Origin of the sequence: Rothia nasimurium (assembly GCF_928392795.1) — a bacterium.
In the GTDB taxonomy this organism is placed as follows: Bacteria; Actinomycetota; Actinomycetes; order Actinomycetales; family Micrococcaceae; genus Rothia; species Rothia nasimurium_F.
In genome coordinates, this window is the sequence record NZ_CAKMTJ010000007.1 from 1 (window position 1) to 57,671 (window position 57,671).

At 58.5% G+C, this 57,671-nt stretch carries 53 protein-coding genes (1 of these 53 running past the window's edge); 48 read left to right on the forward strand and 5 right to left on the reverse strand.

Going from position 1 to position 57,671, the window contains the following annotated elements; genetic code table 11:
• Both L6963_RS11915 and L6963_RS08240 read left to right on the forward strand, forming a co-directional pair.
• Window positions 1–221 (forward strand): transposase family protein (locus L6963_RS11915; RefSeq protein WP_237191779.1); only part of this gene is annotated, 221 nt, incomplete at its 5' end.
• 35 nt (window positions 222–256) lie between these two features.
• Complete coding sequence (locus L6963_RS08240; RefSeq protein ID WP_237206574.1) at window positions 257–1,447, forward strand: hypothetical protein; 1,191 nt, start codon at window positions 257–259, stop codon at window positions 1,445–1,447.
• 795 nt (window positions 1,448–2,242) lie between these two features.
• Here L6963_RS08240 and L6963_RS08245 read toward each other — a convergent pair.
• Window positions 2,243–5,722 (reverse strand): AAA domain-containing protein, encoded by a 3,480-nt coding sequence (locus L6963_RS08245; protein WP_237206575.1) that lies wholly within the window; start codon window positions 5,720–5,722, stop codon window positions 2,243–2,245.
• Between the two features lie 387 nt (window positions 5,723–6,109).
• On the opposite strand from L6963_RS08245, the gene L6963_RS08250 reads away from it, so the two are divergent.
• The 6 genes from L6963_RS08250 (at window position 6,110) to L6963_RS08275 (ending at window position 9,576) form a co-directional block, all read left to right on the forward strand.
• Window positions 6,110–6,430, forward strand: coding sequence for a type II toxin-antitoxin system HicB family antitoxin (locus L6963_RS08250; protein ID WP_135012356.1), 321 nt, complete (start codon window positions 6,110–6,112; stop codon window positions 6,428–6,430).
• A gap of 218 nt (window positions 6,431–6,648) precedes the next feature.
• Entirely contained in the window at window positions 6,649–6,921 is a 273-nt protein-coding gene (locus tag L6963_RS08255; RefSeq protein ID WP_237185758.1) for a type II toxin-antitoxin system RelB/DinJ family antitoxin, read from the forward strand.
• On the forward strand, window positions 6,922–7,218 hold the full coding sequence (locus tag L6963_RS08260; protein ID WP_237188272.1) for a type II toxin-antitoxin system YafQ family toxin: 297 nt from the start codon (window positions 6,922–6,924) through the stop codon (window positions 7,216–7,218).
• A gap of 128 nt (window positions 7,219–7,346) precedes the next feature.
• Window positions 7,347–7,880: a hypothetical protein gene (locus L6963_RS08265; RefSeq protein WP_237209131.1), complete on the forward strand. Its 534-nt coding sequence runs from the start codon at window positions 7,347–7,349 to the stop codon at window positions 7,878–7,880.
• Between the two features lie 43 nt (window positions 7,881–7,923).
• Window positions 7,924–9,207: a carboxylesterase family protein gene (locus L6963_RS08270; RefSeq protein WP_237206578.1), complete on the forward strand. Its 1,284-nt coding sequence runs from the start codon at window positions 7,924–7,926 to the stop codon at window positions 9,205–9,207.
• Between the two features lie 99 nt (window positions 9,208–9,306).
• Entirely contained in the window at window positions 9,307–9,576 is a 270-nt protein-coding gene (locus L6963_RS08275) for a type II toxin-antitoxin system prevent-host-death family antitoxin (protein WP_237193887.1), read from the forward strand.
• Window positions 9,577–9,927: 351 nt separating this feature from the next.
• Here L6963_RS08275 and L6963_RS08280 read toward each other — a convergent pair whose 3' ends face one another.
• Entirely contained in the window at window positions 9,928–10,422 is a 495-nt protein-coding gene (locus L6963_RS08280; protein WP_237206579.1) for an FBP domain-containing protein, read from the reverse strand.
• Between the two features lie 90 nt (window positions 10,423–10,512).
• Between L6963_RS08280 and L6963_RS08285 the strand changes: the two genes are divergently transcribed.
• From L6963_RS08285 to L6963_RS08300, 4 genes are all read left to right on the forward strand, one after another.
• Window positions 10,513–11,598 (forward strand): NADH:flavin oxidoreductase/NADH oxidase, encoded by a 1,086-nt coding sequence (locus L6963_RS08285; protein ID WP_237206580.1) that lies wholly within the window; start codon window positions 10,513–10,515, stop codon window positions 11,596–11,598.
• Between the two features lie 76 nt (window positions 11,599–11,674).
• Entirely contained in the window at window positions 11,675–12,199 is a 525-nt protein-coding gene (locus tag L6963_RS08290; RefSeq protein ID WP_237206581.1) for an MbcA/ParS/Xre antitoxin family protein, read from the forward strand.
• The gene (locus tag L6963_RS08295) at window positions 12,196–12,825 is read left to right on the forward strand and encodes an RES family NAD+ phosphorylase (protein WP_237209130.1); all 630 of its coding nucleotides are present in this window, start codon (window positions 12,196–12,198) and stop codon (window positions 12,823–12,825) included. The genes L6963_RS08290 and L6963_RS08295 overlap by 4 nt, the downstream gene beginning before the upstream one ends.
• A 2-nt stretch (window positions 12,826–12,827) precedes the next feature.
• Complete coding sequence (locus L6963_RS08300; protein WP_237193879.1) at window positions 12,828–13,382, forward strand: HIT family protein; 555 nt, start codon at window positions 12,828–12,830, stop codon at window positions 13,380–13,382.
• 19 nt (window positions 13,383–13,401) lie between these two features.
• On the opposite strand, the gene L6963_RS08305 is transcribed toward L6963_RS08300, so the two are convergent.
• Complete coding sequence (locus L6963_RS08305; RefSeq protein ID WP_237206583.1) at window positions 13,402–14,379, reverse strand: hypothetical protein; 978 nt, start codon at window positions 14,377–14,379, stop codon at window positions 13,402–13,404.
• A gap of 44 nt (window positions 14,380–14,423) precedes the next feature.
• Between L6963_RS08305 and L6963_RS08310 the strand changes: the two genes are divergently transcribed.
• The 10 genes from L6963_RS08310 (at window position 14,424) to L6963_RS08355 (ending at window position 25,744) form a co-directional block, all read left to right on the forward strand.
• Entirely contained in the window at window positions 14,424–15,731 is a 1,308-nt protein-coding gene (locus L6963_RS08310) for a Mur ligase family protein (protein WP_237195148.1), read from the forward strand.
• Complete coding sequence (locus tag L6963_RS08315) at window positions 15,731–16,510, forward strand: type 1 glutamine amidotransferase (RefSeq protein WP_272878463.1); 780 nt, start codon at window positions 15,731–15,733, stop codon at window positions 16,508–16,510. The genes L6963_RS08310 and L6963_RS08315 overlap by 1 nt, the downstream gene beginning before the upstream one ends.
• A gap of 61 nt (window positions 16,511–16,571) precedes the next feature.
• A complete protein-coding gene (locus L6963_RS08320) occupies window positions 16,572–17,330 on the forward strand; it encodes a YebC/PmpR family DNA-binding transcriptional regulator (protein WP_237185748.1) in 759 nt (252 codons plus the stop codon).
• A gap of 91 nt (window positions 17,331–17,421) precedes the next feature.
• Window positions 17,422–18,024, forward strand: coding sequence for a crossover junction endodeoxyribonuclease RuvC (gene ruvC / locus L6963_RS08325; RefSeq protein WP_237195147.1), 603 nt, complete (start codon window positions 17,422–17,424; stop codon window positions 18,022–18,024).
• A 191-nt stretch (window positions 18,025–18,215) separates the two neighbouring features.
• On the forward strand, window positions 18,216–18,833 hold the full coding sequence (gene ruvA / locus L6963_RS08330) for a Holliday junction branch migration protein RuvA (RefSeq protein ID WP_237193875.1): 618 nt from the start codon (window positions 18,216–18,218) through the stop codon (window positions 18,831–18,833).
• Between the two features lie 7 nt (window positions 18,834–18,840).
• Window positions 18,841–19,878, forward strand: coding sequence for a Holliday junction branch migration DNA helicase RuvB (gene ruvB, locus L6963_RS08335; protein WP_185174666.1), 1,038 nt, complete (start codon window positions 18,841–18,843; stop codon window positions 19,876–19,878).
• A gap of 108 nt (window positions 19,879–19,986) precedes the next feature.
• Window positions 19,987–20,334, forward strand: coding sequence for a preprotein translocase subunit YajC (locus L6963_RS08340; protein ID WP_237206584.1), 348 nt, complete (start codon window positions 19,987–19,989; stop codon window positions 20,332–20,334).
• A gap of 86 nt (window positions 20,335–20,420) precedes the next feature.
• Entirely contained in the window at window positions 20,421–22,166 is a 1,746-nt protein-coding gene (gene secD / locus L6963_RS08345) for a protein translocase subunit SecD (RefSeq protein ID WP_237206585.1), read from the forward strand.
• The gene (secF, locus tag L6963_RS08350) at window positions 22,159–23,235 is read left to right on the forward strand and encodes a protein translocase subunit SecF (protein WP_237206586.1); all 1,077 of its coding nucleotides are present in this window, start codon (window positions 22,159–22,161) and stop codon (window positions 23,233–23,235) included. Before secD ends, secF begins: the two co-directional genes overlap by 8 nt.
• 130 nt (window positions 23,236–23,365) lie before the next feature.
• Complete coding sequence (locus L6963_RS08355) at window positions 23,366–25,744, forward strand: RelA/SpoT family protein (RefSeq protein ID WP_237206587.1); 2,379 nt, start codon at window positions 23,366–23,368, stop codon at window positions 25,742–25,744.
• Here the strand turns inward: L6963_RS08355 and L6963_RS08360 are convergent.
• Both L6963_RS08360 and L6963_RS08365 read right to left on the reverse strand, forming a co-directional pair.
• On the reverse strand, window positions 25,741–26,496 hold the full coding sequence (locus tag L6963_RS08360; protein ID WP_237206588.1) for a type IV toxin-antitoxin system AbiEi family antitoxin: 756 nt from the start codon (window positions 26,494–26,496) through the stop codon (window positions 25,741–25,743). The genes L6963_RS08355 and L6963_RS08360 overlap by 4 nt on opposite strands.
• Window positions 26,497–26,655: 159 nt before the next feature.
• The gene (locus L6963_RS08365; protein ID WP_237206589.1) at window positions 26,656–27,945 is read right to left on the reverse strand and encodes a DUF349 domain-containing protein; all 1,290 of its coding nucleotides are present in this window, start codon (window positions 27,943–27,945) and stop codon (window positions 26,656–26,658) included.
• 300 nt (window positions 27,946–28,245) lie between these two features.
• On the opposite strand from L6963_RS08365, the gene hisS reads away from it, so the two are divergent.
• The 26 genes from hisS to gmk all read left to right on the forward strand — a co-directional run.
• On the forward strand, window positions 28,246–29,598 hold the full coding sequence (gene hisS / locus L6963_RS08370; protein WP_237206590.1) for a histidine--tRNA ligase: 1,353 nt from the start codon (window positions 28,246–28,248) through the stop codon (window positions 29,596–29,598).
• A gap of 108 nt (window positions 29,599–29,706) precedes the next feature.
• Entirely contained in the window at window positions 29,707–31,479 is a 1,773-nt protein-coding gene (gene aspS / locus L6963_RS08375; RefSeq protein WP_237206591.1) for an aspartate--tRNA ligase, read from the forward strand.
• 979 nt (window positions 31,480–32,458) lie between these two features.
• Window positions 32,459–32,893 (forward strand): D-aminoacyl-tRNA deacylase, encoded by a 435-nt coding sequence (gene dtd, locus L6963_RS08380; RefSeq protein ID WP_237206593.1) that lies wholly within the window; start codon window positions 32,459–32,461, stop codon window positions 32,891–32,893.
• 69 nt (window positions 32,894–32,962) lie between these two features.
• Complete coding sequence (locus L6963_RS08385) at window positions 32,963–34,312, forward strand: replication-associated recombination protein A (protein ID WP_237206657.1); 1,350 nt, start codon at window positions 32,963–32,965, stop codon at window positions 34,310–34,312.
• 377 nt (window positions 34,313–34,689) lie between these two features.
• A complete protein-coding gene (locus tag L6963_RS08390; RefSeq protein WP_237193849.1) occupies window positions 34,690–35,799 on the forward strand; it encodes a hypothetical protein in 1,110 nt (369 codons plus the stop codon).
• Window positions 35,800–36,199: 400 nt separating this feature from the next.
• A complete protein-coding gene (gene rpsD / locus L6963_RS08395) occupies window positions 36,200–36,832 on the forward strand; it encodes a 30S ribosomal protein S4 (protein WP_237193847.1) in 633 nt (210 codons plus the stop codon).
• A 143-nt stretch (window positions 36,833–36,975) separates the two neighbouring features.
• Window positions 36,976–37,401 carry a DUF948 domain-containing protein gene (locus L6963_RS08400; protein ID WP_237193841.1) on the forward strand — a complete coding sequence of 142 codons (426 nt, stop codon included), beginning with the start codon at window positions 36,976–36,978 and terminating at the stop codon, window positions 37,399–37,401.
• Window positions 37,402–37,872, forward strand: a complete 471-nt coding sequence (locus L6963_RS08405; protein ID WP_237206594.1) for a peptide chain release factor 4 — start codon at window positions 37,402–37,404, stop codon at window positions 37,870–37,872. It begins immediately after the preceding gene.
• A 46-nt stretch (window positions 37,873–37,918) separates the two neighbouring features.
• Window positions 37,919–40,606, forward strand: a complete 2,688-nt coding sequence (alaS, locus tag L6963_RS08410) for an alanine--tRNA ligase (RefSeq protein WP_237206595.1) — start codon at window positions 37,919–37,921, stop codon at window positions 40,604–40,606.
• A gap of 28 nt (window positions 40,607–40,634) precedes the next feature.
• Window positions 40,635–41,153 (forward strand): Holliday junction resolvase RuvX, encoded by a 519-nt coding sequence (gene ruvX, locus L6963_RS08415; protein WP_237195143.1) that lies wholly within the window; start codon window positions 40,635–40,637, stop codon window positions 41,151–41,153.
• A complete protein-coding gene (gene mltG / locus L6963_RS08420) occupies window positions 41,146–42,363 on the forward strand; it encodes an endolytic transglycosylase MltG (protein ID WP_237193838.1) in 1,218 nt (405 codons plus the stop codon). Before ruvX ends, mltG begins: the two co-directional genes overlap by 8 nt.
• Window positions 42,363–43,292, forward strand: a complete 930-nt coding sequence (locus L6963_RS08425) for a shikimate dehydrogenase (RefSeq protein WP_237193837.1) — start codon at window positions 42,363–42,365, stop codon at window positions 43,290–43,292. Before mltG ends, L6963_RS08425 begins: the two co-directional genes overlap by 1 nt.
• Window positions 43,293–43,393: 101 nt before the next feature.
• Window positions 43,394–44,608, forward strand: a complete 1,215-nt coding sequence (gene aroC, locus L6963_RS08430) for a chorismate synthase (RefSeq protein ID WP_237193836.1) — start codon at window positions 43,394–43,396, stop codon at window positions 44,606–44,608.
• Between the two features lie 2 nt (window positions 44,609–44,610).
• Complete coding sequence (locus tag L6963_RS08435; protein WP_237185725.1) at window positions 44,611–45,231, forward strand: shikimate kinase; 621 nt, start codon at window positions 44,611–44,613, stop codon at window positions 45,229–45,231.
• A complete protein-coding gene (gene aroB, locus L6963_RS08440; protein WP_237193835.1) occupies window positions 45,228–46,322 on the forward strand; it encodes a 3-dehydroquinate synthase in 1,095 nt (364 codons plus the stop codon). Before L6963_RS08435 ends, aroB begins: the two co-directional genes overlap by 4 nt.
• 203 nt (window positions 46,323–46,525) lie before the next feature.
• Window positions 46,526–47,089, forward strand: a complete 564-nt coding sequence (gene efp, locus L6963_RS08445; protein WP_237193834.1) for an elongation factor P — start codon at window positions 46,526–46,528, stop codon at window positions 47,087–47,089.
• A gap of 5 nt (window positions 47,090–47,094) precedes the next feature.
• Complete coding sequence (gene nusB, locus L6963_RS08450) at window positions 47,095–47,505, forward strand: transcription antitermination factor NusB (protein WP_135012288.1); 411 nt, start codon at window positions 47,095–47,097, stop codon at window positions 47,503–47,505.
• A 176-nt stretch (window positions 47,506–47,681) separates the two neighbouring features.
• Window positions 47,682–48,302, forward strand: a complete 621-nt coding sequence (gene pyrR / locus L6963_RS08455) for a bifunctional pyr operon transcriptional regulator/uracil phosphoribosyltransferase PyrR (protein ID WP_237206596.1) — start codon at window positions 47,682–47,684, stop codon at window positions 48,300–48,302.
• A gap of 2 nt (window positions 48,303–48,304) precedes the next feature.
• The gene (locus L6963_RS08460; RefSeq protein ID WP_237185721.1) at window positions 48,305–49,288 is read left to right on the forward strand and encodes an aspartate carbamoyltransferase catalytic subunit; all 984 of its coding nucleotides are present in this window, start codon (window positions 48,305–48,307) and stop codon (window positions 49,286–49,288) included.
• A 21-nt stretch (window positions 49,289–49,309) separates the two neighbouring features.
• Window positions 49,310–50,617: a dihydroorotase gene (locus L6963_RS08465; RefSeq protein ID WP_237206597.1), complete on the forward strand. Its 1,308-nt coding sequence runs from the start codon at window positions 49,310–49,312 to the stop codon at window positions 50,615–50,617.
• A gap of 15 nt (window positions 50,618–50,632) precedes the next feature.
• Window positions 50,633–51,163: a hypothetical protein gene (locus tag L6963_RS08470; RefSeq protein WP_237206598.1), complete on the forward strand. Its 531-nt coding sequence runs from the start codon at window positions 50,633–50,635 to the stop codon at window positions 51,161–51,163.
• Between the two features lie 52 nt (window positions 51,164–51,215).
• On the forward strand, window positions 51,216–52,379 hold the full coding sequence (gene carA, locus L6963_RS08475) for a glutamine-hydrolyzing carbamoyl-phosphate synthase small subunit (RefSeq protein ID WP_237206599.1): 1,164 nt from the start codon (window positions 51,216–51,218) through the stop codon (window positions 52,377–52,379).
• Between the two features lie 12 nt (window positions 52,380–52,391).
• A complete protein-coding gene (gene carB, locus L6963_RS08480) occupies window positions 52,392–55,697 on the forward strand; it encodes a carbamoyl-phosphate synthase large subunit (RefSeq protein WP_237206600.1) in 3,306 nt (1,101 codons plus the stop codon).
• Window positions 55,697–56,539 carry an orotidine-5'-phosphate decarboxylase gene (pyrF, locus tag L6963_RS08485; protein WP_237205258.1) on the forward strand — a complete coding sequence of 281 codons (843 nt, stop codon included), beginning with the start codon at window positions 55,697–55,699 and terminating at the stop codon, window positions 56,537–56,539. The genes carB and pyrF overlap by 1 nt, the downstream gene beginning before the upstream one ends.
• Window positions 56,540–56,780: 241 nt before the next feature.
• Window positions 56,781–57,095, forward strand: a complete 315-nt coding sequence (mihF, locus tag L6963_RS08490; RefSeq protein WP_237205257.1) for an integration host factor, actinobacterial type — start codon at window positions 56,781–56,783, stop codon at window positions 57,093–57,095.
• An 8-nt stretch (window positions 57,096–57,103) separates the two neighbouring features.
• Window positions 57,104–57,671: the 5' portion of a guanylate kinase gene (gmk, locus tag L6963_RS08495; protein WP_237206601.1), read on the forward strand. Its footprint extends 8 nt past the window's final position; the window shows 568 of its 576 coding nt (coding positions 1–568); it begins with the start codon at window positions 57,104–57,106; its stop codon lies off the right edge, out of view.

A 57,671-nucleotide genomic window follows, 5' to 3' on the forward strand; every position in this document is an offset into this window, starting at 1 on the left:
CCCCGGCCAGGCGCAAGCCGGGTCAGCGGCTGAGTCGGGAGCAGAGGCGGAATAATCGGGTGCTGAATCGGCTGCGGTCGGTGGTGGAGCGGGTTATCGCTCATATCAAGACTTGGCGGATTCTTCACACGGGGTTTAGGCGGCCGTTGGGGTTGTATGGGCGGGTGTTTTCGGTGGTGCGGGGGTTGGTGTTTTTGGCTGCGGGTGGGACTTTTGAATAAGCCTCAAGGTTAAAATTTTTTTCTTGGAGCTTAAAATGAATGAAGAAATTCGTAATTATCACGATGAATATAGGGATTACTATAAACAAGATGAAGATTTGTTGAAGCGTAGGGATCTTCTGGAAAAATACTCATATCCAGTAATCGAGCTTGAAAAACATATTAGGTTCATGGTGGATAAAACTATGCAAAGGTATTGCAAAGAGCATGGTATGGATATGCCGTGGACTGTTGCAAACGATTTGCCTATAGCAAAAACGACAAGTGCAAAAATTGAATCTGCCAGAAAATCTTTAAGTTTTCCAGATAATAATAATCATCAAAAGATTTTGGATAATATTTCACTTGATACCTGGGCTTGCTTGGCTTCCAACTCAAATAAAGGTTCTCTGGATGGGGTTAGCAATGTAGAGAGGGAATTCTGGCGCGAATGGTTCTCTGGCAACGTGCGGGATGCAAAATATGATGGTGATCAAGATAAGGATCAGTTAAGAAAAAGACTTAATGATTGCTTAGAAGAATTTCGAAATTTTAGGAATGACTTATTCCATTTTGCTAGGTTTGAATCACCAGAACAATTATCTAACTATGAAAAAAGAGCGTTCCAGTTAGCTGAAATGCTCAAGCCAGGTTTGGGATATGACCTATTTAGAGGTAATGACAACCTTTCGGTTGAAGCTAGAGAAAATGACAGCAGAATTGGGCCAGGTATAAGTTTAGATATTCCAAAAGTTGGTGAATCAACTGTAATTGTTGCAGCTAACGTTGCCTACGAAATTTTTATGAAGTGTCAGCAAGAATTGAAAGGGGTAGGATTTTATGTCTGCCCTTCTGGACGGTCATTTAGGCGTGATACAAAATTTATGGCTTTTTATGCTGATAGATCTATCAAGCCTGAGATAGCAGAGATAATTTCTATCAGGGATTATCTTCCCTGGAATAAAGAAAATATTCGTTTTCTGAATGATTCTCAGGATCCAATAGATAAGCAATTCGGTAAATGTCTAGAGTGGGCCCTGAGTGATGAAGGTGAGCGTATTGCACAAGGTTGGGCATGGGATGAATATAAAGTCTTTCTGTTGAAAATTTATCCTGATAATTCGAATGTTCTAGAGAGCGAAATACCACATCTGAGACAGGGTGTGGGGTCTGCATTTACAATGAGCAAAAGGTACACAACGAAAGAGATCTTGGAGTCGGCCTCTACGACTGATGATTTACTCTAGATATTTCTGGAATAGATTATTTCGGGTATAGATTAAAGATTTTAAGTTGAATCTTATGTGAGGTGTTAAGTATATACTTAGCACCTCACTTAATATTAGATTTATACTAATAGTGGCAACTTGTTTACATCCGTTTTCTCTCAATTACATCTGTCGGTCCCGTTAATTTTTTGAGTCGAGTAGATTGTGTTACTGTGGCAAATTTCCCACTGAGGCCGCCTAATTCAATGTAAAATTTTCGGTGCCAGGTAAACCTGGGAACCAATCTCAAAAATCTGTTTTGATATCCACTGTATCAATAAAGGATGCTAATTGGGATAATGGCCTTGTGTTAGGGCGCACAAGAAAGGGTAAAAAATTAATCACATCTAGAAAAGATAGATAGAGGCTAATTTATATCTGAGAAAATTATAGGACCCCAATGCAATCATGTGCTGGGATGCATCTGGTTTTAGGGGCAAACAATTTTTCCATTAGTTGGCGGGGTCGGGAGATCGCATATATCTCCGGCAGCGGACTGTTCCCTCGCGTTATTAGCACCAGCATCAGCGCCGCCGGTAGGCGCAGTGTTCGTATCAATTGGAATATGCATAGCACCCCTGATGTGTAACTCGCCTCCACTGAGCTATTTAGTGGGGTGAGCTAATGGTCGTAGTTGTTAGGGTGCATAGAGCAGTTACTTTATGCCTCGCAATGCCATCGTAAGGCAATAATTTAGTCATCGGCTGCAATAAGAAGGGCAAAACTAAGCGGGGCTGCGAGACAACATCTCACAGCCCCTCGGTCTTGGACCTTTTAGAAATCTAACCTGCTCGATGCCACCATTTGCTCCAGTACCTCTTGGGCCTGCGGGGAGTAGATTGGGCTGACATATGTGCGGTCTCCTGAACCGCCCTGATATTGGGCAATACCGATGGAAATACCTTCAGCGGTTGGGCACCAGGTGCCATCAATCTTGGTGAGCAAACCAGCTGCATCCATAGCAGCATTGAACTGCTGGGCCTTTACTTTTGAGCCCTCCGGCAAAACACCGCTTTCCTTCCACCTGTCAATGAGCTCAGTAGCAATTAGATAACCAGGCTCACGTCGGCCAACCATTTTTGGCTCTGGTGCCGTAGGAGGAACAGGCGCTGGCTGCGGAACACTCATTGGGGGTTCATCCTGCCGGGCCCACGGTGCTTGCTGCACCGGCGTGGGCGCAGATGCTGGTGCAGGTGTAGGGGGAGCGGGCGCCGGCGTCCTCTCCTGCACAAAACCAACTGGAGCCGCCGATACCACCCCCTGCGAGCCACCGTCACCAAACCAGTGCGGGCCAATAACCGCACGCTGGCGTACTAGTCCAAAGACAGGGCCGGTGTCCTCCCAGCGCCGCTGGCCACCGAAGACAATAAACAAATCCTTGGCACGGGAAACAGCAACATTCATCAGCTCAAGAGTGCCGTCCACGAAAGAAGCCTTATCAGAATTATCACCGTAAACAGGCGAGAAGAGCACAACCTGACGCTCAGCGCCCTGCAAAGTGTGGGCGGTGCCGACGGTTACCTTGTTGGCTAGATCCTCACTCTTCATCCGTAGGGTCTTCCTGACTTCACGTGCTTGAGCCGCAAACGGGGTTACCACAGCAAACAGAGACTTATCTTTTGCAGCATCAGCATCGGGGTTGTAGATGGCACGGAAGTACTCAAAATTACCGATAATCCAGTCAGCAATAGCCTCAGCTTCCTGACTATTCACCCGGCTAGAACCGTTTCGGCGATCCTGGGAATTCTCAACTAACTGGAAAAGGAAAGCCCCCGGGGTTTTGCCCTCAAGCTTGTAGCCCTTGAGGGGGCGCGAAGGAACAAGCAAGCCGTCATAGAGCAAATCATTGCAGTACTCGATAATGTCTGTATGGCACCTAAAATGCTCAGACAAGAACAAGCCAGGATAGTTCTTGGCGCTATACACCCAATTTGAAGACTGGGCAGCTGCTAACATCAGGGACGATGAATGAGAGGAAGTCAGCCCGAATTCCTTCATGGAATCCCAGCGCCAACCCAGCTCATGCGCCTCGGCGATACCTTGATCGGTTTCTGGGTCAAGGCTCCACACCGGAGCTAGCTGCTGGACATCGCCAACGACGAGGGCACGCTTTGCAAGAGCAAAAGCGCCAGCACCCACAGAGGTATCGACCTGTCCAGCCTCATCAACAATCAACAGGTCAATACGCTCTATATCGAAGTTGTCGGGCTCACCCTGCGGGGCATAGAGCTTAAAGTATCTCGGTACCTGGTAGGCAGTCATCACAAAACATGGTGTCAAGGAGGCAACCTGCTCCCAGTACCTAACCATTAACTCGGGAGTGTTCTTGAATCGTTCCTTATCAGCAATGAGCTGCTCTTCATCAGTAGCAGCAAGTAGCCACTCAGCCTCGTAGTAGTGTACAGCTAGCCAAAACTCGACATAGCGTAGGGTGATATCAAGTGCCTGGTCAAGTTCTAGAAGGGACCTTGCATTCATCAGCCGAGCCACCTGAGTATCGTTAAGAAGGGCAAGGTGGCGAACCTGGCTGATAATCGGTTCAGCTTGCTGTCTGAACTGGTGAGAAGCAAGTTCTTCCTCAGTTACAGCCGCAGCGATTCGGTTGTCGATATTTGAAAGTACAAGACCGATTTCATCTAGACGAGCTCGGTAAAAATCAACAAAGGCTTCGACAGTAGAAAATTCATCCGCTGGCTCTTGAGGGTCATAGGTGGCGCTGATGATTACTTCAGCTGGCAGGGGAGAGGCTGACTGAGCGCTCCATGCGTCCAGTCTGCTCTGAACGATACTTTGCTCTTTCGAAAGTCTAGCCAGTTCTTCTGTGAGCTGGGCACTCGTTGAGTGGATACGTCGGTCTGCCTCTCGACGGGCATGCAGCAGGGCGCGTTTTTGCTCTTCACAGGATTTAAGGAAGGCTGCCAATCCTCGTTGTGCTTGCTCAAGACTGTTGACGGCTGGGAGCGAGAAGGCGGCGTAGTAATCGCTGATCTGCTCTAGGAAATATTGTGTACTTTCCTGTAGGTAAGCCTCTGAGGAATACTCGCTGTAGACACCTTTTTTGGCAGTGTCTTCCAATAGGTAACCCTTAGAACGTGCTTCCTTTGCTTTAGCCTGGGAGGGGCAGTAGGTTGCCAGGCCACCTAGGAAATCTGAAGACGCTGCCCCGTCCTCAGACTTCAGCAGCCAGCGATGTTCAAGCACACCCGGATCGTCCTTCGTGACTGACCCGAAGGAATCAATAATGTTGGTAACAGCCTGGTTATTAGTCGACATGCCCACAATCAGAGGTGCCGGCTTGGCCTCCAACGCATGAGAAACCAGCATGCTCGCAACTACAGATTGAAGCATTGTAGTTTTGCCGGTACCCGGAGGGCCGCTAACCGCCGTGATATCACCATAACCATCGTGCATAAAAGCGTGTACCGCTCGACGCTGGGACGCCGTCAGCGGGAACTGATCGCTCATACTTCCACAAGCACGCAGGGCAGATTCCAGAAGAGTATCAGCATTCGTGTCAATAGCATCGGACTGAAAATTTTGCGGTTTTCCGGTCGACAAGAGACCCTCGTACAGGGGAGTACTCTGATCCGTCGCGTGAAGGAACTGATAGAGACTCAGGACGTGGGCGTTAGCGTTAATTACCGTACCCGGGGTGACATAACAGTTGTCAACGTCAACGACCCACCGAGGGGCAACTCCTACCTGCAAAGCGGGTTCAAACACGCCCTCATACATGCTGGTACTGTAATCGACAACGTCCGCCCAGGTCTCAATCTTTGACGCTAGCTCGCTACCCTTGGTATTGCTCCATCGCCAATAGTTAGCGAGAGTTCCTACCATAAACTCGTGGTCGATGACGCTGGGGGACTGTAGGCGAGAACTCGGAATCCACGGAGCTGTCGAGGTGATATCAGCCTGGAGCTCACCCTTGTCGGTTAGCTTTGCGGCGATTAGAGCTAGGCCATTTTTAGTATCGCTTTCGGAATCAGTAAGGGTCACCACCGAGATAATGACGTCGATGGGTTTAGTCTTCTGCGAGCCAGACTGAGTGCGTGCTTTTCTGAAACGCCCCTGAGCTTCGGCATCCCAGTCAAAGAGTTCCTGGGTATCCTCTTCAGAAAGCTTGCCTAATCTGACATCGAGGAAAGGAATGACCTTGTACTTGTTTTGTTGGCCGAACGCCTGATCTACAAGGTTCGAACGCTTTTGAACGTCCCTAAAATACCCGGTTAGTTGCTGAGCTACCTTATTCATGGGAACTCCCTCTTAGCTGTGATGGTGATTACTGCTAAGTTTAGTTGAGAAGCATCCTTGATGAGGTGTGCCTGAAGAATTTTGTCTGAAGAGGGTTCTTGCCCCTTGAACGGTGGTATCAATAGCGATACCATAATTTTATGGGTAAGGAAGAAAAGGTACTAGCTCAAATGCAAAGTGCACCCCAAAACGTCCGCTATGCAGAGCTAGTCTCCATCTGCGAAAGATTCTTTGGCCCCGCACGGCAATCTGGCACTTCCCATGCTGTGTTCAAAACGCCATGGCAAGGCGACCCCCGCGTCAATATTCAAAACAAAAATGGTTACGCAAAGCCATACCAGGTCAAGCAAGCCCTCCAAGCTATCAACAAACTCAAAGGACAGACCAATGATTGAACACTACACCTACCGTGTTACCTGGTCGCCAGAAGACCAAGAATACATCGCAACCGTACTCGAAATGCCTTCCCTCTCCTGGCTGGAACCCGACGAGCTAGCCGCCCTGAGTGGAATCAAAAAACTCGTCGCTCAGGTAGCTCAAGATATGCATGCCAATGGTGAAGAAATTCCCCAGGCCTTTGCTGACAGGACTTATTCAGGTAATCTCAGCCTGCGCATTCCGCCTGAACTCCACCGACGCGTAGCCATGGAAGCCCAAGAACAAGGGATAAGCCTCAATCGTCTACTCAGTGCGAAAATCGCTGCTTAAACCCAGTTCGCCTCGATCGTAGAACAAGAAAGAACGCCCCACGTATATACAAGGGCACTCTTTTCTTTGTAATCAATTCATCTGGTGGCTACAGGTAAACAAGCATTAGCCGACAGTCGGGGGTAAAAAGGTGTTTCTAGATTGCCAGCAGGGGTGCCACTCCAGCACTCAAAATACTATGCTGTATATACAGTGTATTATTCTTCAGGAGGTTTGTGGTGGCTACTACCAGTATTAGCGTCCGCATGGATGCTCAAACGAAACAAGAAGGCGAAGCTCTCTTTAAGGAGCTTGGGCTCAACATGTCCACCGCGATCAACATGTTCGTCAAGCAGGCTATCCGCGAGAATCGAATCCCCTTTATGGTGGGCGACCCCAAACCCAATGCCGATTCGCTCGAAGCAATTCGGGAAGCAGAAGAATTCTTCGCCAGCGGCCGCAAGGGACGGTTTGCTAACGCAGAAGAGCTCTTCGATGACCTAGGGATTTAATTGAGTCTTGCCGCGGAGTATAGCTCCGCTTTCCAGCGTGATATTAAGCGTCTGAAAAAGAAGCACATGGATATGCGCGCGTTGCGCGAAGTCATCAGCCTAGTGTTGGAAAATACTACAGAAGCTCAACAGGTACTGCGTCAACGGCACCGTATGCATACTCTTAAAGGTGAGTGGCTGGGGAGCCAGGAATGCCATATAGCTAATGCTGGCGACTGGTTATTAATTTGGCGTGAAGATAAAGAAATTGCTTACTTCCAAAGAACCGGAACGCACGATCAGCTATTCAGAAAATAGAAGGGTATTCCGTATAGGCCACCAGGGCGCTCAGTCCTCCCGTAAACCTTGATTTATGCAAAATCTGAGTGAGCACTATGCCTGGCTTTCAGTACAATAGCACTGTGGACACCCCAGAAAACTCAACGATGAGAATCCCCAAGAAGCTCGGCATGAGCTTCCTGATTGGCGTGGGCTGGATAGCGGTGGGCGTGTGGTTCCTCCACAACCCGCCGGACTGGAGATACCACCGCACCCTGGCAACTGGAGTGGGGTGTGTAGCCGCTGGAATCTTCACCTTTATCTACTACTACCGCCGCAGGTACGCCCTGATTCTCACGCCCGAGGGTTTCTACAACCACTCAACGGTTCTTGACCACGGCAACCACCTGATTCTGTGGAGCGTCATCGGAGACATCACCGCCGATCAGCAGGGCAAGGAAATCAGGGCTGTCATCGCCGATACCCACGCTTATAACTGGACCTTAACCGGTATTCGCGCGTTAACCCGAGTGACCCACGAAGGCGCAGCAAATTCAACCATCACAATCTCAACGATGGCCATGAAGCTACCCGAGGGGATGAACATAGAAGACCTGGCAGCAGTCATGAGAGGCTACCGCGATAGAGCTTTGAACCAACCCACAGTAGAAGGGGCTGAAAACCAAGAGAGCAGTCCTTAGTGCTAGGTTGGGAATAACCATCTTCCTACAAGCAAGGACTCCCATGAACATCGCTAGTCTTGGAGAAAGAGTTGGTGCAGCCCACTACTACCGCGGTATTCCCTACGCGCGGGCGGCCAGGTTTGCCGCGCCGCGTCCGCTCAGCCTCGACGACTTGCCCGCCAGTTTCACCGCTACCGACCCCGCACCCGCTGCACCCCAGCACGTCCGCCCCGGCAAAAAAGGAATGCGGCAGGCCCCGCTCATGAGCGAAGACTGCCAAAACCTCACAATCGTCACCCCGGCGGACGTCCGTACTGGCGAGCGCCTGCCAGTCATGGTTTACTTCCACGGCGGCTCCTACGTCTACGGTTCCGGGGACGGGCAACGCTACGACCCTTACCTGCTGGTCACCGAGCACCGCCTTATCGTGGTCAAGGTGACGCATCGGCTGGGCTACCTGGGCTTTATGGGTGGGGCGTCCGGACGTCCTGCTAATCTCGGGCTGCTCGATGCCCGCCAGGCCCTGCGCTGGGTCCGCCGACATATCGCGAGCTTCGGGGGAGACCCCGACCGCGTCACCGCCTTTGGGCAGTCAGCGGGTGGCGATCTGGTTGCCCGCCTCATGATCGCAGACGGTGTGGCGGAGGAAAATCTCTTCCAGCAGGTCATCATTCAAAGCGCCCCCTTGCATCTGATTCACGGCAAGGACGCCATGACCCGCCACCTGCTGGCCGTCACCTCCCAGATACCCCTGGACGCACCTGTCGAAGTGTGGGCGCGGGCGTCCCACCGGCACGTGATGGCTAACCCTTTCCGGTTTGGGCTTGACCGCGCCATGATGCCCTTTGGCTGCCACTACGGGCACTACCCCCTGCCTGCCGAGGAGAACGAGGACGTCGCCTACCGGGCTGTTGCGCCCCATTTCAAGGTTCTCGTGGGGTCCCTGGAACGGGAGTCGGGCTACTTCACCCCGCCGCTGACAGGTAGAGCGGGGCGAGCGCAGCGGGCCCTACTGGAGAAGCAGATTCGTTCCTTCTCCCAGCGGCTGTACGCCAACCCGGCGCGGGTCTTTGCCCAGCGCCATCAGGACGCCGGTGGGCAGGCCCTTGCCTACCGGCTGGCAACGGGCATAGCGGGGGAACCTTTCGAGTCTGTCCACTGCACTGACCTTGCTCTGCTCTTTGATAACCCTATTTGGGAAGGTAGTTGGCTGTGGGCGGGGGCTAGTAGGCAGAATCAGGAGAAGCAGGGCGCGGCTCTTCGGTCTATCTGGGCTGGCTTCGCCCGCACGGGGGAGTATGCCCGGGAATGTTTTGAGGAAGCTAGGCTGCAAGAGGTGGTGTAAGAGAACTAAGGGGCAGAGGCTGCAGTAGAAAGAATCCCTTGACACGGCTCAGCTTCAAGTCATGATTGTTGTTAAGTACCTACATGAAAGGTGGATATTATGACTGGTATCAAACCCTCAACAATTCTTACCTCGAGGCAACTGAATCAAGATGTCAGCGCGGCAAAACGCGCAGCTTCAATAGGCCCTGTCATTATCACCGATAGGGGTACTCCCTCATTTGTGCTGATGACCTATGAGGACTACAGAAAGCTTGGAAAACAAGACCAACCAGATGGGGCTCAGTTTCTGCAAAAGATATCTATGCAAGAAGATATCGACTTCGGCTTCGAGCGTCTTAACTTCGAGCCTCGCCCTGCTGAGTTCTGATGTATGTACTAGACACCAACCTTGTCAGTGAGACTCGCAAGGCACCAGCCAAGAAAAACCCTGCAGTGCAGCGATGGCTTGAGCAGCAGTACTCCGACCAGCTTTTTATGAGGTCTTGCTAGCTGACCGTCCGAATAAAAACCTCCACCGTTGAAACCACATCACTCTGGGAAAAGTTCTTGACCTCGCCACTAGGGGTGTAGCCTATGACCCGCCAGAAAGGTTCGGCGACCTCGGCATTTGTTACCACAATTCCCAAACGTAAGGTGCTGATATTTGGGTGCTGCCGAACCGCACCCAAGTAGGCGTCGTGCAAGGCCCGACCGACCCCGCGTCCTTGAGCCTGCCCAATTATGCGGCCCCCTCCACCAGTCGCTCAATAAACCTGACCGCATTATCGCGGGTGCGAGCTATGCGATCTTCGAGGGACAGGGTCTCGTCCATCTGGCGAATACCCGCCGGCTTTTTCTTGCCCCGTACATAGTCGGTGCAGGCCAGGTTGGAGCATAGGTAGGTGCCGATGGTGTTGCCGCGTCGCCCCGACTCGCCCGGCCGGGCCGCCGTATACAGCGAGATCCCCGACCCAGGGTGCAGAGTTAGGCAGAACTGGCACATCTGAGCGGCCTTACTCTGGGCCTTAGACTTTTGCAGTAGCACGCCCTGCACCTGCCCCTCGTGTTCCACAACCAGGCAACCCTTGAACGGGCTTTTGGGGTCGAGCCAGGAGAGGAAAATCAGGTCGTCCCAATTCTGCTCCTTGAGGCTGGGCAGGTTGAGGCGTTTAGCCTCGCCCTTAGAACAGTTAATAAAAGACGAGCGGACGGCAGCTTCGGTCAGTTCTTGCATGCCTGCAAGTTTACCCTTTAATGCGGGAATATCTCGGCCCCGCACCCGGTTGAAACAGGTGCACAACACCACCTGAAAGGCCGAATGAACATGACTTCGCCCCTCTTTGAACCCTTCACTCTGCGCTCCATGACCACCCGTAACCGCCTCTGGGTTCCACCCATGTGCCAGTACTCGGTTGAAGAGAAGGACGGCAAACCTACCGCTTACCACGTTTCCCATTACGGGGCTCTAGCCCGGGGTGGAGCCGGTGCCGTCATCGTCGAAATGACCGGCGTTGAACCCGCCGCCCGCATTAGCCCCTACTGCCTGGGTCTGTGGAGTGACGACCACACCGAGGCTTTCAAGCCGGTCGTCGACGCCATTCATGCCGGGGGAGCTAAGGCAGGTATCCAGATTGCTCACGCCGGGCGGAAGGCATCGACGCCCGGTGAGCTCGTTCCGCACGATGGCAAATCCCTGGGGGAGGACGAGGGTGGCTGGGTCACTCTGGCCCCGTCCGCTCTTGCCTACCCCGGCTTGAAAGAACCGCAGGCCTTGACCGAAGAGAAAATTGACGACCTCGTGCAGGCTTTCGCCGCGGCTGCAGCCCGCGCGGTTGCTGCCGGCTTTGACTTCATTGAGATTCACGGTGCCCACGGCTACCTGATTACTCAGTTCCTTTCACCCCTTTCGAATCAGCGAGAAGATTCTTACGGCGGCTCCCTGGAAAACCGGGCCCGCTTTGCCCGCAGGGTTGCCCAGACCATGCGCGACGTCATGCCCGCCGAGATGCCGCTGATCGTCCGCCTGTCAGCCACAGAGTTCCTGGAGGGCGGCATCACCGTTGAGGAAACCTCGCAGGTGGTGCGCTGGCTGGCTGAGGACGGCGTAGACTTCGCCGATATTTCCACCAGCGGAAACTACCCGGCAAAAATTAACGTCTATGCGGGCTACCAGGTACCCATGGCTGCCCAGGTCAAGCACGAGAGCGGTCTTCCGGTAGGCGCTGTTGGCATGATCAACTCGCCGCGACTTGCCGAGTTCATTGTGGGGTCAGGCCAGGCTGATGTGGTGCTGGTTGGCCGGGAAGCCCTCCGCAACCCAGCCTTTGCCCTGCACTGGGCAGACCAGCTTAAGGCCGATATAGACTACGTGCCCGCCCAGTACCGCCGGGCCTGGGGCACCCGGCGCTAGATAGCCTCCATATGGTTGACGCGGTTGACGGTGGCTTTTAAGATTAAGAATCATAGAGCCAACCAGGGAGGTTCTCATGTCCTACACCATCGACCGCAAAGACGCTCATGCCCAAGCTGTTATCGACCAGCTCGTTGCTGAGTTCACTCGTGACCTAGAAAGTCTACCCGCTGATTTTTTGGCGTCTATTGACGATCTAGAAGATATTAAAAGCCGCATGAGGTCGCTAGTAGCCCGCGCCAGTGTCAAGGGCTACGGCGACCTCATCGGGCCAGTCTACGACCTCGATAGCACCATGAAACTGCTCAAAGTTACCAGCCGGGCAGCCATTAGCAAGCAGGTCAAACACCACAAGTTACTGAGGCTGACCATCGAAAATAGTGAGTCGATTTTCCCTGTATTTCAGTTCGAGGGCAGAACTGTACGGGCAGATATACAACAGGTGCTGCGAGCCTTTGGCGATGCAGACTCATTCGCTATTGCCCAGTGGTTCAACACGCCGCTCGACGGGGTAACTCCCTTAGATTTACTTGATCAAGGCCGACTCGATACAGTTTTGACCGAAGCCCATGCTCTTGTAGCAGGGTGGCAGGCAGCATGACCCGGCAAAAAATAGCTCAGCATGGTCCTATGCCTGGGTCCAATCTCTCACTGACTCCCTCTGTAGAGTACGAAAAAGGCAGCGAATTTTTTCGCGCTCACAGCCAGCAGCACGGACCCTGGTATTTCTCTTCATCGATGCAGGGCCGTTTCGACCTGCCTGAGCCCCAGGGAACCTGCTATCTCGCAACCAACCCGGGTGCTGCCGTCCGCGAGGTTCTAGGTGACAGACTCAGCCAATCCGGGCGCCTGCCCCAAAGCCTCGCCGAGGGAAAAGTGATTTCGCGGTTGCCCCTGCCATGTTCTGTTCGTTCTGCGCATATTTCCCATGATGATGCGTTCATCCTGGGCATTACCGCAGAACTCACGACGATGCCTAGCTATGACATTCCGCAGGCCTGGGCACAGGCCTTTAACAAGGCAGGGTTCGGTGCAATTACCTACCGGCCCCGATTTTCGCCGGGAGACTCTTTAGCTTTAGCTCTCTTTGGTGACGCCGGTGCGGCCCAATTCCCCAGTAGATTTGAGAGTACCCTGGCTGACGCCGCAACTAGTCTTGGCTTGGAGCTTTACGCGACACAGTCCCGAGACCTTTATACATTTGCTACTTTCACCGAGAGCGATTAGCGATGCAGATTCCCGACTACACCACCGACGATTTCGAGCTACCCGGTGTGCCCGATGCCTTTCAGCGGCTCTGGACGCCCCACCGCCGCGCCTATGTGAAAGGTGGGCAGAAAGACTACACCGAGAACACCTGTCCCTTCTGCGACGCCCCTGACCATGACGACACTGAATCGCTGATTGTGCACCGAGGTGAGCACGCCTACGTCATTCTCAACCTCTACCCCTATAACCCCGGGCACCTGCTGGTTTGCCCCTATCGGCACATTCCCAACTATGACGATGCAACACTGGAGGAAACTGCCGAAATTGCAGCTCTGACCCAGAAAGCTATGGGAATCCTGCGAGAGGTCAGCCGGGCAGCCGGTTTCAACATCGGCATGAACCAGGGCAAAGTCGGCGGGGCAGGGGTCGCCGCCCACCTGCATCAGCACATCGTGCCCCGCTGGAGCGGCGACACGAACTTCCTGCCCATCGTGGCAGGCACCAAGACGGTCACGCAGACCCTGGACGAGATCCGAGACCTACTCAGTACTGCCTGGGATAGTCGAGGGCAGTAGGTAAGCCAACCGCCCGCCCCTAGAACAGCGATTCCTGCACGGACGCCGGGGGAGTGAGTTCCCCGTGCTGGCGGCAGGCCCTGTTGGAGAGTTCTGCGGTGTTGATCAGGAAGGTCTGGTCGGGGTCGCCAAAATGGGCGGTGAGGAATTTGCCGGTTCCACCGGTGATGTAGAAGCCGTGGGTGCCTTCGGTGAGGGTGGGGTAGGCGGTGAGCGGCTCGGGGTTTTCTGCCCGTAAGGACGCGTAGGCTCGGCTCATCGCGACGGACGGCACCCAGCGGTCTGCGGTGATGTCGAAACCATCGATGGTGTCGTGGGCGTCTTCGAGCGCCCAGGTGGCGTTTTCTACGGCCATGTAGTGTTCAGATTTGAGGCGCTCGGTGCTGGCGGGGTCGACCCATGCCTTGTATTTGGTGGATGCCCGTTTGAACTGGGTGAGGTTGGCTTCTTGCGAGACCAGGTCTTCGAGCTGGCGCACGATGATGCCGGTGTCTGCCCGGGCAACGAAAGTAGCTGCTGCGACGGCCTGGTCGTCGAGACGGCGGGGGTTGGAGTGCAGGGAGGCGGTGCCGACCTTGGAAGTGCCGTCGGGGAAGGTTGCGATGTAGAGGTAGTGTTCGAGATTGACGTAGGCCAGGGCTGCCTCGTTCATTCGAGAACCCAGGTGTATGCGGTGGATGGGCGCGAATTCGTCGCGGGCGAAACAGGAATCACACTGCTTGCCCTTGGTGATGATGGTGTGGGTGGGGCAGGGCTCCAGATGAAAGCCAACGCTATCGACGTTGGCCCGTGAGTAACCACTGCAGTAGGTGCCGGCGCCGCGGACGTCCGCCGGGATGGCGCTAAGGCCGAGGAAGCTACCCGGGGTGATGGCAATAGTTTCAATCTCACCGCTAGGTTGACCGTCAAGAAGAGGCTCAACTTTAAGGTAGGGAGCCCTGTCGCGCCAGGTGATGTCACGCCAGATAAATTCGGGGAAGGGTACAAGCTGGTTCATGGAAGTAGTCATTACAGGTTCGAAGCATACACAAACCCGGTAAGATAGTCACCATGTCACGACCTGTTGTTCGCCTTGTTGGCCAAGGCATTCGTTATGCGACCAAGTTGCGCGGGGGCGGCTCTGCCTTCCCGGGCTTGGTCATGGAGAAGTTGCACCCTAATTTTGTGGCGGAGGAGCTGGCTAAGCTGCCGCGCGGTGTTGTCGTTGTTTCGGGTACGAACGGTAAGACGACCACCACCAAGATGGTGGTGCAGCTGCTAGAAGCCCAGGGCCTGAAGGTCTTTACCAACCGCACCGGGTCGAACTTCGTGCGGGGCGTAGCTGCTGCTCTGCTGGGTGAGATGAACCTGGTGGGTAAGCTGGACGCTGACATCGCGGTACTTGAGCTAGACGAGGCTCACGCTGTGCACTTTGTACGCAAGGTCAAGCCCAACTACGCGCTGCTGCTCAATGTTCTGCGTGATCAGCTAGATCGCTTCGGTGAGATTGATACGACCCGCCGTATGCTGGCTACGGTTGCCGGTGCCACGACGGGCACCGTGGTGCTCAACCGCGAGGACCCACGTATTCGTTCTCTGGCTGAGAATATTCAGCCCGGCACCCGGGTGAGCTATTTCGGCCTGTCTGAGAAGCTCCGTGCCCTGTTCCCGTCCGATGACGATCTGCGCACCAGCCCCGAGGGGGCCGAGCGCGCGGACGCCGGTCTTTTGGCACCCGAGCTGCCGGCGGCGTCCGTCCTGCTCAAGGACTTCAAGGGAACCGCCGCCACCTTCGATGTTGCCGGTAAGGAGCTGGCGGGCACCATTAACCTCTACGGGGTCTACAACATCTTCAATGCCGCTGCGGCAATGGCCCTGACGCGCGAAGTCATGGGGGATTCCCTCAACGAGACTAAACTTCTGGCTGAACTTGAGCATATTGCCCCGGCTTTTGGCCGCGGTGAAACCCTCAACGTTAACGGCCAGACCCTGCAGCTACTTCTGGTGAAGAACCCCAGCGGGTTCCGCCTGTCGCTGGCATCCGCCGATGCCAAGGACTACGCCACCATGATCACCATCAACGACGCCTACGCCGATGGCCGCGATGTTTCCTGGCTCTGGGACGTTGACTTCCACTCCCTGACCCAGGGTGGCGTCACCATGGTGTCGGGTGTGCGCGCCTACGACATGGCCCTGCGCCTGCAGCACGACGATGTTTATGTAGAAAACATCAACGAGGACCTCGAAGAAGCCCTCGCCACCTTTATTGCCAAGTCAGAGGGGCGCCCCATGCGCATCTTCTGCACCTACACCGCCATGCTGGCCATCCGTAAGGAACTGGCGAAAATCACCGATGTGGAGGAAATCTAATGAGCGATTTTGAAAACGCACCGGTCGAAGCGGGCGAGCAGATTATCACCCAGACCGGCAACAACAAGAGCCTCAAAATTGTGCAGCTCTACCCCAAAGACATGAATATCTACGGGGACTGGGGCAACACCCTGTCGCTCTCTCGCCGGGCCCAGGCCCACGGTTTCACCACCGAAATCGTTGACTACAACCCCGGTGATGAATTCCCGCTCGATGGCGATATCTTTGTGGGCGGCGGTGGCCAGGATTCAGGCCAGTCCGTGATTCAGGACGACCTGCTCGCCAACGCTGAAACCCTGCGCATGCTGGCAGAAGACGGCACCCCCATGCTGGTCATCTGCGGTCTGTACCAGCTCTTCGGTAGAGAGTTCAAAACCGTAGGCGGCGTCACCCTCAACGGTATTCGCGTCTTTGACGCTAAGACCGTAGGCGGCGAAGAGCGCCTGATCGGCAACATCGTTGAGGAATCTGAAGAGTTCGGCACCATCATCGGGTTCGAAAACCACTCGGGGCTCACCTATCTCTCCGGAGACACCAAGCCCCTGGCCACCGTCACCAAGGGCGAGGGCAACAACAAGGAAGATTCCGGCGAGGGCGCCCGCGTCCACAACGTCATCGGAACCTACCTGCACGGCTCCCTGCTGCCTAAGAACCCCGCCATCTCAGACTTCCTCATCAAGCAGGCAGCAATCAAGAAGTACGGTGAATTCACCCCCGTCGTTATTGACGACACCCTCGTGGAAAAGGCGCGCGCCTCAGCGTCCGCCCGTCCACGCTAGAATAGTACGAGGTATATCGCGCCCGCCCGCGTGCGGGCGCACCAGACGAACAAGGAGAATCATGTCAGGTCACTCCAAATGGGCCACTACCAAGCACAAGAAGGCTGCCATCGACGCCAAGCGCGCCAAGGCCTTCGCTAAGTACATCAAGGCAATTGAAGTTGCAGCTCGTATGGGTGGCCCCGACCCGGCAGGTAACCCCGCCCTCGACCTCGCAGTCTCAAAGGCCAAGAAGAACTCGGTTCCCAACGACAACGTTGAGCGCGCAATCAAGCGCGGCGCCGGCCTGACCGGTGAAGCCGTTGACTACACCGAAATCATGTACGAGGCCCGCGGTCCCCAGGGTACCGCCCTCTACATCGAGTGTCTGACCGACAACCGCAACCGCGCAGCTGCCGAGGTTCGCACCGCCGTCACCCGCAACGGCGGCACCATGGCAGACTCCGGCTCCGTAGCCTTCCTCTTCGAGCGCAAGGGCGTTGCCGAAGTTGCTAAGACCGAGGGCCTGACCGAGGACGACGTCCTCATGGCAGTGCTCGACGCCGGCGCTGAGGAAGTCATCGATGAAGGCGAGATCTTCACCGTTGTCTCCGAGGCAACCGACCTGCCCGCCATCCGCAAGGCTCTGGAAGAGGCCGAGCTCGAGTACAACAACGACGACCCGGTCTTCCGCCCCACCATGCAGGTAGACCTCGACGCCGAAGGTGCTAAGAAGTTCCTCAAGCTCGCTGACGCCATCGAAGAACTGGACGACGTACAGAACGTCTACTCCAACGCAGACATCAGCGAAGCCGTTATGGCCGAGCTCGAAGCTGAATAACCAGCAGGGAAAGGAGGAGCGCGTGGCCCCGGCTCACGGCACCTCACACCAGCGCCCGGAACCCGCCCCGCGAGTTCCGGGCGCTGCCCGCATTCTGGGGGTCGACCCGGGCCTCACCAGGTGCGGTTTCGGTTTGGTCGATATGACGGCCAACCGCAAGGCCCACTTCGTCAACGTGGGAGTAGCGGGTACCGCCGCTTCGGAGAGTCTGGACACCCGCATCCTCAAGATTCTGCGCGCGGCCGAGGCATGGCTCGACACCTACCAGCCCGATGCCCTGGCGATTGAGCGAGTTTTTGCCCAGGAGCAGGTCAATACTGTGATTGGTACTGCCCATGCCTCCGGCGTGGTGATTGCGGCTGCCGCTGCGCGCGGTGTGCCGGTACACTTCCACACGCCCTCAGAGGTGAAGGCAGCGGTGACAGGTTCAGGACGCGCCGACAAAGCATCGGTGGGGCGCATGGTCACCCGTATTTTGGGGCTTGATGCCATGCCCAAACCGGCGGACGCAGCGGACGCCCTCGCCCTAGCTATCTGCCACGGCTGGCGCGGCGGGGGCATTGGCTCCGGCATCAACATGGCAGCCACCACCCAGACCCACCAGGGCTCCAACCCGGCGGCAGCACGGCGAACATCCCAGCTTACCCCCGCCCAGCGGGCCTGGATGGAGGCGGAGGCAAGGGCAAGAAGGTAGATCGCGGTCTAATGATCAGCGGACTCACGCTCGCTGCCGACCCTCTCGCTGGTTCGCTGGCGCTCACAAGCGATTCACGCCAGCCCCGAGCCAGCAGCTTCGCTGTGAGTCCGCTTCTCATATGTGACAGGCAGAAGTAGCTCCCCACCCACCTCTTGTATTAGTACATATATTCGAATAGAATTGGTTTCATGATTAGCTCACTGACCGGTACCGTGACCCATCTGGGGTTGGAGACCGCTGTTATCGACGTTAACGGTTTTGGCATGCTGGTGCATCTCAATGCCCGTACAGCTTCGCAGCTGCGCCTGGGGGAGAAGGCTACGGTTCTGACCACCATGATTGTGCGTGAGGACTCCATGACCCTCTACGGCTTTGCTGAGCCTGCCGAGCGTGAGGTCTTTGACATGATGCTGTCGGTGTCGGGTATCGGCCCGCGCATTGCCCTGGCCGTGTTGGGTGTGCATACCCCGGCTGAGGTTGAGCGTGCTGTAGCAACCGGTGACGATAAGGCTTTCACCAAGGTTCCAGGCATTGGCCCCAAGGGGGCGCGCCGTATCGTCCTTGAGCTTGCTGGCAAGCTGATTTTGGCGGACGGCGCTACCGACCAGCTGCCTATCGACCAGGGCGTGAGCTGGAAGCCCCAGGTGCAGGACGCCCTGACCAGCCTAGGCTGGAACGAGCGGGACGCTGTGAGTGCTATTGAGTCCTTCATCGAGCACAACCCGAAGGCTGAAACCATGGGTGTTGCCGAAGCTCTGCGGGCCGTACTGGCTTCGCTGGGTAACCAGAATACGGTGGGGCGATAGGTAGAGTATGAGCCAGTTCCCTCACGCCGATGGCCAGATTCCCGGCCAGCGCCTGGTTTCGATGGATGAAGAGCCAGAAGAAAAAATGATTGAGGCGGCCCTGCGTCCCAAGTCTCTTGATGACTTTGTGGGGCAGCAGCGCGTGCGTCAGCAGCTGTCGCTGGTGCTTGAGGCATCGAAGATGCGCGGACGCTCGGCCGACCATGTGCTCCTATCCGGCCCTCCCGGCCTGGGTAAGACTACCCTGGCGATGATTATTGCTGCCGAAATGGACGCCCCCCTGCGTATTACCTCCGGGCCGGCTATTCAGCACTCGGGTGACCTGGCTGCGATTCTTTCGTCGCTCACCCCCGGCGAAGTGCTCTTTCTTGATGAAATTCACCGTATGAGCCGCCCGGCTGAAGAGATGCTCTATATGGCCATGGAAGACTTCCGTGTGGATATCGTGGTGGGCAAGGGTGCCGGGGCAACCTCTATTCCCCTGGAGCTGCCGCCCTTCACCCTGGTGGGGGCAACCACCCGCGCGGGTCTGCTGCCCGGGCCCCTGCGTGACCGCTTCGGCTTTACCGGCCACCTGGAGTTCTACTCGGTTACCGAGCTAGAGAGTGTAATCCGCCGGTCTGCTGGCCTGATGGAACTCAACATTAGCCCCGAGGGTTTTGCAGAGATTGCGGGTCGGTCTCGGGGCACGCCTCGTATCGCCAACCGCCTGCTGCGTCGCGTGCGCGACTGGGCCCTGGTTAACGGCATCGACCGTATCGAGGCCTCAGCGGCAGCAACAGCCCTCAACATGTACGAGGTCGATGAGCGCGGCCTGGACCGCCTAGACCGTGCGGTGCTTGAAGCTCTGATTACCAAGTTCGGCGGGGGACCGGTGGGCCTCTCCACCCTAGCTATTGCAGTGGGCGAAGAGACCGAAACCGTCGAGACCGTCGCCGAGCCCTACCTAGTGCGCGAGGGTCTGATTGGGCGAACCCCCCGCGGGCGAGTCGCTCTGCCCGCTGCCTGGGAGCACCTGGGGCTAGAGGCACCCGAGCTGCCCTAGCCGTCCGCCCCTGTAATATCAGGGGGTAACCAGCCAACTGCAAGGAACTTGGCATAGAATGGGGACTTAGTTTGTTCACCCCCACCAACTACGTTAAGAGGGATTCTCGTGCAGTCAGGCTCACCCCTGTTTATGCTCCTACTTCTGGGCATCATGATGCTGGTGCTCATCGTGCTACCGGCACGCCGCGCCAAGAAGGCCCAGCAGCAGATTAAGGAACGTCAGGACGCCATGGTGCCCGGCACCCAGGTCATGACTAACTTTGGTCTTTACGGCTCTGTTGTCTCTATCGACAAGGAGGCCAACACCGCCCACCTGGAAATCGCTCCGGGTACCGTGGCCAAGGTTCACCTCATGACCGTCACCAGCATCGAGGAAGACACCGCTACCGCACCGGTAGCCGACGCCGAGCGTCCTGTCATCCAGGGTGAAGTCGCCGACGATCCCAAAAACTAAACCACAGCTTTGGGTGCGCTACCTCTAGATTCAGAGGTGGCGCGCTTTTTCACGTTTCACGAACCCACTCACCTGAAGGGGCACAGATGGCTCAACCATCCAACGTCACCAAAGCCAGAGGGGCACTCGCCGCGATGGCCCTGGTGCTGCTCTTACTCGCCGGAGGAATCTTCGGCACAACCTTTTCCGGGGGCAGCTGGCTGCCCAAGCTGGCCCTAGACCTCTCTGGCGGTACCCAGCTCATCCTGTCACCCGAGGTCAACGACTCCTCGGGCGAGGCCATTACCGCTGAGCAGCTCGACCAGGCTGTTGAAATTATCCGTCAGCGCGTTGACGGCGCGGGTGTGGCGGAAGCAGAAGTAACCACCCAGTCGGGCCAGAACGTCGTGGTTTCTGTACCCGGCACTCTGAGCTCTGAAACCCGTAACCTGATTCAGACCTCGGCGCAGATGAGTTTCCGCGCCGTCATTAACGCCGGTGCCCCCCAAGCGGTTGCAGCGGACGCCGCTGCAGCTGAGGACGCCCTGCCCTCACCGACCGCTGAACCCACCGACGGGTCGGACTACAACTGGGTTACCGGCGATCTCTGGCGCCAGTACGAGCAGCTGGACTGCACCGTACCCGCCAACGTTGATACCTCTAACCAGGACCCCAACTCCGCCATTGTCGCCTGTGCCTCAGACGGAAGTGAAAAGTACATCCTGGGCCCCATCGAAATTGAGGGTACCGATATCGATACAGCCTCCTACTCTCAGGTGGCTAGCTCAACCGGTTACGCGACTGGCCAGTGGGGCGTGAACATCGTCTTCAACGAGGCTGCTACCCAGACCTTTAAGGACGTCACCACCCGCCTGAACGCTATTCGCGGCACCAACGCGTCCGACCCCCGCGCCCGGTTCGCTATCATGCTGGACGGCCAGGTGCTCTCTTCCCCCGTCACCCAGGCAGTGATTACCAACGGCCAGCCCCAGATCACCGGTAACTTTACCGAAGAAGAGGCGGCCAACCTGGCTGAGCAGCTCAAGTACGGTGCCCTGCCCATTAGTTTCACTATCCAGTCGGAGCAGCAGATTTCTGCAACCCTGGGTGCTGACCAGCTGAAGATGGGTCTGATTGCCGGTCTGATCGGTCTGCTGCTGGTGTTTATCTACTCCCTCTTCCAGTACCGCCTGGTGGGCCTGGTCAATATCACCTCGATTATCGTGGCTGGCCTGCTCTCCTACGGGGTGATTGTGCTGTTGGGTCACCTGATGAACTACCGCCTGTCTCTGGCGGGTGTGGCCGGTCTGATTGTGTCAATCGGTCTGATGGCAGACTCCTTTATCGTTTACTTTGAACGTATTCGCGATGAGATTCGTGCCGGCCGCACCATCCCTGCCGCTATCGATCACGGCTGGCTGCGGGCCAAGCGCACCATCATGGCCTCCAAGGCCGTGAACCTGCTGGCCGCTGTAGTGCTTTACTTCGCCTCGGTTGGTAACGTGCGCGGCTTTGCCTTCACCCTGGGTCTCACCGCTATTTCAGACCTGATTATCACCTTCCTCTTCATCCACCCGCTTATGGTTCTGCTGGGCCGCAAGGACTACTTCCGTAACGGCGGCCGCTTCTCTGGTATGGACCCGGTAGCCCTCGGCTCCACCCCGCTCTACCGGGGTGCGGGGCGCGTCCGCACCCCTGAGGAAACCGAAGGTTCTCTCTCCCTGGCTGAGCGTAAGCGCCGCGAGCGCCTAGCTGCTGAGGCGGCTGAAGCCGAAGCGGCGCAGGGGAGTGCTGATGCGGAGCCCCTGCCTGCCGCAGATTCCACCACTACCGAGGAGGCCCGCCGTGGCTAATAAACTCGCTCAGTTCGGTAATGAACTGCATTCTGGTCAGCGGTCGTTTGGGTTTGTGCCTAAGCGTCGTTTGTGGCTGACGATTGCCCTGGCTCTGGTTGTGCTGGCGGCCCTGGTGCCGGTGGTGCGCGGTGGCTTCAATCTGGGTATTGAGTTCCGCGGTGGTTCTGAGTTCACCGTGTCGCAGGTGGCTGATACCGATATTTCTATCGGTCAGCAGGCGATTGCGGACGCCGCCCCCGAGGCGACCGACGTGCGCGTCACTAATATCGCTGCGGGTACCGTACGCGCTCAGATGAGTGAGCTGACCGACGATGAGACTCTGGCTGTGGGTCAGGCCCTGCAGTCGGCCTACGGTGTGGGCGCTGACCAGGTGACCTCGTCCTTCGTAGGCCCCACCTGGGGTGCCGGGGTGACCCAGCAGGCTCTGGTGGGTCTGGTCTGGTTTATTCTGTTGGTGATGATCGGTATGGCCCTGTACTTCCGTACCTGGAAGATGTCGGTCTCGGCAATTGCTGGCCTGATCTTTACCATCGTGACTACCGTGGGCCTGTACGCTCTTATCGGTTTTGAGATTACCCCCAGTGCGATTATCGGCTTCCTGACCGTGTTGAGCTACTCTCTCTACGATACCGTGGTGGTTTTCGATAAGATTCGTGAGAACACCGAGGGGCTTGAGAAACGTCGCGATACTACTTTTGCTGAGCAGGTCAACCTAGCGGTCAATCAGACCCTGGTGCGCTCCATCAACACCTCGATTGTGGGTATTTTGCCGGTGGGCTCGATTCTCTTTATCGGCGCCCTGCTCCTGGGGGCCGGTACCCTCAAGGACCTCTCCCTAGCCCTCTTTGTCGGTATCATCATCGGCACCCTGGGAACGCTTTTTGTGGCGGCCCCCGCCTATGCTGCCCTGCGCCTGGGTGAGAAGGGCGTGCGAGAGCATACTGATGTGGTCCGCCGTGCCCGCCAGGGGCAGGTTGAAGAGGGCGAGGAGCGCGAGGACGCCGGCGCGCAGCCGGCTGCCCCGGTGATGGTTACCGTGCATTCGGTTAACCTCGATAGCAAGTAGGGCCAAGAGCTAGGCGTTTTACCCTAGAAACGGGAGCGGATGACTGTCCGCTCCCGTTTTTGTTACACACAGTGTGGAATTAATCTAAGATAGTCCCACACGAATATTTCAGTTTGAGGGGGAATTGGGCATGAGCCGGTCAGAAGAGAGCAGCCAGAAGGATTCTCGCACAGAGGGTAAGCGGCCGGTTCGCGGGTCGCACCGGGTCATGTCTGCTTCGGGGCGTGTGCCAACCCGCCTGGTATTTGGGCGTGAGCAGCAAGAGGGCCCCGCCCCGCGTTTTTCCCCGGTACTGGCACCGGTGATTCGCACCGTCAAGAAGTACCACCCCGACGAAGACCTTGAGGTGCTGCAGCGGGCCTTCCAGGTCGCTAACCACTACCACCGGGGGCAGAAGCGCAAGAGCGGGGACCCCTACATCACCCACCCGGTAGCCGTGACGACCATTCTGGCAGAGATAGGTGCTACCGGCCCCGTGCTGGTTGCGGGTCTGCTGCATGATACGGTTGAAGATACCGAGTACACCCAGGAGCAGCTCACTGCTGATTTCGGCTCTGAGGTCGCCTACCTGGTAGACGGTGTGACCAAGCTTGATAAGGTCAGCTACGGCGATAACGCCCCCATCGAGACAATTCGCAAGCTGGTTATCTCGATGTCGCAAGATGTGCGCGTGCTGCTCATCAAGCTGGCTGACCGCCTACACAATGCCCGTACCTGGCGGTTCGTCTCCGGCGCCTCTGCTGCACGTAAGGCCGAAGAGACCCTGCAGATCTATGCCCCGCTGGCCCACCGCCTGGGCCTGAACACCATCAAGTGGGAGCTGGAAGACCTCTCCTTTGCCGCTATGAGCCCCGATATCTACGCCGAGATTGTGCGGATGGTGGGCGAGCGTACCCCTAAGCTCGAAAAGTACCTGGCCGAGGCCCGCGTGACGATTGAGGATCGCCTGGCCCAGGTAGGTATTGAGGCCACTGTAACGGGCCGCCCCAAGCACTACTACTCCATTCATCAGAAGATGAAGACCAAGGGTAAGAGCTTCGACGACATCAACGATATTCTGGCCGTGCGCATTATGGTCGAGGACGAGAACGATTGCTACACCGCCCTGGGGCATGTGATGTCCCTGTGGATGGCGGTTCCTGGGCGCTTCAAGGACTACATCAAGCAGCCCAAGCACAACCACTACCAGTCACTGCACATGACGGTGCACGGGCCCGGCGGCCTGCCCCTGGAAATCCAGATCCGCACCTACAAGATGCACGAAGAGGCTGAGTACGGTGTGGCTGCCCACTGGCGGTACAAGGCTGCCTCCCGCGGTGAAAAGGTAGACCTTTCACCCAAGGAACCTAGCACCCAGACCGCTGCCTTCAACATCGGTATTTTACAGTCGATTTCTGAGATTTCGAACTCCAACCCCGAGTCTGAGCAGTTCTACCAGCAGCTCTCTGAGCGGCTTGAGACCGATGAGATTGTGGTGCTGACTCCGCAGGGTAAGCCCATTAGCCTGCCGGTGGGCTCAACCCCGGTTGACTTTGCCTACGCTATCCACACTGAGGTGGGGGACCGCACTATCGGCGCTAAGGTCAACGGCAAGCTGGTGCCCCTGCACACCGAGCTCGAAACCGCCTCAACGGTTGAGATTCAGACAACCAAGGACGAGAACCACGCCCCGAGTGAGGACTGGCTCAAGTTCGTGCGCACCAGCAAGGCGCGCACCAAGATTCGCCAGCACTACGCCAAGGGCCGCCGTATCGAGGCCATGAACCGGGGCAAGGAGCGCGTGGTTAAGGCTATGCGTCAGCACGAGCTTCCCCTGACCAAGATGATGACCCCCGAGCTCATGCTGCAGGTAGCCCAGGACCTGCACAAGCACGATGTGGCCACCCTCTACCACGCTGTGGGCGAGAACGAGGTGGAGACCCAGGCCGTCATTACCTCCCTGGTCAACCTCTACTACGGTGAGGACGACGTCGACCAGACCGTTGAACTCGATAGCTTCGACGCCTCCCTGGTATCTAACCGCCGCTCGGTGGGCGATGACAACGGTGTGGTGGTACCCGGCGCTGAGGGTATTCTGACTAAGATTGCCCGCTGCTGCACCCCCGTACCGCCCGACGACATTGTCGGCATCGTCACCCGCTTGCAGGGTATCTCGGTGCACCGTACCGACTGCCCCAACGTACTGAGCCAGGCTGACGACCCCCGCCAGACCGCGGTGGAGTGGGCATCGCACGGTAACTCCGTCTACCGGGTTTCGATCCAGGTGGAGGGCATCGACCGTAAGGCCCTGCTCTCAGACACCATCCGGGTTATTTCTGAGGCCGGTTGCAATATCGTGGACGCCAAGGTTCACACCAGCGACGAACGGTTTGTGGTCAACCGCTACACCGTAGAGCTCTCTGACCGCTTCATGATGGAGCACCTGCTGAACCAGATTCGCAACGTCCCCGGTATCTACAACGCCTACCGCCTGACCGGCTCGCGTCCGCTCATGAACCAGCAGGGCTAGACCCCGGCTATCTCTGCCGCCTCAAGCTGGTGGGCCAGGTGCTGGGCCCTGAGCAGGGCTGTAGCTTTAAGGCTCATCTGCTCCCGGGCACTCTGGAGCAGAAGCTCAGGAGTAACGCTGTTCTGGCTATCGAGCAGGATTGCTTTGACGATAGCCAGGTCGCCCTCATCGACCGAGTGGGTAATGATATCTAGGGCCGTTTTCAGTGGCGTGGTGAGACGAATCGGCCCAATCGTCATGGTGTCGTAGGGGCGAAGCTGGGCCTGATGGGTGGCAAAGTCTGCCCGGTAGGAGCGGGGGAGATTGCACCGGTTATCGCGGTCGTAGTCTACATGCAGTCGCCCTTCGGGTAACTCGGGCAGGTAGCCCAACACCCAGGCTGCGGTGGTTCGGCAGTAGCGAATCCGGTGGTGGTAGCCTGCCGGGGTGAGCAAGCCCAGGCTGGCTGCCCGCATAAGCGGGGTGGGCTCGTCCTCCGGCTCCCGGTAGATGCCGTGATGAAAGTGCACCAGCTCGCGCTCCTTGAGGAAGGCCCGCCACTGAGCTGCGGGGAGCCCCGTGGTCTGCTGGCTATACAGGCGGACGAGCACCGGTAACTCCCGCGTTTCAGGCTGCTTGTACTCTGCCCGGGCGGGCTGAAAAGAACTGCTGTCGTGGGCAATCACCTGCAGAGAGTTGTGGGGGCTGGACCTTCCCGGGGCGAGGGGGAAGGGGAGCTCTGAGAGAGCACCGAGTGAGTTGAGATGTTCCATGCCTACGTTTTAGCACATCAACGCAGGGTGCACGATAAAAAGTTATCAGGCTGTGGATAACTTTCTCACCCGAGACACCTTATCCACAAAAATCCCCCGTCTACCGGCCGGTAGACGGGGGATTCTGCGTCACAAAGACGTCACAGACAAATCTGGGGCTTAGGCGCCAAACTCAGCAGAAGAAGCCTTGAGGGTCTCTAGCCACTGCTTGCGGGCGTCTAGGGCTTCCTGGGCCTTCTTGATCTTCTGGGCGTTGCCGCTGGCCTCAGCCTTAGCCAGGTCTGCTTCAAGGCCGGCGATGGCGTCCTCCAGCTGGGTCAGCATGGAGTTAGCGCGAGCCTGCTTAGCGGGGTCGGTCTTCTGCCACTTGGCGTTCTCGGCGCGGTGGATTTCGTCCTGAACCTTACGCAGTTCCTGCTCAACGCGGCGCACCGAGTTGCGGGGTACGCGTCCGATAGCTTCCCAGCGGTCCAGAATGCCCTCAAGGGCCTTCTTAGCCGCAGCGATATCGGTAACGGGCAGGATGCCGCGGGCCTCTTCCAGCAGGGCTTCCTTAGCCTTCAGGTTCGCCTCAAATTCCTTATCCAGCTCAGCGTTCACCGCGGTGCGGGCGTCGAAGAAGACGTCCTGGGCTGCACGGAAGCGGGCCCACAGGGCGTCATCTTCCTTGCGGGTGCCGCGGGGGGCTGCCTTCCACTGGTCCATCAGATCGCGGTACTTAGCGGCGGTTGCTGCCCAGTCGGTGGAGTTCTGCAGAGCCTCAGCCTCAGCGATGAGGGCTTCCTTCACGCGCTTAGCCTTGGCATTAGCCTCATCGAGCTGGGAGAAGTGGGCACGGCGGCGGCGGTCAAAGCTGGTGCGGGCAGCGCGGAAACGCTTCCACAGCTCGTCCTCGATGCTCTTGGCCAGGTGGTGTTCCTTCTGGGTCTTCTTCCACTCTTCGAAGAGCTCGTTCATGCGGGCGTGGGAGTTCTTCCAGTGAATAGCGGAGTCGTCCTTAGCCACGATAGCCTCAGCCTCAGAAACGATAGCTTCACGGGCTTCAAGGGCTGCCTGGCGAGCTTCGGCGCTCTCGGTCTTCTCTGCTTCCTCACGCTCATTGATTTTGCCAACCAGGGCAACCAGGCGTTCCTGCAGGGCGGCGTAGTCGCCCACCATGTTGCGCACAGCAACCTGCTGGCCCAGGTGGGCAGCTGCCTTCTGCAGGTCAGCGGCCTTGGCCTTGCGCTCTACGCGCTCTTCGAGCAGGGCAACCTGGGCTTCAAAGTTCTCAAACTTACGGGCGAAGTAGGCGAGGGCTTCGTCGGCAGATGCGCCGGGTACCTGGCCTACGGCGTATTCTTCACCGTCAACGATAACGAAAACGTGGCCGTCCTCGTCCACGCGGCCGAACTTGCGGGCCTTGTCGAGGTCTACGTTGAGGGTGGTGTCGTCGGATTGGGTAGTCACCGCTATAACTCTTTTCGCATCAGTAGTGGGGGCGAACCCCCGTTTAAGTAATGAAAAGTGCACCAGACCGGGCCATATCGATAGGGCTGGTTGCCGTCATGGGTGTGAGATGGCAATAATCTATCGGGCGCAGGTGGCGCAGTAACAAGCATAGCGTGTTTAAGAGCTTCACGGAGGCAATTACCCGGCAGGTGCGCCAACGGTCTAGTATTAAAAAGACTATGCTCTGCTGTGAGACCGCTTGTTTCCCGAGGGCACGTTACCTACTTCGACCGTTTTCAACCGATAAAAGGGGAGCACATGGCTCGCAAACAATCGCTTTCTGGTTTTCCGGAGCACCTGCCCGAGGAACGCCTGGTAGAGAATTTTGTTCTCGATACCCTGCGAGAGACCTTTGAGCTTCACGGTTTTTCGTCGATTGAGACCCGTTCGGTAGAGACCATTGAGCAGCTTCTGCGCAAGGGCGATATTGATAAAGAGGTCTACGCGGTCTCCCGCCTGCTTGACGATGCGGACGAGGCCCGGGGCGGCAAGAAGGAAAAGCTGGCCCTGCACTTTGACCTGACCGTGCCCTTTGCCCGCTACGTGGTGGAGAACGCCGGCTACCTTTCCTTCCCCTTCATGCGCTACCAGATTCAGAAGGTCTGGCGCGGTGAGCGCCCCCAGGAGGGTCGTGCCCGCGAGTTCACCCAGGCCGACGTGGACGTCGTTGGTGACGGTGTCCTGCCCTTCCGCTACGACGTGGAACTGGCCCTGGTCATCGTCGATGCGCTCTCCAAGCTGCCGATTCCCGACTTCAAGCTGCGCGTCAACAACCGCAAGCTCTCCGAGGGCTTCTACCTGGGCCTGGGCCTGACCGACACCGCCGGGGTACTGCGCAATATCGATAAGCTCGAAAAGATCGGTGCGGACGCCGTCGCCCAGCTTCTTAAGGACGAGGTCGGCGCTACCGACGAGCAGGCCGCTGCCGCCCTGAAGCTTGCCAGCATCCGTGCTGAAGATACTTCCTTTGCTGATCAGGTGCGCGCCCTGGGCGTCACCCACGACCTGCTCGAAGAGGGCCTAGCTGAACTGACCGAGGTTATCGGTGAGGCAGCTAAGCGCGCCCCCGGCAAGGTGGTCGCTGACCTGTCTATTGCCCGCGGTTTGGACTACTACACCGGCACCGTCTATGAAACCGTGCTGGTGGGTCACGAGCAGCTGGGTTCCATCTGCTCTGGCGGCCGCTACGAGTCTCTGGCCTCCAACGGCAAGAAGACCTACCCCGGTGTGGGCCTTTCGATCGGTGTAACCCGCCTGGTTGCCCGCATCCTGTCTCAGGGGTTTGCCGAAGCAACCCGCAAGGTGCCCACCGCCGTCCTCATTGCCCTGACCAATGACGAGATGTGGTCCGGCGCCCAGGACGTCGCCGACGCCCTGCGTGCCCGCGGTATTGCCTGCGAAGTCTCAGCAACCGCCGCTAAGTTTGGTAAGCAGATTAAATACGCCGAAAAGCGCGGCATCCCCTTCGTCTGGTTCACCTCAGCGGGGGAGAACGGCGCGCTCACCCACGAGGTCAAAGACATCCGCACCGGCGAGCAGGTAGCAGCAGATCCCACCAGCTGGGCCCCGCCGGCAGAGGACCTGCACGTGCGCGTGCTCCCTACCACCTAATTCACACCCGTCCAACCGGTGCCAGGCGCACCACAACACGGTAAAATCGGGAGCAAACTGAACTTTAGACAGTGCCACCCGGTACCGTGCCCCATCGAAAGGAACTCAGTGCTACGCACTCACACCCTCGGCGAACTCACCGCCGAGAACATCGGAGAAACCGTTACCCTCTCTGGCTGGGTAGCCCGCCGTCGCGACCACGGTGGCGTGGCCTTCGTTGACCTGCGTGACCGCGAAGGCGTCACCCAGGTTGTCTTCCACAACGAAGCCGACTTCGAGCACTTACGCAACGAGTACGTCCTCAAGGTCGTGGGTGAAGTAACCCGCCGCCCCGAGGGCAACGAAAACCCCAACCTCACCACCGGTGACATCGAGGTCATGGTCAAGGAGACCGAGGTGCTCAACACCTCAGCCCCCCTGCCCTTCCAGATTGATGAGCACGTTGAAGTGGGCGAAGAAGCCCGCCTCAAGTACCGCTACCTCGACCTGCGCCGCCCCGAGCCTGCCCGCCTGATGCGCCTGCGCTCAGAAGCAAACCGCGCCGCCCGCGAGGTGCTGCACGGCCAGAACTTCACCGAGGTCGAGACCCCCACCCTGACCCGCTCCACCCCCGAAGGTGCCCGCGACTTCCTGGTGCCCGCACGCCTGGCACCCGGCTCCTGGTACGCCCTGCCCCAGTCACCCCAGCTCTTCAAGCAGCTGCTGCAGGTGGGCGGTATCGAGAAGTACTACCAGATCGCCCGCTGCTACCGTGACGAGGACTTCCGCGCCGACCGTCAGCCCGAATTCACCCAGCTGGATATCGAGGCTTCCTTTGTCGACCAGGAAGACATCATCGACCTGGGTGAGCGTATCGTTGAGGCTGTCTGGAACCTGATTGATGTGAAGGTTCCCCGCCCCATCGAGCGCATTACCTATAAGGACGCGATGGAGAAGTACGGCTCGGACAAGCCCGACCTGCGCTTTGGTCTGGAGCTCACCGAGCTGACCGATTACTTCAAGGACACCACTTTCCGCGTCTTCAAGGCACCCTACGTCGGTGCTGTTGTTATGCCCGGCGGCGCCTCCCAGGCACGCCGTACCCTGGACGCCTGGCAGGAATGGGCCAAGCAGCGCGGTGCTAAGGGTCTGGCCTATGTGTTGATCCAGGAGGACGGCGAGCTGACCGGCCCCGTAGCTAAGAACATCACCGAGGCTGAGCGCGAAGGCCTGGCTGCTGCTACCGGCGCCAAGCCCGGCGACTGCATCTTCTTCGCAGCCGGTGAAGCCAAGGCTTCCCGTGCCCTGCTGGGTGCAGCCCGCGTGGAAATCGGCCACCGCACCGGCCTTATTAAGGAGGGCGACTGGTCCTTCGTTTGGGTCGTGGACGCCCCCATGTTCGAGTCCGCTGCTGACGCGACCGCGTCCGGCGACGTCGCCCTGGGCCACTCAGCCTGGACCGCAGTACACCACGCCTTCACCTCACCCAAGCCCGAGTACCTGGACTCCTTCGACGAGAACCCCGGCGAGGCTCTGGCCTACGCCTACGATATCGTCTGTAACGGTAACGAAATCGGTGGCGGTTCAATCCGTATCCACCAGCGTGACGTGCAGGAGCGCGTCTTCAAGGTCATGGGTATTACTGAGGAAGAGGCCCAGGAGAAGTTCGGCTTCCTGCTGGAGGCCTTCAGCTTCGGCGCACCCCCCATGGGCGGTATCGCCTTTGGCTGGGACCGCGTGCTACAGCTGATCGGTGGCACCGACTCTATCCGCGACGTCATCGCCTTCCCCAAGACCGGTGGCGGCTACGACCCGCTGACCGCAGCCCCTGCACCGATTACCGCGCAGCAGCGGAAGGAAGCAGGCGTGGACTTCAAGCCCAAGAAGGACGGCGAGAAGTAAGCGCTCTTTCCCGGTAGGTACCATTTAAACCAGAAATACCCACGAACTAGGTGGGTATTTCTGGTTTTTCTGGTCTTTTCTAGCCGGGAGTGAAAAATGCTTACCTTCCTCTTACCATGGAAGTATGAGCAGAAAAGTGGTTGCAATAATCTGCGCATTGTGTGTATGTGGGATGGTTTGCTGGTTTCTAGCGTGGAGTCTGGTTCCGGATTTCTCTATTTCTGAGTATGAGTTCTCGGTTTTAGGGGATTCACTACGGAACTTGGGTGGAGTAGCCGCGGTCTTTGTTGCAGGTACTGCGGCATGGATTGCTTATAGGACTAATGAGAATCGGCGCAAGGAAGCAAATAGGTCAAACTTCAAAGATAGGATGCAGTGGACGGTTGAGCACCTTTCGAGTACAAGCCATGTAGAGCAGGTCTACGCCCTAAAGCTGCTTGAAGAGCTTTCCCGTGATCCTGAACTGGACCCTGCTGATAGTAGGCTGGCTCAGTCTATAGTTAAGACCTATAAGGAAGAGCTCAAACAGGAAACCAGACAAGAATCATCTAGAAAGTCTTGGAGATTCAGCCGCAACCGACGATAATTGAGTTAACTGAGAAAGGGGTACACCTGATGACTTCGATAGTAGTTACCCATTCACCAAAGTCGACTGATAGGGTTGGCCGTAAGGTCCAACATGTGTCTCAAAGCCGCCGACAGCAAGAAGTGGCAGAACAACTGAAAATTATTGCAGAGATTGAGGCTAATTTAGCGAAGCCTCGTTCATACTTTAAAAATCTTCGCCGGAAAGAACAGGCAAAGTAACCTGCAGGTAGTGGAGGGGGTGCCTCATCCGATGAGTCTGACCTTCACCCGGTAGGTACCATTTAAACCAGAAATACCCACGAACTAGGTGGGTATTTCTGGTTTTTCTGGTCTTTTCTAGGGCGGTTGATAGGCTAGAACCGTCAGCCACCCTCCAGACAAAGGAGCACCCATGCGCGCAGTTCTTCAACGGGTTACCTCAGCCGCCGTCACAGTCGACGGCCAAACAGTAGGGAAAATTGACCGGCCCGGCCTGCTGGTTCTGGTGGGTATAACCCACGAGGACGGCCCCGCTCAGGTAGCTAAGCTGGCAGATAAAACCGCTAACCTTCGCCTCTTAGAAGGGGAGCGGTCTGTGCTCGATGAGGGTGCTCCGGTGCTGGCGGTCAGCCAGTTTACTCTCTATGGGGATGCGAAGAGAGGGCGGCGTCCGTCCTGGTCTGCCGCTGCTCCCGGCCCGGTCAGCGAACCCCTCTTTGAGGCCTATGTGCAGGCCCTGCGTGAACTGGGGCTGACGGTTGAAACCGGCCTCTTTGGCGCCGATATGCAGGTCAGTCTATCGAACGACGGCCCTGTGACCCTGATTCTCGATACCGACTCCCTTTAAGGCAAGTTGACCGTGGAACCCTCTCTCTTCTTTTTTGATGATTCTCAGCCAGATACCGATAGCGAGCAGGTGACGCGTCGGCGGGAGCGGGCTCCGCTGGCCGTGCGTATGCGCCCCCGCACTCTCGATGAGGTGGTAGGGCAGAAGCACCTGCTGGGCCCGGGCTCACCCCTGCGGGTTTTGGCGGGTGAAGGGGGCGGGCCTGCGGGGCCCAGTTCGGTGATTTTGTGGGGCCCACCCGGTACAGGCAAGACTACGCTGGCCAACGTGATTGCCGGGGGAGCCGGGCGCAAGTTCGTTGAGCTCTCTGCCATTACTGCCGGGGTGAAGGACGTCCGCGCCGTCATGGACCAGGCCCTTGAGGACCGCGATTTTCGCGGACTGACTACCGTACTTTTTCTTGATGAGATTCACCGTTTTACTAAAGCCCAGCAGGACGCCCTCTTGCCGGGTGTCGAGAACCGCTGGGTGGTGCTGGTGGCGGCAACCACCGAGAATCCCTCGTTTTCGGTGATTTCACCCCTGCTGTCGCGTTCTATTCTGTTGACCCTGCAGGGGCTCACCGATACAGATATTGCTGAACTGCTCCAACGGGCGGTCGCCGACGCCCGGGGTTTTGCCGGTGTGATTTCTCTGGAAGACGAGGCTGCTACGCACCTGGTCAAAATGGCCAATGGGGACGCCCGCAAGGCTCTGACCTCTTTGGAAGCTGCTGCTGCTGTAGCTTTTGGTGAGGCTGAGGACGCCGGGGTTGAGTATTCGGTCAGTCAGCCCCTGCAGGTGACAGCTGAGCACGCGGCTTTAGCTGTTAACAGGTCGGTTGTACGCTACGACAGGCAGGGGGATCAGCACTATGACGTCACCAGTGCCTTTATTAAGTCGATTCGGGGCTCAGATGTTGATGCCGCCCTACACTATCTAGCTCGCATGATCGAGGCGGGGGAGGACCCCCGGTTTATTGCCCGGCGACTCATCGTTCATGCCAGTGAAGATATTGGTATGGCCGACCCTACAGCCCTGACCGCAGCGGTGAACGCTGCCCAGGCTGTTCAGCTGGTGGGGCTGCCCGAGGCTCGACTGAATCTGGCCCAGGCAACAATTCACCTAGCATCTGCCCCTAAATCCAATGCTGTCTATCGGGCAATCGACGGAGCCTTGGCGGACGTCCGCGCCGGCTTGGCTGGGCCGGTGCCCCTGCACCTGCGCGATGGGCATTACCCGGGAGCTGCTGCCCTGGGGCACGGCAGGGGCTATATCTACCCCCACGATGAAAAGAACGGAGTGGCCCGCCAGCAGTATGCCCCTGACGCCCTCGTCGGTAAGGCCTATTACAGACCAACAGTCTTTGGGGCGGAAAAGGAGCTGGGGGAGAGACTGCGACGAGTGGGGCTTCTACGTAAACCTGATAATAATCAGTAGACAGGCAGGTGTTTTGAGCTAAGTGTTGATAAAATTTACGGACGACTATAGGTGATTTACCACACACAAATTGGGTTTTGTGGGATAGAAAGAGGAAAACAACTTTGGGTGAAAGTGAGGGTTAGGGGTAGAAATCTTCACTCTGGCTAGCGTGAATGTGTGTAATCTGGGTCTATCTAATGACCTGTTCGGTAAAAGCGCATATTTGTGTATTGATAATTAGGTCTGCCTAAATATGTTTGCGGGGATTTGAAGACCTGCACTCTTTGTCTTTCTTCCGTATAATAAATTTAGTTTCCATTGTGAATGGTGGTTCGCACTAGGCTGCCGCGATGGTGACACGTCTTTTTTACCCCCTTTATATGAGGAAAACATACATGACTCACAATGTTTCTCGCCGTACCCTGGCTAAGGGTGCTGCTTGGGCAGCTCCTGCAGTCGTTGCTACCACTGCAATCCCTGCTTACGCTGCTTCACCCGCAACCTGCGATGAGACCAAGGCAGCTGTCACTAAGGCATTCGCTGACTTTGCAACAGCAAACGTGCCCGACCTGAGCGACGTCAACCTGCGCTACGTTTTCGCAGGTCCCTCCCACTACAACGGTGCAGCTAATGATCCCTCTTTGCGTGTGCAGTTCACGGGCCCCTCACATAAGCTGGCTGAACTGGCAAAGCTCAAGTACGAGCTGGGCATCAAGAATGTTGACACCTCAGTAGCTGTCAATACTCTCTTCAATGGCATGAACCCCGTTTCTAAATTCAAGAACGTCACCATGCCCTACCCCTACCCTGCCTCTGCCAACTGGGATACCCGTAACGGTACCGTCCGTGGCGATGCTCCCCGTCTGGTAGGCGTTGCAGATAACCCCCGTGATGCCACCTTCGGCTCCTCCTTCCTGATCTGGGACGGTGCAGCTGACGGCGCACTCGCGCAGGAGCAGGAATTCTCGGGCACCGGCGCAGACTACGTCTACTACACCGGCACCCTGCGAGCAGACTCCGCTTTGAAGAAGGGTCGCCTGGAGGACCTAATTCACCTTGGCTTCCGTGACGGTGCCCACGCTGGTGGTCGTATCTACCAGTCAGTTGCTAACCGCTTCGTAGCCATCGCAGCCCCCACTATGGATCAGGCTCGTGCGCTGATTCCTGGTACCGTTGATGAAGCCTGCTTCATCGAGGCTTACAACGCTGAGGTGCTCAAGTGGGATACCAACAAGACCGGTCTGGGTGGTCTGACAGCATCCTATGCTCAGTGGGCTAACGGCGCTGTTTCTGACATCGTTGTTGCTGCTGATGAGTTCGCCTGGTCACATGAGCTGGGCAGCTTCCACTCAGCATACGTAGCTGATGAGGGCCGCGGTCTGGTTCTGGGTCCTCAAAACCGAACCGATCCCCTGGACTTCTTCAACGGCTTCGCTGGTGGCCTCTGGAATGCTGCGGAAACCGCTTTCGCCACCCAGCTGCGCTACCGCGACGGTATCTACTAAGCCGTATCGCTGTTCCTAGCGTCATGCTAGATTGATATAGCTACGAGTCGCCCCTCAGAGGTTACCTCTGGGGGGCGACTTGTTGTGTACAAAACCACATCATTTATTGAAACAATACTGGTGTTGCCAAACCTTTGAGCACGGTAAGCTTAAAGCTTGGCTGGCAGACTACCCAAAACGCAGCGTCCCACCCCGGTAACGGGGCAGAAACTGATCACCGGGTAGCTCGTAGTACCGAGAGTGCGGCTGCTCTCTACTCTCCACCGCCCAAACCGTGGGCGGCCCACCGGAGGCCAGACCACCAGAACAATGGCACACCCACACCCGTGGGAAACGCTCAGCACACCACCGTATATGCGTTACGAGCCGTGCCAACCGCTAAAGAAAAGGAATACGAACTGTGGCAAACCACAACCGTACCCGCCGTACCGTGCGTCAGTCACGTGCCCTCGGCATCGCACTGACCCCCAAGGCAGAAAAGTACCTCGAGCGTCGCCCCTACGGCCCCGGCCAGCACGGCCGCAGCCGCAAGAAGGCTGACTCAAACTACGCCGTACAGCTGCGCGAGAAGCAGCGTCTGCGCGCACAGTACAACATCCGTGAAGCACAGATGCGCCGCGCCTACCTCGAAGCAAAGCGCATCGAAGGCCAGACCGGTAAGAACCTGGTCGAGATCCTCGAAACCCGCCTGGACGCCCTCGTCCTGCGCTCAGGTTTCGCTCGTACCATCGCACAGGCACGTCAGCTCGTCGTCCACCGCCACATCATGGTAGACGGCATCCGCGTTGACCGCCCCTCCTTCCGCGTCAAGCCCGGCCAGCTCATCCACGTTCACCCCAAGTCAGAGAAGATGGCACCCTTCCAGGTTGCAGCCACCGGCGCACACCAGGACGTCCTGCCCGGCACCCCTGCCTACCTGAACGTAGAGATCGAGAAGCTCCACGCAAAGCTCGAGCGCGCACCCAAGCGTGAAGAAATCCCCGTGACCTGCGAAGAGCAGCTCGTGGTTGAATACTACTCACGCCTGGCCTAATCACGCCAAGCTTAACCAGCCCGCCCACCTGCCCCCACACGGGAACAGGGGAGCGGGCTGGCTCCTTAATGCCGTGTAAAGTAAGATTGTTATCAAATCGTGTCCTTTAACAGCCGGGTAACTCGGCAGAAAGCAGGAAAGCCATGAGCGGAGCAGATATCGCAGGCCTCATCGCCGCAGGCGTATTCGCCATCCTGGTAGCCCTGCTAGCCCTACCCATCATCAAACTCGGCAAGGTCTTCGACGAGCTCACCGCAACCATTCGGTCCCTCAACAATGAGACCACCCCGCTGATCGGCGAAGTCACTAAAACCGTTGCCAGCACTAACGCCCAGATTGAAAAAGTCGATAGCATCACCAGCAACGTTTCGGACGCCTCAGCTAACGTATCTGCCCTCTCTTCTCTGGTTACTTCCACAGTAGGTCAGCCCCTCATTAAGGTGGCAGCCTTCTCCCACGGCATCCGCAAGGCTGTAAAGGGGGACGGCGGTGCGCCAGCTAGTTCACACCAGGCAGCACCCCGAACCGAAAGCCAGGGTTTCACCGGAACCTCACCCGAAGGCCACTAAATGGGACTGCTCAAAAACTTACTCCTTATCGCAGGTGGAGCCGCCGCAGGCTATCTAGCCACCCGCTCCACTAGCGCAGCACCGGCGTCCACCGACCTAGAGGTTTCAACGAACCACCCCCTGCAAAAGTTCACCGCAGAAGGTAGCACCATGGCCCAATTCTTTGACTCTAAATACGGGGCCCCTTTTAAGGGTGCCGCCCTCAAAGCGATGAGCTTCGCGGCAACGGTCAAAGCCGGCATGGACGAAAAAGAAGCAGAGCTTAAAGATCGCTTCGACTCCCAGACCAAGGACGCCCGCCCCGGCTCCCTCGACACCTGGCAGCAGGGGAGTGAGCACCACCAGCTTACAAGCGACCAGGTTATTGAATCTGAAGCCCTGCCCCCGACCGGTAGCCTGGCAGAGCGAGAAGCTGACATTAGACGGCGCCTAGAGCGCGATGCCGATCTAGGCAAAGACTTTTTCGCATAAGCGAACCACCCCAAGATTTACTACCAACCGAAGGAAGAAAGCCTCGATGCTCTCACAGGAAATCTCAAAGCGCTGGATCGAATTCTTCGAAAAGCGCGGGCACACCGTAGTACCCTCAGCTTCACTCGTATCACACGAGCCCGGCGCCATGTTCACCATCGCGGGTATGGTCCCCTTCATCCCTTACTTCCTGGGTCGTGAGACCCCCAAGTTCTCCCGCGCAGTGAGCGTGCAGAAGTGCATCCGTACCCTGGATATCGACGAGGTTGGCAAGACCGCCCGCCACGGTACCTTCTTCCAGATGGCCGGTAACTTCTCCTTCGGTGACTACTTCAAAAAGGAAGTTATCCCCTGGGCTTACGAGCTGCTCACCTCATCCATCGAAGAAGGCGGCTATGGCCTGGACCCCGACCGCCTGTGGGTCACCGTCTACGAGGGCGACGATGAAGCCTACGACATCTGGGTCAACGACGTAAAGTTCCCCGCCGAGCGCATACAGAAGATGGGCATGGCCGAGAACTACTGGTCCACCGGTCAGCCCGGCCCCGCAGGCCCCGACTCTGAAATCTTCTACGATCGTGGCCCCGAGTACGGTAAAGAAGGCGGCCCCGCAGCCGACGACGACCGCTACATCGAAATCTGGAACCTGGTCTTTATGCAGTACCAGCGCGGTGAGGGTACAGGCAAGGATAGCTTTGAGATTCTTGGCGACCTGCCCAAGAAGAACATCGATACCGGCCTGGGCGTAGAACGTCTGGCCATGCTCCTGCAGGGTGTTGAGAACTTCTACGAGACCGACCAGGTACGCCCCGTCCTCGACGCCGCAGCTAAGCTCTCCGGTAAGAAGTACCACGGCTCTGAAAACGCTAACGACGAGGGCTACGAAGACGATGTGCGTATGCGCGTGGTTGCCGACCATATCCGCTCATCCCTCATGCTCATTGCAGACGGTGTCACCCCCTCAAATGAGAGCCGCGGCTACATCCTGCGCCGTCTCATGCGCCGCGCTATCCGCGCCATGCGTCTGCTGGGCGTGACCGAGCCCTGCCTGCCCGTCCTTTTCCCCGCCTCTAAGGACGCTATGGCCGGTGCCTACCCCTACGTTGCTGAAGACTTCGAGCGCATCTCCCGTATCGCCTACGCCGAAGAGAAGGCCTTCCTCAAGACAATCGAGTCAGGCACCACCCGCCTGGAAGAAGCTGTTGCTTCAGCGAAGGCGACCGGCAAGGGCGAGGTATCTGGCGCAGATGCCTTTGCCCTGCACGACACCTACGGTTTCCCCATCGACCTGACCCTCGAAATGGCTGAAGAAGCCGGCGTGAAGGTCGACGAAGCCCAGTTCCGTGCCCTCATGGAAGAACAGCGCCACCGTGCCCAGGCCGACGCTAAGGCCAAGAAGGGCGGCATGGCCGACCTCTCTGTCTTCCGAGAACTGGCTGACGAACGCGGCTCTATTTTCACCGGTTACGACGAACTGCGCACCGAGACCACCCTGCGAGCCATCCTAGTCGACGGTGTTTCTGTACCCGCGGCGTCCGCAGGTCAGAAGGTTGAAATCGTACTCGACGAAACCCCCTTCTACGCAGAAGCAGGCGGCCAGGCAGCTGATACCGGCGTGATCACCGGTAACGGCTTCACCATTGACGTTTCAGATGTGCAGCAGCCCGTCAAGGGTCTCTCTGTGCACCGCGCAGTTGTGCGCGAGGGCGAGGTTGCAGCAGGCACCCCCGTTATTGCCCAGGTTGATGTACAGCGCCGCCAGGACGGCGAAAAGGCTCACTCGGGCACCCACATCATCCACGCAGCCCTGCACCAGGTGCTCGGTAACGAAGCAACCCAGCGCGGTTCCTTCAACAAGGAAGGCTACCTGCGTTTCGACTTCGCATGGGGCGAGGGTCTCTCTGACGCCGCTAAGCAGGAAGTCGAAGAGGTAGCTAACACCGCTATCCGTGACAACTTCCAGACCATTACCCGCGAGATGCCCCTGGACGAAGCTAAGAAGCTCGGCGCAATGAGCCTCTTCGGCGAAAAGTACGGCGACACCGTGCGTGTGGTCGAGATGGGCGGCGACTTCTCCCGCGAACTCTGCGGCGGTACCCACGTTGGTTCAACCGCTCAGATCGGCTCCCTAACCCTGCTCACCGAGCAGTCTGTTGGCTCGGGTAACCGCCGTGTTGAAGCTCTTGTCGGTCTAGACTCCTTCAACCACCTGGCTGCCGAGCGCACCCTGGTCAACCAGCTGACCGGTCTGATGAAGGTACAGTCCTCCACCGAACTGCCCGAGAAGATTAACCAGACCCTGACCAAGCTCAAGGAAGCCGAGAAGGAACTGGCAAAGCTTCGCAAGGAAAAACTGCAGGCTGAGGCCGGTAAGCTGACCGAAACTGCCCAGATGGTGGGCTCCGTCCGCACCCTCCTGCACAACGCAGGGGAGCTGGACGCCAACGGCGTGCGCGAACTGGCCCTTGACCTGCGCTCTCGCCTGGGTGAAGAGGCCGCTACCGTAGCCGTTGCCGGTGTAAACAACGGCCGTCCGGTTATTCTGGTTGCCACCAACCAGGCTGCCCGCGATGCCGGCGTTAAGGCGGGTGCCCTCGTCCGCGTCGCTGCCGGTGTGCTCGGCGGTGGCGGTGGCGGTAAGGACGACGTCGCCCAGGGCGGCGGCCAGGACGCCACCAAGATCGACGAAGCCTTCACCGCTATCCGATCCACCATTTCAGAGCTGGGGGCCTAACCCAGTGACCTTCACCAGAGGCCGCCGCATGGGAGTCGACGTGGGCAATGCCCGCGTCGGCCTTGCCCTGTGCGACCCCGACGGCATACTCGCAACCCCCCTCAAGACCCTCCGCCGCGACCTGAAAAAGAACTCAGACCGGCGGGTACTTCGCAAGCTCATTGAGGTTAACGAAGTCACCGAAGTCTTTGTGGGGCTACCTAAGACCATGCGCGGGGGAGAGAGCCCCTCGACCCTCATGGCCCGCGAGTATGCCGAGGCCCTGGTGCAGGAACTTGCTGCTGACGATGCCTCCGTGCCCGTGTGGCTGGTCGATGAGCGACTCACCACGGTGAGCGCCCACCGCTCGCTCCACGAGGCCGGGGTTTCAAGCAGAGAATTCAAGACCATGGTCGACCAGGTTGCTGCCGTCAATATCCTGCAGCACGCCATCGACACCCTCAAGGCTGGTCAGCATCTGGCCGGTTACCGTGTTGAGCTCACGATCCCTCACGATGAGCTTGATTCCAGCACCTCCAACGACGAAACGGAGAACCCGAATGTCTGAGAACTCGAGTTCTAGCCGCCCGCCGCGCCGCCGCACCAAGAACCAGCAGACCGACCTTGACGGCCTGCTCGGCTCAACCGAAGACGGAGCTAACGGTGGGTTCTTCACCGCCGTCGACGAAGATGAATACACCGCAGCAGACCGTGACCGTACCCGCCGTCGCTCCCGCAACTTTGTGATTTCCGCAGGCCTTGTGTTTGCGGTAGCCCTGGTGCTGGTCGTATCGATTCTGGCCCCCCAGTACGGCTGGTTCGAACGTAAGGATTACGCGGGCGAGGGCAACGGCACCGAAGTCACCTTCACTATTCCCGAGGGCGCATCGGCTATTAGCATCGCTAACTCTCTGGAAGAGCAGGGCATCATTGCAAACGCCGACCGTTTCTTGCAGGAGTACTCAGATAAAGGCCAGGACCAGTTCTTCCAACCCGGTGAGTACACAATGCAAGAAGAAATGAGCAGCGCTGCTGCTCTGGGTGAGCTCCTGCGTTTTGACGAAGCCAACACCAACTACGTGGCGGTTGCCCGTACCTGGCGTATGGATAAGACCTTTGAAGCTCTTGCTACGGGCACCGGTATTAGCGCCCAAGAGTTCAAGGCATTATCAACCGATCCCACCCGCTTCGGTATTCCTTCACAGTTCCCCACGATTGAGGGCTTCCTCTTCCCGGGCGAATACCGCTTCCCCAAGGACGCCGGTGCTGAAGAAATCCTGCAAATGATGGTTGATAACACCTTCAACGCTCTAGAAGAGGCCGGTGTTTCTGGCGATGACCGAATCTTCCACGTGATTACCGTTGCCTCAATCCTGGAGTTCGAAGGTCGCGAGGCTGACTACTACCCAATTGCCGGTGCTATCGAGAACCGCCTGAATAACCCAGATGGCGAAACCAGCGGCTTCCTGCAGTCCGATGCAACCGTTGCCTACGGCCTGGGTATTCAGAGCTACCATATCTCTAATGAACAGAAGCAGGACGCCAGTAACAAGTACAACACTTTCTACTACAAGGGCCTGCCCGAAGGTCCTATCGGTTCACCCGGTCTAGCGGCTATTAAGGCAGCTGCCAACCCTGAGAAGAACGATTACTACTTCTGGGTCACCGTTGACCTCTTCACCGGTGAGACCCTCTTCGCTAAGACCTACGAACAGCATCTGAAGAATGTTGAAGTATACGATGAATTCTGTAAAGCTCACGAGGGTGTCTGCTCCTAATGAGTAAGCAGGTTACCGAGTGCCCCAAGGCTTATGTCTTGGGGCACCCCATTAAGCACAGTAAATCACCCCTGCTGCATCTGGCCGCCTACCGGGCTATGGGGCTTGAGATGGGCTACGACCGGCTAGATACTCGCGAGGACCAGCTGGCCGACGTTTTTGCCCGCTACACTCCCGAGCGGGGCACCCGCGGCTTTTCTGTCACCATGCCGCTGAAATCAGCGGTCAAAGAGCAGCTGGACTATCTGACCCCGTTTGCCCAAGCGGTCGGTGTGGTCAATACCGTCTACTGGAAGCACGAAACTGATGGCCGGCTGGTCTCCTGGGGCGATAACACCGATGTGTCGGGTATCGTCAATGCCCTGCGCCAGGCCGGTTTCGTCGGCAAGCCTGCTCGTGCTGCGATTATTGGTGGCGGAGGTACCGCCACCGCCGCCCTTGCCGCCTTGCGCGCCATGGGGGCGGACGGCGTCCGCGTCTTTGTACGCGACGCTAGCCGGGCTCAGGGGGTTGCGGACGCCGCCACCCGCCTGGGTCTGCACCTTGACTTCCTGCCCATCGATAGCTTCGCAAAAAGCTATGCGGAGTTTGATGTAACCGTTTGTACCCTTCCTGCGGGAGCAGCCGATGGGCTGCTGGCTACCGCAGAACGGGGTGAATCTGCGGGCTACCTGCTCGATGTCTCTTATGACCCCTGGCCCTCGGTTCTAGCGGGGGAGTGGGAGGCCCGAGGAGGGGCCGTGACCAGCGGCCTTGAGATGCTGATGTACCAGGCAGTAGACCAGGTCAAGCTCTTTACCGGCCACGACAGGAGCCGCCCCTTACCCCGGCAGGACGAAGTGCTCACCGCCATGCGTCAGGCGGTAGGGCTACCGGTTACAGACTTTGAACCCGAATCGGTGAACGAATCAGCCTGGCTCACACGCTGAGACTACTCGTACCGAATCGTGAAGTAGCGGTTTGCTATCGACCGCTATTTTTGGAAATCTTAGAACACAAGACCCACAGGCAAACGTAAAGAAGGTTAGAGATGCTACGTTGGCTCACAGCCGGTGAATCCCACGGCGAAGCCCTGGTAGGAATTATTGAAGGCGTACCGGCAGGTGTCGAACTTACCAGCGAGATGGTGCGCGATGCTCTAGCCCGCCGCCGCCTCGGCTACGGCCGTGGTGCCCGTATGAAGTTCGAAGAGGACCGCGTGCGCATCCTCGGCGGTGTCCGTCACGGTAAAACCCAGGGCGGCCCTGTAGCCATCGAAATCGCCAACACTGAATGGCCCAAGTGGGTTGATGTAATGTCATCAGACCCCGTTGATCCCGCCCTGATTGAGGGGCGCGCCCGCAACGCGGCCCTGACTCGCCCCCGCCCCGGCCACGCAGACTTCGCCGGTATGCAGAAGTACGGCTTCGACGAGTCCCGCCCCGTCCTTGAACGCGCCAGCGCCCGCGAAACCGCAACCCGCGTAGCCCTGGGCGTCGTTGCAGCTCAGATTCTTAAGGCTCTCGGCGTAGAACTGGTCAGCCACACCACCGCTATCGCTGAGGTAGCAGCCCCCGCCGACGCCCCGCGTCCTACCCCTCGCGATGTTGCTGCCCTCGACGCCGACCCCCTGCGCTGCTTCGACGCCGCAACCTCCGAAGCCATGGTCGCTACCATCGATAAGGCCCACAAGGACGGCGAGACCCTGGGCGGTGTGGTAGAAGTTCTGGCCTACGGTCTTCCCCCGGGACTCGGCTCCTACGTGCACTGGGATCGCCGCCTCGACGCCCGCCTGGCCGCAGCCCTCATGGGTATTCAGGCCATTAAGGGCGTAGAAGTAGGCGACGGCTTTGAAACCGCCAAGCGCCCCGGCACCCGTGCCCACGACGAAATCGTACCCGGTGAGCACGGCGTCCAGCGCGTCTCAAACCGCGCAGGCGGTATCGAAGGTGGCATGACCATCGGTGACCTGCTGCGTGTACGCGCCGCCATGAAGCCCATCGCCACCGTGCCCAAGGCCCTGGCCACCATCGACACCTCCACCGGTGAAGTTGCCCGCGCCCACCACCAGCGCTCAGACGTCTGTGCTGTGCCCGCAGCCGGCGTCGTAGCAGAAGCCATGGTCGCCCTGGTGCTGGCAGAGGCAGCCCTCGAGAAGTTCGGCGGCGACTCCATCACCGAAACCCGCCGCAACATGGACTCCTACCTGGCAGCCATCCCCGAATCCCTGGCCTGGGAATCCAACGTAGCAGGGTGGGACGCCTAACCATGACCCCCCGATCACGTGACCACGCGATCGACATGACCGAGGTGCTCGCACCCAACCAGGTGCGCGAGGTGCAAGAAACCTATATCGAAAAATCCCGCCCGGTCGTGATCATCGGCCCCATGGCGGCGGGCAAATCGTACATAGGCACGCACCTCGCGCGCTTCTACGGCTACGAGTTCCTCGACTCTGACCACCTCATCGTCGAAAAATACGGTGAGGTGTCACAAATCTTTGCTGACTACGGCGAAGCTGAGTTCCGCCGTATCGAGGCTGAAGTAATCCGTGAGGTGCTCACTTCACCTGCCCGGCGCAACACCATCTTTTCTCTTGGCGGGGGAGCGCCCATGACCCCCGAGGTGGCACGGGTGCTCAAAGACGAGACCGTTATCTACATCAAGGTTGACGCCGAAACCGTGGCCCCTCGTATTCAGAACAGCAAAACCCGGCCCCTGCTCCAGCCCAACCCGGTGCAAAAATGGACCGAAATATTTGAGGCCCGGCGGGACCGCTACGAAGAGCTCGCCAGCTACACCCTGGACGCCTGCGGAGGCCGGGGAATAGCCGACATGGCAGCCGAAATTCAGAACTTCATCATCAAGAACCGAAAGGGTCAAGCGTGAGCGACCAGGCCACCACCGTCATACCTGTCACCGGCACCCAGCCTTCAGAAAACTACGACGTTTACGTAGGCCACAACCTGCTCGGTACAATCCCCGAAATCCTGGGCAAACGAACCCAGCGCATTCTCGTTATCCACCCCCGCGCCCTGCGCTCCACCGGTGAGCTGGTGATGGAGCAGATGCGTACAGCGGGTTTTGAGGCATACTCGGCTGAAATTCCGGACGCCGAAGAGGGCAAGCATATCCAGGTCGCCGCTTTCTGCTGGCAGGTGCTGGGCCAGAACGACTTCACCCGCACCGACGCGATTATTTCCGTCGGTGGCGGCGCCGTCACCGATCTTGCTGGCTTTGTGGCAGCGACCTGGCTGCGCGGCGTCCGCGTTATCCACATCCCCACCACCCTGTTGGGCATGGTGGACGCCGCGGTCGGCGGCAAGACCGGCATCAACACCGCAGAGGGCAAGAACCTGGTGGGGGCCTTCCACCCGCCCGCTGCCGTCCTCTGCGAACTGGGCGTGCTGCGCACCCTACCCGAACACGAGCTACTCACCGGTATGGCCGAAGTCATTAAGTGCGGCTTCATCGCAGACCCGGTCATTCTGGATCTGATTGAGGCTAATCCCAGCGAGATTCGCGATTCGCAGTCCCCGGTTGTCCGGGAGCTCATTGAGCGCTCCATCCGGGTCAAAGCCGAAGTTGTTTCTGAAGACCTGAAGGAATCGGGCCGCCGTGAATTCCTGAACTATGGGCACACCCTGGGGCACGCCATCGAGCACGCTGAACGCTACCAGTGGCGCCACGGGGCTGCTGTTGCAGTTGGCATGGTTTTTGCCGCAGAACTCTCACTGGCAGCTGGCTACCTGGATGAGGCAACCGTTGAGCGAACCCGCGCCATATGCACCGCTCTTGACCTGCCCATTACCTACCCGGCAGACCGCTGGCCCAAGCTGCTGGACACCATGCGCCGCGACAAAAAAGCCCGCGGTAACATGCTCCGCTTCGTAGTGCTCGAAAGTCTGGGCAAACCCCGCATCTACGAGGTGCCCGACGACTCCATCCTGTTTATGACCTACCAGGAAATTGCCGCCTAACCAGTAGGGACCAGATTCCTCCCAAAGTAGTTCACCTCGTGACATACCATTGAGAGTAATCTGGTCCTTCTGTATAAAGCTGATCCCTAATATCTCGTGTGAGTCTCACCAAGAAACTCCTCAAACCCGCAGAGCACACGGTAGACTGGTCTACGGTTTACCCCGCAACGCTTATTGAAAATTTCAGTTTAGAGGAGAGTCTGTTGGCTACTACCGCAGATATCAAGAACGGTGTCGTTCTCAAGATTGACGGCAACCTCTGGTCCGTCATCGAATTCCAGCACGTCAAGCCCGGTAAGGGTGGCGCCTTTGTGCGCACCAAGCTGCGCAACGTCACCTCAGGCAAGGTAGTTGATAAGACCTTCAACGCCGGCGCAAAGGTTGATACCGCAACCGTCGACCGCTCAGACTACCAGTACCTCTACCAGGACGGCACCGACTACGTCTTCATGGATCTGAAGACCTACGACCAGATCAACGTTTCTGAGGTCACCGTTGGCGACGCCGCCAAGTACATGCTCGAAAACCAGACCGCAACCATCGCCATGCACGAAGGTTCACCCCTCTACATCGAGCTGCCTGCATCCGTCGTCCTTGAAATCACCTACACCGAGCCCGGCCTGCAGGGCGACCGCTCCACCGGTGGCACCAAGCCTGCAACCGTCGAAACCGGTGCTGAGATTCAGGTGCCCCTCTTCCTCGAAACCGGAACCAAGGTCAAGGTCGATACCCGCACCGGTGACTACCTCGGCCGCGTCAACGACTAAGCACCGTGAATTCAAGAACCAAAGCTAGACTTCGCGCCCTCGAAGTCCTGTTTGAGGCAGACCAGCGCGGCGACGACGTCATTGACGTCCTGATTCGCCGCCGCACCTACACCTCAGCGCAGATTTCACTCTACTCCGAGCAGATCGTTCGTGGCGTCCGCGACCACGATGAAGAGATTCGCGAGTACATCGAAACCTACGCCCAGGACTGGACTATGGACCGCATGCCCAGCGTGGACCGCGTGGCCCTGCGGCTCGGCGCTTGGGAGCTCCTCTTCAACGATGAGATTCCCGATGCCGTAGCTATCTCAGAGGCTACCGGCCTGGTTCGCCTGCTGTCGACCGACGATTCACCCAAGTTTGTGAATGGCCTGCTCGACCGCCTGCGCCAGGTGAAGCCCACCCTGCTGGCCTAGGCCCATAGGTACCATTTAAATCAGAAAAACCCACCTCGTTGGTGGGTTTTTCTGATTTAAACGGTACCTACTGAAAACTGTCTCAAATTCAGCCGCGGTGAGGGGTGGACGTGATACATTGAGGTGTGACAGCAACCTTTAAGTCCGTCCTGTGAGGCGGGGAAGGAGGCCGGCACATGACCGATACCACCGGTGTACCCACCGACGTATCTGCAGGAGCCCACCGGGTCATCCTGGAGTCAGCCGACATTGAGCGAGCTCTTACTCGCATCGCCCACGAAATTCTTGAAGCCAACAAGGGCAGCGAGAACCTGGTTCTTCTAGGTATTCCGCGTCGCGGCTTCCCCCTAGCCCAGCGTCTGGCCGATAAAATTGCCCAGACCGATTCCGGCTTCAACCCCGCTTTTTCTCTGGGGCAGCTCGACATCACTATGTACCGTGATGACCTGCTTTCAAAACCGGGGCGGACGCCTGAGCCCACCCGCCTGCCCGCAGCGGGGATTGAGGGGCGCACCGTCGTCCTCGTTGACGATGTACTTTTTTCAGGGCGCACTATCCGCGCCGCCCTCGATGCCCTCAAGGACTACGGCCGCCCCGACGCCGTCCGCCTCGCTGTGCTGGTTGACCGCGGCCACCGCCAGCTCCCCATCCGCGCAGATCACGTGGGAAAAAACCTGCCCACCAGCACCCATGAATCGGTGAAGGTGCTGCTCTCATCCATCGACGGTGAGGATGACAAGGTGATTATTTCCCAGCCCGCCCACTCCACTACCTCAGCCCAGGAAGGAGGGGAGTAGCCGTGCGTCACCTGCTCGATACCAAGGATCTCTCCCTTGACGATGCCCTCAACATTCTCGATACCGCCGACTACATGGGCGAGGTCGGCCAGCGCGAAGTCAAGAAACTCCCCGTGCTTCAGGGGCGCACCGTGGTCAACCTCTTCTTTGAAGACTCGACCCGCACCCGCCTGTCCTTCGAAGCTGCCGAAAAGCGTCTGTCTGCCGACATCATCAACTTCTCGGCCAAGGGCTCATCTGTCTCTAAGGGGGAGTCGCTCAAAGACACCGCCCAGACCCTGGCCGCTATCAACGCCGACGCCGTGGTGATTCGCCACAGCGCATCGGGTGCCCCCCAGCGTCTGGCTGAAGCCGGCTGGATTGACGTGCCGGTGCTCAACGCCGGTGACGGCACCCACGCCCACCCCACCCAGGCTCTGCTTGACGCCATGACCCTGCGCCAGTTCAAGGCCCAGGTTGAGGGCGTCACAACCCGCGGCCTCACTCTAGAGGGTCTGCGGGTGGCGATCGTGGGCGATATCCTGCACTCCCGCGTGGCACGCTCCAACCTCTGGCTGCTCCACACCCTGGGAGCAACCGTCAAGTTCGTTGCCCCGCCCACCCTGCTCCCGGTAGATATCGAAAACTGGCCGGCAGAGATTTACTACAACCTCGACGACGCCATCGAGTCGGGAGTTGACGCGGTGATGATGCTGCGTATCCAGAAAGAACGCATGAACGCGGCCTTCTTCCCCTCATCCGAGGAATACTCCCGCCTGTGGGGTCTCACCCCCGAGCGCTTTGCCCGCCTCGACGCGTCCGCCCACGAAACCGCCATTTTGCACCCCGGCCCCATGAACCGCGGCCTCGAAATCTGCGCCGAAGCAGCAGATTCGCCCCGTTCCTGGGTGCTCCGTCAGGTCACCAACGGTGTGTCCGTCCGCATGGCCGTACTGTACCTGCTCATGACCGGTGGCTCTGCCAACGATTTCTACCCCGGCTCCTAAGCCCTGCACGAAAGAGAAACAATGACTGAATCTGTTTACCTCATCAAGGGCGCCTCACTGCTTGGTGAGAAGACCGCCGATATTCTGATCAAGGGCGGCACTATCGCCGAGATTGGCGAAAACCTTGAGGACGCCGCAGCTCGGGTTGTTGAGGCGCAGGGGCTTATCGCTCTACCCGGCCTGGTAGATTTGCACACCCACCTGCGTGAACCCGGCCAGGAAGACGCCGAAACCGTCGAAACCGGTACCCGTGCCGCAGCCCTGGGTGGCTACACCGCCGTTTTCGCTATGGCCAACTCTAACCCCGTTGCCGATACTGCCGGTGTGGTGGAGCAGGTCTACGAGCTGGGTAAGAACTCCGGCTGGGTCAAGGTTCAGCCCATCGGTGCTGTAACCGTGGGCCTGGCAGGGGAGCGCCTCTCAGATATCGGGGCTATGGCTGAATCCCGTGCCCAGGTGCGCGTCTTCTCAGACGACGGCATGTGCGTCTGGGACCCGGCCCTGATGCGTCGAGCCCTGGAATACGTCAAGACCTTCAACGGCGTTATCGCCCAGCACGCCCAGGAGCCCCGCCTGACTGAAGGCGCCCAGATGAACGAGGGCAAGGTGTCAGCAGAATTGGGTTTGGCTGGCTGGCCCGCTGTTGCTGAAGAATCCATCATCGCCCGCGACGTGCTGCTGGCTGAACACGTTGGCTCCCGCCTGCACATCTGCCACCTGTCAACCAAGGGTTCCGTTGAAATCGTGCGCTGGGCTAAGGAACGCGGCATCAAGGTAACCGCCGAGGTCACTCCCCACCACCTGCTGCTGACCGATGAGCTGGTGCGCACCTACGACCCCGTTTACAAGGTCAACCCGCCCCTGCGCACCGAAGAGGACGTACTGGCCCTGCGTCAGGCAGTTGCCGATGGCATCATCGACATCATCGGTACCGACCACGCACCCCACCCCGCCGAGTCCAAGGACTGTGAGTGGGCCTGCGCCGCCAACGGTATGACCGGCCTGGAACAGGCCCTGTCTATCATCCAGAAGACCCTGGTTGATACCGGCTACATTACCTGGGCCGACGTTGCCCGCATTATGAGTACCAAGCCCGCCGAAATCGGTCTGGCAGCCGACCAGGGCCGTCCGCTCGAAGCGGGGGAGCCCGCCCACCTGGTCTTGGTTGACCCCGCAGCCACCCGCGTCATTGACCCTGCCGCTCAGGCAACCAAGGGTAAGAACAACCCCTACCGGGGCCTGGAAGTACCCGGCGCGGTCGTAGCCACCTTCTTCGGCGGCCACCCCACCGTGCTCGACGGTAAGCTCAACACCCCGACCGCAAACTAATCGCTAGGAGCGCCCGTGTCTGACAAGCTGATTCCCACCATGATTTTGGCCCTCATCGCAGCCCTCATCTTTTGGGCTATGTGGCAGGGCTGGAAGAACAGGAAACAGCGTCAGATCCACACGGGCACCCTACTCGATGTGCCCGAACGCTACGACGACGCCGAATCCCTGCTTGCGGTACCCGGCACCTACGTTGCCACTACCGTCATGGGGGACTGGCTCGACCGTATCGCCACCAACACCCTGGGCGTGAAATCAACCGGTGTCTTCTTCGTCTACGAGGACGCCGTCATCATCATGCGCAACGGCTCCCAAGATATCTGGATTCCCGCCAGCGACATTATCGGTGTGCGTACCGAAGCCGGTATGAACGGTAAGTTCGTCGAGAAGGACGGCCTGGCCGTCCTCTCCTGGTCACTCAACGGCAACCCCGTCGATACCGGCTTCCGCACCCGCTATGCGGCTGACAAAAAATCAATCCTCGATGCCGTTGCAGCTATCGCGCCCCAGGCAACCGTCGGCCACGACACTCTGGCCCGCCCCTAAGTTTCCACCTGCTGATTGCAGGTGACTACACCAACCAACAGGAAGTGTGTGAATGTCCCACCCAGCACCCACCCCACGTGCAGCAGTACTCGTCCTTGAAGACGGTACCTTCTACCGCGGCGAAAGCTACGGCGCTACCGGCAAGACCCTTGGCGAAGCGGTCTTCTCAACCGGCATGACCGGCTACCAGGAAACCCTGACCGACCCCTCCTACGCGGGGCAGATTGTGGTTCAGACCGCACCCCATATCGGCAACACCGGCGTTAACACCGAGGACGCCGAATCCCGCAAAATCTGGGTTGCAGGCTACGCCGTGCGCGACGCCGCCCGCCGCCCCTCCAACTGGCGCTCAGAGCGTTCCCTCGACGAGGAACTGGTAGAGCAGGGAATCGTCGGCATCCAGGGCATCGACACCCGCGCCCTGACCCGCCACCTGCGTAGTGCCGGTTCCATGCGCGCCGGTATCTTCACCGGTGCAGACGCCGAGCTTCCCCTGGCAGACCTGGTTGCCCAGGTACAGGCAGCAGCCGAAATGAAGGGCCAGAAACTGGCTGATTCAGTTTCTATCGAAGAGGCCTACATCGTAGAACCCGCTGACCAGGGCTGGGAGGGCGACATCAAGGCTACCCTGGTTGCCCTCGACCTGGGTATCAAGGCCATGACCCCGAAGCGCTTTGCCGAGCGCGGCGTCCGCGTGCACGTGCTGCCCGCAACCGCCACCCTCGAAGACATCACCGCCCTCAACCCCGATGGTGTCTTCTTCTCCAACGGCCCCGGCGACCCCGCAACCGCGGACGACCAGGTTCAGCTCCTGCAGTCCGTCCTGCGCACCGGCACCCCCTTCTTCGGTATCTGCTTCGGCAACCAGCTGCTGGGCCGCGCCTTGGGCTTCGGCACCTACAAGCTGCCCTTCGGCCACCGCGGTATCAACCAGCCCGTCATGGACCGCACCACCGGCAAGGTAGAAATCACCGCCCAGAACCACGGCTTCGCCGTAGATGCCCCGCTGGACGGCGCCGTCACTGCCCCCAACGAAGAATTCGGCCGAGTCGAAGTCTCCCACGTGGGCATCAACGACCAGGTGGTCGAAGGCCTCCGCTGCCTCGACATCCCCGCCTTCTCGGTGCAGTACCACCCCGAAGCAGCCGCTGGCCCCCACGACGCTGCCTACCTCTTTGACCGTTTCATCGATCTCATGCTCGAGAAGAAGAACTAAGGACACCGAACCATGCCGAAGCGTAACGATCTCAACTCAATCCTCGTCATCGGTTCTGGCCCGATCGTCATTGGTCAGGCCGCCGAATTCGACTACTCGGGCACCCAGGCCCTGCGCGTTCTCAAAGAAGAAGGCGTGCGCGTCATTCTGGTCAACTCCAACCCGGCCACCATCATGACCGACCCCGAGTTCGCCGACGCCACCTACATCGAACCGATTACCCCCGAGGTCATCGAAAAGATTATTGCCAAGGAAAAGCCCGACGCCATTCTGCCCACCCTCGGTGGTCAGACCGCCCTCAACGCGGCTATCTCCCTCGATGAGCAGGGCATTCTCGACAAGTACGGCGTAGAGCTCATCGGCGCCAACATCGAAGCTATCAACCTGGGCGAAGACCGCGAGGCCTTCAAGGGCGTCGTCGAGCGTGCAGGCGGCGAATCTGCCCGCTCCGTCATCGTGCACACCATGGAAGAAGCCCTCGAAGCCGCCAAGGAACTGGGCTACCCCATGGTCGTGCGCCCCTCCTTCACCATGGGCGGCCTGGGCTCGGGCATGGCCTACAACGAAGAAGACCTGCACCGCATCGCCGGTGCCGGCATCCAGTACAGCCCCACCAGCGAGGTCCTGCTCGAAGAATCCATCCTGGGCTGGAAGGAATACGAGCTGGAAATGATGCGAGATAAGAACGATAACGTGGTTGTCGTCTGCTCCATCGAAAATTTCGACCCCGTGGGCGTCCACACCGGTGACTCCATCACCGTAGCTCCCGCCCTCACCCTCACCGACCGCGAGTACCAGAAGCTTCGCGACATCGCCATCAACGTGATTCGCGAGGTCGGCGTTGACACCGGCGGCTGTAACATCCAGTTCGCCATCGACCCGGCAACCGGCCGCGTCATCGTCATCGAAATGAACCCCCGCGTGTCCCGCTCGTCCGCTCTGGCATCTAAGGCAACCGGCTTCCCGATTGCAAAGATCGCCACCAAGCTCTCCCTGGGCTACACCCTGGACGAGATCCCCAACGACATCACCCAGAAGACCCCTGCATCCTTCGAACCCACCCTCGACTACGTCGTGGTCAAGGTTCCCCGCTTTGCCTTCGAGAAGTTCCCGGCAGCAGACCCCACCCTGACAACCACCATGAAGTCGGTGGGCGAGGCCATGGCCCTGGGCCGCAACTTCACCGAAGCCCTGCAGAAGGCCATGCGCTCCATGGAGCAGAAGGGCTCAACCTTCCGCTTCGACAACCCCGAACTCGGTGCGGACGAACTGGCCGCCCTGATTGAGCAGAGCAAGACCGCTACCACCGACCGTATTTTCCAGGTCCAGCGAGCCCTGCTGGCTGGTGCTACCGTCGAGCAGATGTACGATGCAACCGCCATTGACCCCTGGTTCCTCGACCAGCTGGTGCTCCTCAACGAGGTTGCCGCAGAAATTGCCGCCTCTAAGACCCTGGACGAGCGCACCCTGCGCCTGGCCAAGCGTCACGGTTTCTCCGACGCTCAGATCGGTGAGATTCTCGGCATGAGCGAGGCAGTGGTGCGCGGTATCCGCCACGCCCTGAACATCCGCCCCGTCTTCAAGACCGTCGATACCTGCGCCGCCGAGTTTGAGGCCTTCACCCCCTACCACTACTCTTCCTACGACCAGGAGGACGAGGTAGCCCACCACGAGAAGCCCTCAATCATGATTCTGGGCTCCGGCCCCAACCGCATCGGCCAGGGTATCGAGTTCGACTACTCCTGCGTGCACGCCTCCATGGTGCTGCGCGAGGCCGGTTACGAGACCGTCATGGTCAACTGCAACCCCGAGACCGTATCAACCGACTACGACATCTCTACCCGCCTCTACTTCGAGCCCCTCACCCTGGAAGACGTGCTCGAAATCGTTGAGGCTGAGCGTCGTACTGGTGGCCTGCTAGGCGTCTTCGTTCAGCTCGGCGGTCAGACCCCGCTCAAGCTTGCTCAGGAACTTAAGGCAGCCGGTATCCCGATTCTGGGTACATCACCCGAGGCTATCGACCTGGCCGAGGACCGCGGCGAATTCTCCCGTGTGCTCGAAGAAGCTGGTTTGCTTTCCCCCAAGAACGGCACCGCCTACACCTTCGAGAATGCTAAGAAGATTGCGGACGAGATTGGCTACCCCGTGCTGGTGCGCCCCTCCTACGTACTGGGTGGCCGCGGCATGGAAATTGTCTACTCAGAGGCCCAGCTGGCCCGCTATCTTGAGAACGCCACAGAGGTTTCCCCCTCCCAGCCCGCACTGATTGATAAGTTCCTTGAGGACGCCGTCGAAATCGACGTCGACGCCCTCTTTGACGGTGAAGAGCTCTACCTGGGCGGCGTCATGGAGCACATCGAAGAAGCCGGTATTCACTCGGGCGACTCTGCCTGCACCCTGCCCCCCATTACCCTGGGGCCGGACGTCATCGAGCAGGTCAAGGAGGCAACCCACAAGATTGCCGCCGGCGTGGGCGTGCGCGGTCTAATCAACATTCAGTTCGCTGTAGCTTCTGAGATCCTCTACGTCATCGAGGCTAACCCCCGCGCTTCTCGCACCGTGCCCTTTGTTTCTAAGGCAACCGGGGTGCAGATGGCGAAGGCAGCGGCCCTGATTGGAACCGGTAAGACCATTGCCGACCTCAAGGCTGAAGGCTACCTGCCCGCAAATATGGACGGAGCCTCCCTGCCCGCCGAAACCGCCATCGCAGTCAAGGAAGCTGTGCTGCCCTTTAGCCGTTTCCGCACCCCAGAGGGTATCGTGGTTGACTCCCTGCTCGGCCCCGAAATGCGCTCAACCGGTGAGGTCATGGGCCTGGACCGCCACTTCGACACCGCTTTCGCCAAGGCTGAGGCCTCTGCCGGTTCTAAGCTGCCGACCGAGGGTAAGGTCTTCGTCTCCGTAGCTAACCGCGACAAGCGCAACTCCATCATCTACGTGAAGATGCTGCAGCAGCTGGGCTTCGAGATTGTCTCCACCGGTGGCACCGCAGACGTTCTGCGCCGCAACGGGGTGGAGTCCCTGGTCGTCCCCAAGATTGCAGAGACCGAGGACGGGGAGCGCTCCATCGTCGATATGGTGCGCGATGGCGACATCGACCTGATTTTCAACACCCCCTCTGGCGGTCAGGCCCGCGGTGATGGCTACGAGATTCGTGCTGCGGCTACCTCGGTAGGCTGCCCCGTGATGACCACCGTCTCTGAATTCGGTGCAGCAGTTCAGGGTATTAACGCCCTGCGCGAATACAGCTGGGACGTCATGAGCCTGCAGGAACACGGCGCCTCCATCGAGGCTGCCCTGAAAGCCCGGGAGGCCTAATGTCACGCGGTTTTGGTGATCGCCTGGCTGCGGCCATGGGGGAGAAGGGCCCCCTTTGCGTGGGCATAGACCCCCACCCCTCCCTCCTTGATGCCTGGGGGCTACCCGACACCGCGGCGTCCTTAAGCACCTTTGCCTCGACCGTGCTTGAGGCCTGCGGTCGGGTAGCCGCAGCTCTCAAGCCCCAGGTGGCGCTCTTTGAGCGCCACGGCTCTGCGGGTCTTGCCGCTCTGGAGCAACTTCAGCGCGATGCTGCGGACGCCGGTGTGCTGGTGGTTGCGGACGCCAAGCGCGGCGATATCGGCTCGACCATGGCAGCCTATGCGGACGCCTGGCTAGGGGAGGCTTCCCCCCTGGGAGCCGACTCCGTGACCCTGAGCCCCTACCTGGGTTTTGAGTCCCTGCGCCCTGCTCTGGACCTCGCTGACCGCAATAACCGGGGCACCTTCGTTCTGGCGCTGACCTCGAACCCCGAGGGCCAGACAGTTCAGCATGTGGGTGGAAGCTCATCGGTGGCATCCCTCATTATTGAGGCAGCTCGTGCTGAGAACGATCAGCGCCAGTGGGAGGCAATGGGTCCCTGCGGTCTGGTGGTAGGAGCAACTGTAGCAGACGCCTTGAAGAAGCTAGAGATCGACCTCTCAACCTTCAACGGCCCTATTCTGGCACCGGGTTTCGGTGCTCAGGGAGCTACGGCTCGTGATCTCTACACCGTATTTTCCGGTATTGAGAGCCAGGTGCTGGTCAATTCAAGCCGCGGTGTGCTGGCTGCTGGTCCGTCCGCTCCTGGGCTGCGACTAGCCGCCGAAAAGGCCCGTGACGAGCTCCTGAGTGCTCGCTAGAGGCTAATCCAACAAAAATGGTGGGAATTTGAAACAATTCCCACCATTTTTCTTTAAAAAAGGTTACCGCCGGGTAACTATCTTCCATAACCGTTTCTGACATGCTATTTTGTAATTGTTGGTTCGCAAATAGATAAGCAACAACCCCCAAGAGTGAGCGAAGCTGCTCGGTTGCCTGTTTATTCCAGCACACCCCACCCCCTTTTGCCCCACACGGCATCTCGCACAGAAGGATTAGAATATGCCTCTTCAGCCTCTGACCGAAGAACAGCGCGCAGCAGCCCGCGACAAGGCTAAGAAGGCCCGGGTCGCCCGCGCCGAAATCAAGGACGCCGTTAAGAACAAGCAGATTACTATCGCAGAAGTTCTCAAGCGCGCCGAAACTGACGAAGCAGTCGCTAGACTGAAGGTAACCGACCTGCTCACCTCCCTGCCGGGTGTGGGCGAGGTTCGTACCGAGAACATTTTGAACGAACTGAACATTGCTGCGTCCCGCCGTCTGCGTGGTCTTGGTATCCACCAGCGCAAGGCACTCATCAATCTTCTCGACCGATAAGGGAAACCATGGCTGAACAGACCGCTACACCCAAACTGACCGTGCTAGCTGGCCCCACCGCCGTTGGCAAGGGAACCGTTTCTGCTTACATTCGTGAGCACTACCCCGAGGTGTGGTTCTCTGTCTCCGCCACTACCCGCGACCCCCGCCCGGGCGAAGAAGATGGCGTGCACTACTACTTCGTCTCAGACGAAGAGTTTGAGTCGATGGTAGAGAACCGCCAGATGCTGGAATGGGCCACCGTGCACAACTCCTACAAGTACGGCACGATCCGCTCCATGGTGCAGAAGCAGCTCGACGCCGGTAAGCATGTCCTACTTGAAATCGACCTGCAGGGCGCCCGCCAGGTGCGCAACGCCATGCCCGAAGCGCAGCTCATTTTCTTGGCCCCTCCCAGCTGGGACGAACTGGTTTCCCGCCTTATTGGTCGAGGAACTGAGTCACCGCAGGAGCAGGAAGCCCGCCTCGATACTGCCAAGATTGAGCTGGCTGCTGAGCCCGAGTTTGATTACACCGTCATCAACGAAACCGTGGCAGAAGCGGCGGAAGAAATCGTGCGCCTCATGGGTGCTCACC

What these genes read in the sequence shown, in the direction of transcription:
- L6963_RS08265 (WP_237209131.1), top strand. Translation starts at nt 7,347, where the DNA reads ATGAGAATCCCCAAGAAGCTCGGCATGAGCTTCCTGATTGGCGTGGGC.
- L6963_RS08290 (WP_237206581.1), top strand. Translation starts at nt 11,675, where the DNA reads ATGTCCTACACCATCGACCGCAAAGACGCTCATGCCCAAGCTGTTATC.
- aroC (WP_237193836.1), top strand. Translation starts at nt 43,394, where the DNA reads ATGCTACGTTGGCTCACAGCCGGTGAATCCCACGGCGAAGCCCTGGTA.
- L6963_RS08400 (WP_237193841.1), top strand. Translation starts at nt 36,976, where the DNA reads ATGAGCGGAGCAGATATCGCAGGCCTCATCGCCGCAGGCGTATTCGCC.
- L6963_RS08250 (WP_135012356.1), top strand. Translation starts at nt 6,110, where the DNA reads ATGATTGAACACTACACCTACCGTGTTACCTGGTCGCCAGAAGACCAA.
- pyrR (WP_237206596.1), top strand. Translation starts at nt 47,682, where the DNA reads ATGACCGATACCACCGGTGTACCCACCGACGTATCTGCAGGAGCCCAC.
- L6963_RS08275 (WP_237193887.1), top strand. Translation starts at nt 9,307, where the DNA reads ATGACTGGTATCAAACCCTCAACAATTCTTACCTCGAGGCAACTGAAT.
- dtd (WP_237206593.1), top strand. Translation starts at nt 32,459, where the DNA reads ATGCGCGCAGTTCTTCAACGGGTTACCTCAGCCGCCGTCACAGTCGAC.
- L6963_RS08360 (WP_237206588.1), bottom strand. Translation starts at nt 26,496, where the DNA reads ATGGAACATCTCAACTCACTCGGTGCTCTCTCAGAGCTCCCCTTCCCC.
- ruvA (WP_237193875.1), top strand. Translation starts at nt 18,216, where the DNA reads ATGATTAGCTCACTGACCGGTACCGTGACCCATCTGGGGTTGGAGACC.
- alaS (WP_237206595.1), top strand. Translation starts at nt 37,919, where the DNA reads ATGCTCTCACAGGAAATCTCAAAGCGCTGGATCGAATTCTTCGAAAAG.
- L6963_RS08270 (WP_237206578.1), top strand. Translation starts at nt 7,924, where the DNA reads ATGAACATCGCTAGTCTTGGAGAAAGAGTTGGTGCAGCCCACTACTAC.
- ruvX (WP_237195143.1), top strand. Translation starts at nt 40,635, where the DNA reads ATGGGAGTCGACGTGGGCAATGCCCGCGTCGGCCTTGCCCTGTGCGAC.
- L6963_RS08435 (WP_237185725.1), top strand. Translation starts at nt 44,611, where the DNA reads ATGACCCCCCGATCACGTGACCACGCGATCGACATGACCGAGGTGCTC.
- carA (WP_237206599.1), top strand. Translation starts at nt 51,216, where the DNA reads ATGTCCCACCCAGCACCCACCCCACGTGCAGCAGTACTCGTCCTTGAA.
- hisS (WP_237206590.1), top strand. Translation starts at nt 28,246, where the DNA reads ATGGCTCGCAAACAATCGCTTTCTGGTTTTCCGGAGCACCTGCCCGAG.
- L6963_RS08280 (WP_237206579.1), bottom strand. Translation starts at nt 10,422, where the DNA reads ATGCAAGAACTGACCGAAGCTGCCGTCCGCTCGTCTTTTATTAACTGT.
- L6963_RS08240 (WP_237206574.1), top strand. Translation starts at nt 257, where the DNA reads ATGAATGAAGAAATTCGTAATTATCACGATGAATATAGGGATTACTAT.
- L6963_RS08295 (WP_237209130.1), top strand. Translation starts at nt 12,196, where the DNA reads ATGACCCGGCAAAAAATAGCTCAGCATGGTCCTATGCCTGGGTCCAAT.
- L6963_RS08405 (WP_237206594.1), top strand. Translation starts at nt 37,402, where the DNA reads ATGGGACTGCTCAAAAACTTACTCCTTATCGCAGGTGGAGCCGCCGCA.
- L6963_RS08315 (WP_272878463.1), top strand. Translation starts at nt 15,731, where the DNA reads ATGAGCGATTTTGAAAACGCACCGGTCGAAGCGGGCGAGCAGATTATC.
- L6963_RS08465 (WP_237206597.1), top strand. Translation starts at nt 49,310, where the DNA reads ATGACTGAATCTGTTTACCTCATCAAGGGCGCCTCACTGCTTGGTGAG.
- carB (WP_237206600.1), top strand. Translation starts at nt 52,392, where the DNA reads ATGCCGAAGCGTAACGATCTCAACTCAATCCTCGTCATCGGTTCTGGC.
- L6963_RS08285 (WP_237206580.1), top strand. Translation starts at nt 10,513, where the DNA reads ATGACTTCGCCCCTCTTTGAACCCTTCACTCTGCGCTCCATGACCACC.
- L6963_RS08245 (WP_237206575.1), bottom strand. Translation starts at nt 5,722, where the DNA reads ATGAATAAGGTAGCTCAGCAACTAACCGGGTATTTTAGGGACGTTCAA.
- L6963_RS08320 (WP_237185748.1), top strand. Translation starts at nt 16,572, where the DNA reads ATGTCAGGTCACTCCAAATGGGCCACTACCAAGCACAAGAAGGCTGCC.
- ruvB (WP_185174666.1), top strand. Translation starts at nt 18,841, where the DNA reads ATGAGCCAGTTCCCTCACGCCGATGGCCAGATTCCCGGCCAGCGCCTG.
- secD (WP_237206585.1), top strand. Translation starts at nt 20,421, where the DNA reads ATGGCTCAACCATCCAACGTCACCAAAGCCAGAGGGGCACTCGCCGCG.
- L6963_RS08390 (WP_237193849.1), top strand. Translation starts at nt 34,690, where the DNA reads ATGACTCACAATGTTTCTCGCCGTACCCTGGCTAAGGGTGCTGCTTGG.
- L6963_RS08300 (WP_237193879.1), top strand. Translation starts at nt 12,828, where the DNA reads ATGCAGATTCCCGACTACACCACCGACGATTTCGAGCTACCCGGTGTG.
- L6963_RS08425 (WP_237193837.1), top strand. Translation starts at nt 42,363, where the DNA reads ATGAGTAAGCAGGTTACCGAGTGCCCCAAGGCTTATGTCTTGGGGCAC.
- mltG (WP_237193838.1), top strand. Translation starts at nt 41,146, where the DNA reads ATGTCTGAGAACTCGAGTTCTAGCCGCCCGCCGCGCCGCCGCACCAAG.
- mihF (WP_237205257.1), top strand. Translation starts at nt 56,781, where the DNA reads ATGCCTCTTCAGCCTCTGACCGAAGAACAGCGCGCAGCAGCCCGCGAC.
- L6963_RS08355 (WP_237206587.1), top strand. Translation starts at nt 23,366, where the DNA reads ATGAGCCGGTCAGAAGAGAGCAGCCAGAAGGATTCTCGCACAGAGGGT.
- L6963_RS08305 (WP_237206583.1), bottom strand. Translation starts at nt 14,379, where the DNA reads ATGAACCAGCTTGTACCCTTCCCCGAATTTATCTGGCGTGACATCACC.
- pyrF (WP_237205258.1), top strand. Translation starts at nt 55,697, where the DNA reads ATGTCACGCGGTTTTGGTGATCGCCTGGCTGCGGCCATGGGGGAGAAG.